Origin of the sequence: Mesorhizobium sp. CA14, from assembly GCF_020165195.1 — a bacterium.
In the GTDB taxonomy this organism is placed as follows: Bacteria; Pseudomonadota; Alphaproteobacteria; order Rhizobiales; family Rhizobiaceae; genus Mesorhizobium.
Genome location: NZ_JAIUHR010000021.1, coordinates 1 through 57671 on the forward strand (window position 1 = coordinate 1; position 57671 = coordinate 57671).

Sequence of the window (57671 nt, forward strand, 5' to 3'; positions counted from 1 at the left end):
GGTGACTTTGAACAATCACCAGCCTGCCATGACCGCCCTCTCTCAGCGAATTTGCAGAACTCTCAGCACACTACCAAAGGCGCAAGCGGTACCGAGAGCGACGCCAATCGGCGCATTTGCCGGTCCGAGAGGCGAACAAGGACGGACGAATTCACTCAAGCCAAGGGGATTCCGCCTTGCGGGCCTGGTATTTGTCTGACATAATTTACCATGTTCTAATGTTGCGGTGAGTAATTGGGGCTCTGAGATGGCGAAGGAATCTTCGAGTGCCGCTTCTTCGGCAAATAAAGCGGATGCAAGTCTGATAGGTAATGCAGAGGGAAACGGGCTGAACTTTATGGCCCCTCAAGGGCGCGAGGGCGGGCCTGGCGGTGACGCTCCAGGTGTCGACAAGATACGCGATCTTTTGTTCGGCAACCAGATGCAGGACTATGATCGCCGCTTCTCCAAGCTTGAGGAACGGTTCCTGCAGCGATTCAAGGATGTCGAATCCGAAACCAAGCGCAATCTTGAAACCTACGAGTCGAATGCCAAGAAGCAGGTCGACTCGCTGGCGGCGCAGTTGCGCAACGAAAAGGATGCGCGCGCCGAGGCCGACAAGGAGATCGACCGCAATCTTCGCGATCAAAACCAGGCGCTCGAAAAGCAGGTGCGCGCCTTGTCTGATCAATTGAGCGAGCTCGAGCGCGAATTCGCGGATCGCATGAGCAGAAGCGACCATTTGCTGCGCGAGGAAATCAAGCAGAAGAACGAAAGCGCTCAAATGCTGATGGAGAAGATCTTTTCCGATCTCAGCAACGTCAAGACTGACCGGAATCTTCTGGCCGGCCTGTTCGTCGAGGTCGCGAAATGTCTCAACCAGGATCCCGTCGGCAGCAAGGGCAATTCGGAGCGTGGCTGGAAAGTGAGTTGATCGGAACTTGACGTCGAGCGTCGAACCAATCAGCCTATCTCAAAGACAAGCTTCGAACGATACCGGTATTGATCGCGAGGCTTTGGCCCGCCTTTTGGTGGAAATTGCCCGGAACGTCGATCCGGACAACCGTGCCCTCTACGAAGGCGTTCCGGCCGCCGATCATCGGCTGGAAAAGCTCCGCCAGTTGCTGGTTGGCGGCGAAATCTCGGAGCTGTCACGGGTTACGCACCTGCTCGACGAACCCGAGCAGCTTGCCACAGCAGTGGGCAACGTTCTGCCCGAAGCAACTGCGCGCGCGTCCCATGCGCAACTCGGCGAGGCCCTTGCTCCGGCTGTCGAGAGGGCCGCGCAGCGGTCCATCCAAAAGAACCCGAACACGCTGACGGATATATTGTATCCGGTGTTTCTGCCCGCCATTCGCAAGTCGATCGGCGAAAAGATTGACCAGACTTTCCAGTCGTTGAATGAGTCTCTGAGGCATATATTCACATGGCATGGGTTGAAGTGGAGGTTTGAAGCCTGGCGAACGGGGACAAGCTTCTCGGCAGTTGTTCTCAAGCATTCTCTTATCTATCGCGTGGAACATGTCTTTCTCATCAGCCGCGCTTCCGGGCTCCTGATTGCACATGTAACTTCCCAAGACGCAACCAGCGAAGACCCTCAACTGATTTCCTCGATGCTGAGCGCGATCCAGGATTTTGTGAAGGACTCTTTCAAAGAGAAGGAAAACAGCGGTCTCGACACCATCCGGTTCGGGGAACTTCGCCTCTGGTCGGAAGTCGGACAGTTCGCGACACTGGTTGCGGTGATCCGGGGAAATCCTCCGGAGGAACTGCATGAAGTCATCCGCGATGTACTGCTTCGCATCCATCAAGAATCCTCGCGAGCCCTGGAGCGGTTCGACGGCGACAGTTCGCAGCTGCCCGGCGTGGAGACGCAGTTGCAGACCTGCGTCGAACTGCAGCACAGGGATTCGAAAGAGGGATTTCCCTGGCTGGTGCTGACGGCGGTCCTGCTGGTTTTGATCGTGGCGGGCGGCTGGTCCTTTCTGTCCTGGCAATCCGCACACCGCTGGCAGACCTACCTGTCGCGGCTGGCGGCCCAGCCAGGCATCGTCATTTCGGACCAAAAAATCCGTGGCGGCGACTTCTATGTCGCCGGCCTGAGAGACCCGCTCGCCGCGGACCCGCGGTCGCTGCTGCCTGGAACGGAGGTCGATCCCACCCGCGTTCATTCAAACTGGCAGCTCTATCAGAGCCTCGAGCCGGAATTCGTGCTGAAGCGGCTGTCGGCGTCGCTGGCGCCACCGGATTCGGTACGACTCTCGGTCGTCGATGGTCGCATCGTCGCCGAGGGCGAGGCGACCACCACGTGGATCGAGCGGGCGCGGGCCGCTGCCCAGCAGCTTTCGGCAGGCGGCCCGGTCTTCGACATTTCCGGGGTCCGCGATGTGAGCGCCGAGGAGCGCTGGCAGGCCTATGTGTCGCAACTGGAGACCCAGCCTGGCATCATCGTCGCCGATCACAATGTACGCGACGGCCAATTCTACATTACAGGTCTGAGAGACCCGCTTGCCGCCGACCCAAGGTCGCTGTTGGCCGGAACGCAGGTCGATCCCGCGCGTGTTCATGCAAGCTGGCAATTCTACCAGAGCCTTGAGCCGCAGTTCGTGCTCAAACGGCTGACGGCCTCGCTTGCTCCGCCGGATTCGGTGCGGCTTTCAGTCGTCAATGATCGCATCGTTGCCGCGGGCGAGGCCACCACCGCGTGGATCAACCGGGCGCGCGCGGCCGCCCAGCAGCTTTCAGCCGGCGGCCCGGTCTTCGACATTTCCGGGGTCCGTGATGTGAGCCCCGAGGAGCGCTGGCAGGCCTATGTGTCGCGCCTGGAGGCGCAGCCCGGCATCGTCGTCGCCCAACAGAATGTGCGCGATGGCCAATTCTATATTGCCGGCCTGAGAGACCCGCTTGCCGTCGACCCGCAGTCGCTGCTGTCCGGGACGCAGGTCGATCCCGCGCGCGTTCATGCCAGTTGGCAACTCTATCAGAGCCTTGAGCCGCAGTTCGTCTTGAAGCGGCTAGCGGCATCGCTTTATCCGATGGATAAGGTGCGACTTTCAATCGTCGAAGGTCGCATTGTTGCCGAGGGTGAGGCTCCCGACACTTGGATAGATCGGGCGCGCGTAGCCGCAAGACAGCTTTCAGAAGGCGGGCCGGAGTTCGACATCTCCAAGGTTCGTGATGTGAGCCCCGATGCACGCGCGGCGGAGCATTGGCAGTATTATGTGTCGCGACTTGAGGCCGAACCGGGAATCATCGTCGCTCAGCAATCGGCGAGGGGCGGAGATTTCTACATTTCCGGTCTGAGAGATCCTCTTGCCGTCGACCCAAAAGCTCTGCTGTCCGGAACACAGGTCGATCCCGCTCGCGTTCATTCACAGTGGCAATTCTATCAGAGCCTTGATCCGAAGTTCGTGGTGAAGCGGCTGACGGCGTCGCTGTCCCCGCCGAAATCGGTTCTGCTTTCGATCGTCCAGGGTCGCATCATCGTTGTGGGCGAGGCACCTGCCGGCTGGATCAGCCGGGCGCGGGCCGCCGCCGACCAACTTTCGGCGGACGGAGTGGTTCTGGATGTCTCGCAGCTGAGCGAGCTAAACCTTGCAGAGCTCAATCAGTTGAGAGAGGCCATCCAGACGACCGATATTTTCTTCTCTTCCGGTAGAGTTGTCCCGGGACCGGAGCAGACGCCGGTGCTCGACAGACTGGCCGATCAGCTGAAGGAATTCGCAGAAAATGCCCACAAGGCAGGCGTGACGGCGCGGTTCATGTTGACCGGCCATTCGGACACAACGGGTCGCGAGACGGCCAACGCGTCGATCAGCGCTGCCCGCGCCGAGACAGTTCGCGCGCTTCTCAACAAGCGCGGCGTCGCTCCGGAACTCCTGCAGGTTCGGGGCGCCGGCACCTTCGAGCCGGCGGTGCCCGAAAATGAAAATAGCCGAACTGGGAACTCCACCAATCGCCGCGTTTCGGTTACGGTGAACCTGGAGTAGCGCGGAGCCCAGGATGCTGCAAAAAAAGATCTGCATGTTGGGCGGGTTCGCCGTCGGCAAGACGAGCCTGGTGCGCAGGTTTGTCCAAAGCATCTTCTCGGAAAACTACCTGACCACGGTCGGCGTCAAGATCGACAAGAAAAGCGTCGTGTTTCCGGACAAGACAGTGGACCTGATCTTGTGGGATCTTGCCGGCGAAGACGATATCGGCTCGTTCCGCGTCAGCTATGTGCGAGGCGCGACCGGGCTTGTGCTGGTCGTCGATGGAACCCGGCCCGCTACTCTTGCGGTGGCGCTCACGCTGCGCGAACGGTGCGAGGCCGAATTCGGCGCCATGCCGTTCATATTGCTGTTCAACAAATCCGATCTGACCGATCGGTGGGCGATATCGGAGGGCGAGATCGACGAACTCAAGCAACGTGGATGGCAGATCTATCTGACGAGCGCGCTTTCGGGCGAACATGTCGACGATGCGTTTCGTCAGCTTGCTTCGATGGTCGCCAACTAGACCATGTCCAGTTTGCCGAAAGAAGTTAGAAGCTGGATATACGACTTCTTCTCGAATGAGCGCTTCGCAGCGTATCTCATGATCGATACCCGGCAATGCATAGAAGCCAAGGGCGGCAATCTCGACTTTTACGGGCTCTCGTCGCTTCGCATCGGCGAGCCCGTTGCCCAGCAGCTTGAATTCATGGAAGGGCTGCTGCCTTGCCCCGAGCTTCCGTTCCATATGCCCATGATGGAACTGCCCGGCGGGCATGTGGTGGACCTTCACTTCTTTGGCGATGGCGACTCGGTGTGGCTGGTCTTTCTCGACGCCACGCCCGAACGCGACCACCAGCAGCGGCTTCAGCAGAAGGCATACGAAATGACGCTTCTGCAGGAGAGGGAACGTCAACTCAATGCGAAGCTGCAATCGACGAACGAGGCATTGAGGCAAAGCCAGGAGGGTTTGTCGCGCGAGTACCGGCGCGCCGAATCCCTGCTCCTTAACATTCTTCCGGCCTCGATCGCGGAGCGGCTGAAGGCGGACGAGCAAATTGCCGACAACCACGCGGAGGTCAGTGTGCTTTTTGCCGACATCGTCGGTTTTACGGAAAGAGCGCGGAGCGTCGGAGCCACGACGACGCTCGCTATCTTGAATTACTTCTTCAGGGCTGCGGATCTGCTCTCGGAACAGCATGGCTGCGAAAAGATCAAGACCATCGGCGATTGCGTCATGGCGGTCGCTGGCCTGCCCGTCGCGCGACCAGATCACGCGCACGCCCTTGCACATTATGCGCTCGAGCTGCGGGAGTCGGCTAGGTGCGAGCGCTTCGCAGGAGAACCGCTAAGCCTTAGAATTGGAATTCACTCAGGGCCAATCGTCGCGGGCGTGATCGGCAAAAGGCGGTTCGTTTATGACCTGTGGGGCGACACCGTCAATCTCGCCGCGCGCATTCAAAAGGCCGCAGAGCCCGACGAAATCCGTATTTCAGATGCAACCCACGAATTGCTCGGACCGGATTTTGCCTGCGACCCGCTCGGGGAAACGGAATTGCGTGGCACGGGTCGTGTGCGGATGTGGCGGCTCCGCGGCTGATTTGCCGTGCTGCGAGGGCGCAATCCAAATCAACTGGTCAGCAGTCGGACGCCACAAGCTCCTGTCCTAAACCGTGTTTCCTGGAATTGCTTCAGGCAGTGCCAACAGGGTCGGCACGCAATCGCTTCTATCCCCGCATAATGCGATAGACGGTAGCATTACCCTCCACGCCTCGAAGCGGCGCGTCAAAGGCCACGACACGATGGCCGGCGAGCAGGTCGCTGACCCCCGGCGCGGAATGGAGCGCCTCGGAAATGCAGACTTGTCCGGCTTGCGCCAAGGATTGCACGCGCGCGGCCACATTCACGGTCTGGCCGAAATAGTCGAGGTTTTCGTTCAGCGTCACGGCGATCGACGGTCCACAGTGGGCACCGATTTTAAGGATGATCCCCGGCCCGTCATGGTCGCTGTTGAAACGATCGATTTCTTCAAAGATGTGGAGTGCTGCCGAAATCGCATCCGACGGCTGCGAAAACGCAGCCATCACCGCATCTCCAATCGTCTTGACCACCGCTCCGGAATGTAGCTGAACCGCCGCGTTGACCAGAGCAAAATGCTCGCGGACCAATGCATAGGCGTTGAGGTCACCCAGGCGCTCATACATGGCGGTCGAGCCCTTGAGGTCGGTGAACAGGAAGGTGATCTGCCGGATGCCGAGCCCCTCCTTCTCGTCGACACGTTCGGACCGGAAGAGCTGGCGGAAGGTTTGCCGAGCAAGCAGCGCTCCGCCGGAGACATAAGGGTCGAAATCGAGCGCCGGCTTGGTGGTAAGCGCGACCAGCTCGGGCGGCCAGTTGATGGCAAGCAATGAACCTCGCACCGGCCCCCTGTTCGCCACCTCAATGACAATCGGACCAGGCGGCACGGCGGGCAACGCCGGCAAGAAGCGTTTGCCGTCATAATCGACCTTCAGAAGCGTCGGCGCCAACGCCGGATCGCCTGATATCGGCACAGCGAATGCGGCTTGCGTCTGCACGTTGACGCCCGCAAGAGCGCCCGGTCCCAGCTCGGCGCGTAGCACTGTGGTGGTCCCGGGCGGCAGGAACGTCATGCCCCGAACGAAGCCGCGCAGAACGTCAACAAAGCGAACGTCTTGCCCGGGCAATCGCCCGTCATGTCCGAAGTGCAGCTTCCAGTGAAAATCCTCGACAGGCAGCATCTCGGGATCATGGTGCGGCAGGCGCCGCAGCTTCGGCGATATCGAGAAGGTGACCTCGATGAAATCGTCGAGGTCGGTGTCGCCCGACACATCGCACAGGCCACAGACGTAGTGGGTCTTCAGCGTGCGCAGGGCGCCGAAACTGTCGAGCACCATCCCGGACTGGGGACAGAGCACATCCCAGCTCATGTCGAATAGTCCACAGCGGGCCGCGTGAAGGAAGAGGTCGATTGCTTCAGGCTCGGCGATTGCGCGGTCGCGAGCAAAGGCCAGCGGATTGACACGATAGAGCGCGTGGTCGTCGGCGCTCCTGATCAGCGTCTCGAATTTCGAGATGACGCGCGGGCTCCAGGCGCGCGCCTGCTCCACCTTGGTCATTTTGCTTTCGAGTAGACGATCGTTGATTACCGTCACGCCCGATCCTCAACCTTGCCTCGCGACAGCCTACTAAAAAACCAGCGCGATGCGAATGGATTGAATCCCTTAGATGCACGACAGTCGGCCTGGATCAGGATGACGTTTCTTCGAAGCCTGATCTAATTCCTGGTGGAGCATCATTTTTTCCGAAAGCCGGTCCCCACTTTTCGGAGGAGGTTGAAAATAAAAGTACCCCTGCCGCGCGGGCGCCGCGCCGCGCTGTGGACGACAGGTGTCACAGCTTTCCTATTCCGTTGTGCCGGCTTTTTTCCTACGCCGGTTGGTGTGCGACTGCGCGACGGCCAGTTTCAACTCGGGTGTGATCTCCACCACAGGCGCATTCTCTGCCCCATGTGGGCTCTGCAGCCCCTCGACGTGAACGGTCGGAAATGGGAGTTCGATGCCCTGCTCCTTGAAGGCCTGGCGGACGCGTAAAAAGAATTTCCCTTTCATAGCGAAGGCACCTCCCGGTCTGGTTGTGACCTTGACCCTCAATACGATGCCGTACTCACCGAACTCCTGTACGCCCTGCATCTTGATCGGCTCGATCACCCAGTTTTTGAATTCTGGATCTTCCGCCAGCTCCAGGCCTATCCGCTTGATCAGCTTGCGAGCGAACTCGATGTCGGTGTCATAGCCGACGGTGATGTTGAATTTGTCGGTAACCCAGTCGCGGCTCTGGTTCTGCACGGCTCCAAGTTCACCGAACGGTATCGTAAACAGCGGGCCACGATGGTGGCGCAGCTTTACGGAGCGCAACGAAAAGCTCTCCACCGTACCCCTGTAGCTGCCCGATGAAATGTATTCGCCGACACGAAATGCATCGTCGAGCAGATAGAACACGCCCGAGATCACGTCCTTGACCAGGGTTTGCGCGCCAAATCCAACAGCGACGCCGACGACGCCGGCGCCGGCAATCAGCGGACCGATCTGAATACCCACGGAGGCGAGCATCATCAGCACCGCCATCACGACGATCACCGCGAGCAGAATGTTTTGGATGATCGGCAAGAGCGTGTGCAGCCGCGCCTGCTGCGGATCGACGACCGGCATCTCCTCGTCGCTGATCACCGCGTGCCGGGTTTCGATGCCCAGCTTTCTCTCGATCAAGGCTTTGATGATCGACCAGCCGAAATCGGCGGCAAGCGCAATGACCACGACATTGATCAAGCCACGCAATATGAGCGTGGTCGTCGTATTGCTTTCTTGCATGGACTGCATGTCCAGACCCCAGACACGCGCGAGAACGTAAGCCGCCGCCAGGATCAAGATCATCCGAATTCCGCGATCGATCACTGCGATCGTCACCGCGGGGATCGTCGGCCGGCCAGCCTCTTCGGAACCTGGCCGCAGGACGAAATTAACCCCGCGCTGCGTCAGCACGATTGTAAAAGGCAGGACGAATGCGGCCAAGGTAAACCAGAACCACGTATACAGGCCGGCGATGCGCTCCAGGAACAGAGCGACGAAATAGACAGTCAACAACCATGTCGTTGCTGTGCGACTATGCCCATCGTTCCGCTGTGTTCTTGGCCGACGCCAAACCGCGAGCAGAAAGAGCAACAGCAGTACGAAATCGGCGCCCAACGAAAGAACCACCATTCCGTCCCGATCGATGCCGAGACCAGGCAGGAGATTGAACGCCGCGGCGAAGAAGGCGAAGACGCCGACGATCCGGGATAGCCAATAGGACCAATGGTCAGCCGCTTCGTTGGTCACCGGCAATGCACGAACCTCAACGGCATTCTCGACCTTCATGAAGGATGGGACCAGCATGGCTATGACGTATGTGCGAACACCCCATGTAACGACTGCCGCTATCAGAAATGTCAGCACGATCTCGCGGATAAGCATTGGCCAGTCGAACAACATGAACGCGCCGGCGCTGCCCAATGCGAACGAGACGATCAGCAAGCTGGAATAAAGCGTGCGACCGCCAATCTTCTTGGCTCGTCCGAGGGGCGTATCCTTCGATTGCGCGATAATCCAAAGACGAAATGGACGGGTGAGCTTGTACGTGGCCCAGGTGAGCGCCAGGCCGGCTGCGATGAACACCGCGATTAGCAAGAGTACACCGGCCGACCCCCTGCTGGACATATCCTGCATGGTCTTTGCCCGAACATGCGCGAACTGACCTGGCAGCAGGGGCAAAGTTTGCACCATTCTTTCGATATGATGCTTGATCCGATCGAGCGTCGAGGATGCCATCGTACTCATCTGGTCCGGTGCGGCCGCGGCATCAGATGATGCGCTGGCGGGTGAAGCTCCTGCCGCGGCAGAGGCTGCCGTTGAACCGGCGTCCGGATTTCGTTGTTCAGCCACCCATGCCTTCACCGATGGATCGTCGAGAAGATTGAACAGCTGTTTGACCTTTTCGGGTGGGACGGTCGCCGGCGCCTGCGCCTGCGCCGAACCGGCCAACAAGAGGGCGAGCACCGCAAGAACGAGCGGACGGGCAATCAGGACCAACATCGCCGTCAAACTTCCGACACGTCCTGCCAGGCGCCCTGGTTTCCTGGCTCCCAATCGTCCATTCATGAGTGGCATCGTGCTGTTAGCCCTCCGGCCAGATCGGCAATCAACGACATCCATGTCCGTTGTTGCCTTACCTTGAAGAAACCGATGTCGAGGTTCAAGACGCCATCGTTGCGGGCCCGCGAGGGGACCTGGCGGCGCATTTCACTCAGGACGTCCATGTCGTGGTTGTGCACGCCAAAGATATGCAGCCTTCCATGGAGCTGCTTTCACGCGAAGCGCCCGCTCCTACGGCATGCATTGCCGCTACAACGCTTTGGCAAAGAGATACAGGTTTCTTCCCGGCAACATGGCAAGCGGGCAACTGAGTGGACTTCCTAGCTTCAGCCATGGACCCTCCCTAGTAATACGAATTGAAAATTGCGCCCTCATGTTTCACAACAGGTCGCTTAAGCCTCAGGATGGCTTCCCTAACCGCCCGCTTCCCAACGCGAGAATTCGAAAAGACGTTCAGAAATGATCCAGCACGCACAAGACGCACGAATTCTCATGTACAGCCACGACACGTTCGGGCTCGGCCACCTGCAGCGCTGTCGGACCATCGCGCATTCGCTGGTCGAGGATTTCCGCGGACTTCAGGTGCTGATCATTTCGGGCGCCCCTATTGCCGGCGCCTTCGACTATCGCGCCCGCGTCGACTTCGTGAAGATCCCCAGCGTCATCAAGTTGCGCAACGGCGAGTACACCTCGCTGGAAAAGGATATCGATCTGCAAGAAACGCTCAGGATGCGCCAGTCGATCATTCGCCACACGGCCGAGACCTTCCGGCCGGATATCTTCATCGTCGACAAGGAACCCCTCGGCCTGCGCGGTGAGATCGAGGACACGCTGTCCTATCTCAAGACGCGGGGTACTACCCTGGTGCTTGGCCTGCGCGAGGTGATGGATGCGCCGCATCTGCTCGAAGCAGAGTGGGCACGCAGGGATGTGATGCGCAAGATAGGCCTATTCTACGATAAGGTCTGGGCCTATGGCCCGCCGGATTTCTACGATCCGCTGACCGGTTTGGATGTGCCGCCGGCTGTCAGGGCAAAGATGCGGTTCGTCGGTTTCCTGCAACGGCGCCTGCAGCGGGTCGAGTTGCCCGGCCACCGGCCCGAGGGCGAGTATATCCTCGTTACCACAGGCGGCGGCGGTGACGGCGCGGAACTAATCCACGACGTCATCGATGCCTATCAGCAGAACCCGCAATTGCAGCATAGGGCGCTGATCGTGCTTGGGCCCTACATGCCGGCGCGCCAGCGCAACAAGCTGCTTAACAAGGGAGCCAAGATCCCGTACATCAAGATCATCGAGTTCGACAACCGCATGGAAGACCTGATTGCCGGGGCCAAGGCGGTAGTGGCGATGGGCGGTTACAACACCTATTGCGAGATACTGTCTTTCGACAAGCCGGGGCTGATCGTCCCGCGTACCGAGCCTCGGGAGGAACAGCTGATCCGCGCTCGGCGCGCAGCCGAACTCGGCCTCATCGAGATGCTTTTGCCGGAAGAAGCCAAGGATTCCCAGCGATTTGCCGATGCTCTGGTGGCGCTGCCGGACCGGCCCCGCCCATCTCAGAGCAATCCGCATCTGAGGCTGGAAGGGCTTCCCCATATTTCCGAAATCGTCGCGGAACTGCTCGAGCGGCGGGCCACTCCACAACTTTCGGTCATTGAAGGAATAAACTGAGTTGCAACGCCGCAAGATCGTCGTGGTTCTGAAGGGCTATCCAAGGCTGTCGGAAACCTTCATCGCGCAGGAACTGCTCGGTCTTGAGCGCGCGGGGTTCGACCTGATACTCGTCGCGCTCAGGCGGCCGACCGACGAAAAACGCCACCCGGTGCATGACGAGATCAAAGCGCCCGTCCGTTACCTGCCGGAATATCTGCATGAAGAGCCACTGCGCGTGCTTCGCTCGCTGTTTGCCTATGTGCTGCGGCTTGGTTTCTGGCGCGCGCTCGGATCGCTGGCTGCCGATGTATCCCGCGACTTTACGCGCAATCGCGTGCGCCGCTTCGGGCAAGCGCTCGTGCTGGCGGCCGAATGGCCGCAAGACGCGGGATGGTTGCATGCACATTTCGCGCATACGCCGGCGTCGGTGACGCGCTATGCCAGCCAGCTTCGTGGCCAGCCCTGGAGCTGCTCGGCCCATGCCAAGGACATCTGGACTTCGGCGGACTGGGATCTGGCCGGCAAGCTTTCCTCGGCACGCTGGACCGTCACTTGCACGAAAACCGGCTTCGACCGTCTTAAGGAACTCGCCAACGGCAAGTCGTGCGTGCATCTGAGCTATCATGGGCTCGATCTTGATCGCTTCGGCAGTTTCGGCGAGGCGCGAAAGCGGCCTGACGGCTCGGCGCCGGACGAACCGGTCATCATTCTCAGCGTCGGACGCGCCGTCGAGAAGAAAGGTTACGATACCTTGCTGGAGGCCCTTGCCCTCTTGCCTGGCGATTTGGCGTGGCGTTTCGAGCATATCGGCGGCGGCGAGGAACTGGAGCGGCTCAAGGCGCTGGCGCGAAAGCTCGGCCTGGATGGCCGCGTCTCCTGGAAAGGCGCGCTTGCGCAGAATGAGGTGCTTGAGCACTACCGGAGCGCCGACATATTCGCCCTGGCCTGCAGGATTACTGCAAATGGTGACCGGGACGGTCTTCCGAATGTCCTGGTGGAGGCGGCCAGCCAACGGCTTGCCTGCTTGTCGACCGATATTTCCGGCGTGCCGGAGCTTTTGTCGCCAGATGAGACCGGCCTGCTGGTTCCGACGGAAAACCCGATCGCCCTGGCACAGGCGCTGGAGCGCCTGATCCGTGATCCCGTGCTGCGCGGTCGTCTCGGCGACGCCGCGGAACGGCGCGTGCGAAGCAATTTCGATCATAGGGCAAGCATTGGACATCTCAAGCAACTGTTCCAACAGGAGTGGCAGGCTGCCGAATGAAGCGGCTGAGAGTCTTCTTGTATGTCCAGCACCTGCTCGGCATCGGCCATCTCGCGCGCTCCAGCCGCATCGCGGCGGCACTGGTCGATGACGGGTTTGACGTAACCGTCGTGACCGGTGGAGCGCCGATCCCAGGGTTTCCGGGATTGGGGGTGAAATCTGTACCCCTGCCGCCTGTCACCTCCGGTGATGAAGGATTTTCCGGACTTGTCGACCTGCATGGCAAACCCATCGACGATGAGTTCAAGAAGCAGCGTTCAGAGATGCTGGTGCAGGCGTTCCATGATTGCAGGCCTGATATCGTCATCATCGAGGCCTTTCCATTTGGGCGCCGGCAGATGCGTTTCGAACTCTTGCCGCTGATCGATGCCATCGAAGCGACGTCGCCCAGACCGCTGCTGGCGACGTCCGTCCGTGATATCCTTCAGGAACGCGTCAAGCCGGGCCGAAACGAGGAAACGGTCGACCTCATCAGCAGGCATTTCGACCTCGTTATGGTCCACGGCGATCCGGCTTTCGCAACCATCGACGAGACATTTCCACTGGCCGGGGCAATCGAGGCGGAGGTCACCTACACAGGGCTGGTTGCCGCGCCGCCACCGCCTGCGGCCACCGAGCGCTTCGACGTTCTGGTGTCGGTTGGCGGCGGGGCTGCCGGAAGGAGCCTTGTCAGTTCCACCATCGCAGCGGCGCGGGATGCCAATAACGGTTGGAAATGGTGTTTGATCACCGGCCCAAATCTGCCGAAAGACGACTTTGATGCGATCGCACGCGATGCCACGCCGGGCCTGTCCACCTTCCGCTTCCGCCAGGATTTTGCCAGCCTGCTGACCGGCACGCGCCTGTCGGTTTCGCAGGCGGGTTATAATACGGTCTGCGATGTCCTGCGCGCGGGTTGTCGCTCCCTGCTGGTTCCATTTGCAACGGGCGGGGAAACCGAACAAACGGTTCGCGCCAAGATGCTCGAAGAACTCGGCCTTGCATCGGTCTTGATGGAAAAGGACCTGACGCCTGGAGGTTTGGCGCAAGCGATCGAACAGGCGCTCGTGGCACCGCCGCCGTCCGCGCATCGTCTCGATCTGGAAGGGGCGCGTCGTTCGGCGCAAATCCTGCGCGAGCGGCATCGTACATGGATCCAAAAATTGGGAAGCCGGTTTGGGAAAGGTTCGTGATTGAACAGACAATATACGGTAGAGCGACGCTCTTGGGGCGAAAGGTACTAAACAGTTCCAATCAGCATGAAGCGCGTATATTTTTTTGTCGGCAGTTCACCCGAGAACCGCACCTCCCGCAGCGCAGCCATCGCTTCGAAGGCTGAAAGTGAAGCCACGCAGTTGATGTGCGTTGGCTCGCTGAAATAGTCATTCGATTGCAGCAGCACATTGGTGCCCCGCGCGAGCAGGGCAAGCCAGGCGCGCAGATCGGCTATGTGTTCGCAGCTCGTATTGATCACCAACTCGGGCCGCCCCGCCGCGTAGTCGAGTGCGTACAGATCGGCCGTCAGCGCCTGGAACCGGTCGCCGGCTTCCCGGTTGAGGGTCCGGGCGACTGGCGCGACCTCGGGATCGATGTCGATGCTATCGACTGCCGCAATATCGAAGCGGGCGTCGTTGAAAAGCATTGCCGGCAATATGCCGTACCATCCGCCCAGAACCCATATGCGCCCGAAGCGCCCGCCGCGGCTTTCGAACAGCCTGTCGAGCGCCCACATCTTGCAGGCCACCTGCTTGTGGTTGAAGGCGTTGGCGATGTCGGCCTTCGGATGTTTGGCGATGACGCGCGCCAGCCCCGCCACGAGAGGGTGGTTGACGTAGGCAGCAATTCCCCGCGTGAGGTCCAAGGCCTGCTCGTGCCCGTCCATGCCGGCATTGCGCGGTTGCGTGACATCCATCATATTCGCCTTGTACGTTGGGATTTCGGGCGACACAACGCAATCTTGCCCCGCCAAGCCGCCTCGCAGGCTTCGAACATGTCGCCGGCGATGATTGCCGATGCGCCGTCCACCAGCTGATGCTTTTACTTTGTTCTTTAAACTGAAGGTCCACAGTCGCATATGGAACCCAGCCTGGCTCGCTATATCTGGACGCACACCAAGAAGCAGCAGCTCTGGATATTGGTTATCGTCTTGCTTTCGATGATCCCGTATTTCATGTCCTTTGACCTGCCGAAGTTGATTGTCAACGGCCCGATCCAAGGTCGCGGCTTCGAGCAACCGGGCGCGACCCAGCCATTCATGAGGCTACACTATAACCTGCCGTTCATCGGAGAGATCCAGTTCTTTCCTGGCTTTCAGCTCGACCGCACGACGACGCTGCTTGCCCTGAGCCTTGTGTTCCTCCTGCTGGTCATCATCAACGGCCTGTTCAAATTCTACATCAACACCTACAAGGGCCGCCTCGGCGAACGCATGCTGCGCCGTATCCGCTTCGACCTGGTCGATCGTGTGCTGCGGTTTCCGCCACGTTATTTCAAGCGCGTGAAATCGGCCGAGGTGGCAACCATGGTGAAGGACGAGGTGGAGCCGCTGGGCGGTTTCATCGGCGATGCTTTCCTGCAGCCGGTGCTGCTCGGCGGCCAGGCGGTGACGGCCATGCTGTTCATCGTGGTCCAGAACTTCTGGCTCGGAATGATCGCCGCCGTGATCGTCTTGATCCAGATCGTGCTGATCCCGCGAATGCGGCGGCGGCTGATCGTGCTCGGGCGCAAACGGCAGTTGACGGCGCGCGCGCTATCGGGCCGCGTCGGCGAAATTGTCGACGGCATCGGCGCGGTCCACGTCCATGACACGTCAAACTACGAGCGCGCCGACATAGCTGCCCGGCTCGGGCTCATCTTCAAGATCCGCTTCGATCTTTACCAATGGAAATTCATGGTGAAGTTCCTCAACAATTTTCTCGCGCAGATCACGCCCTTTCTGTTCTACATGGTCGGCGGGTATCTGGTCATTCAGGGGCGGCTGGACGTCGGTCAGCTCGTGGCCGTGATCGGCGCCTACAAGGACCTGCCCGGACCGATGAAGGAACTGATCGACTGGGATCAGGACCGGCAGGATGTCCAGGTCAAATACCAGCAGGTCGTCGAACAATTCACCGTCGAGGGTCTCATTGCGCCGCGAATCGGGGCACTGACGATCGACGATCCCGGTCCGATGACCAACCCCCTGTCGGCGATCGGTCTGTCCATGGCAGACGATGGCGGTGCAATGCTCCTCGACCGTATCTCTCTCCAGGTCAAGCCCGGTGAGACGGTGGCGCTGGTCAGCACCTCAACAGGTGGAGCGGAGGCGCTTGCAGAGGCCTTCGCGCGGCTGAACTGGCCGGAAAGCGGAAAGGTCGCTTCGGGTGCCGACGACCTGCTTGAACTCCCTGAAGCAGTGACCGGCCGGCGCATGTCCTATGCCTCGTCGGACGTTTTCCTGTTCCAGGCAAGCCTCCGCGACAATCTGCTCTACGGGTTGAAGCATGCGCCGCTGACATCGGTGACTTATGACGGTGCCGCGGCGGACCAGCACCGCTGGAACATCCACGAGGCCCGCCGGTCGGGCAACCCGGACCTTGATATCCACAGCGACTGGATCGACTATGCTTCCGTCGGCGCTACCGGCCCGCACGACCTCTTTGAAGCCGTGCGCCAGGTGCTGGACGCGGTTCTTCTGTCGCGCGACATTCTGGATCTAGGCTTGCGTTCTTCGGCCGACCTCACGCGTCACACGGAGCTTGCTGGGCGGATCGTCGAACTGCGTGCGGCGCTGCGAACCCGGCTGGAACACGAAGGATTGAGCGGACTGGTGGTTCCTTTCAAACCGGGCGCCTACAATAAGGAAGCAACGATCGGCCAGAACCTGCTCTTCGGCGCTGCCGCCGGCCCGGAGCTGGCCGACAGGGCTCTGGCGGCAAATCCCTATTTTGCTTCCGTGCTGAGGCAAGCCGGCCTCGATCGCACGCTCTACGAAATGGGCTTGGAGATCGCCGAACAAGCGATCGAGCTGTTCGCCGACCTGCCGCCCGATCACCAGTTCTTCCAGCAGCTCGCCTTCATGAGCGCCGAGGAGATACCCGCCTACCAAACCTTGCTGCAACGGCTCAAGAACCGTCCCTACGAGACGGTCTCGGAGAACGACCGCGCCATGATCGTCACCCTGAGCTTTGCCTATATCGAGCCCCGGCATCGCTTCGGCCTGCTAGGCGACGAATTGATGAACAAAATCGTCGCTGCACGCAACCGGTTCTATGAAGGCCTGCCTCCCGAGCTGCAAAATGCGGTCGAACGCTACGATCCTGCCAAATACATTGCCGCGGCTACGGTCATGGACAATGTCCTGTTCGGGCGTCTGGGTAGCAACCATCCCGACGCGCCGGACCGCATACGCTCCATCGTCTATGACATTCTTGATGAATTGGGGCTTTATGCCGAACTGCTGGATGTCGGTTTGGACTTCAATGTCGGCGCCGGCGGCAGACGGCTGACCGCTGGGCAGCGACAGAAGCTCGATGTTGCCCGAGCCCTGCTCAAGCGGCCCGATTTTCTCATTCTCAACCGGCCGCTGTCGGCGCTCGACCAGCGCGTACAGGAGAAGGTGCTGCGAAACGTGCTCGAGGAAGCCAGACGCGACGGCCGTTCGCCGGCAATTGTGTGGGTCGTGACGAATCCGGCAATGGCGATGATGTTCGATCGCGTTGTCGTCTTCGACTCGGGTCGTTTGGTGGAAGACGGAACACACGAGACGCTTTTGGCCGGCAGCGGTATGTTCAAGGAACTGCTGTCATAGGAGCATTGGACATTCAGATGGGATCATTCCGCCGGTGGGACCTTGCTGCAAAGGTCAAGGGATTGGGCTTTCCGGCTGGTTGGGCTCGCCACCTCAAGTGGTTCGTATTGCCACTTGGAACGGAATTGATTTCATCTGGGCGTCGGTTGTTCTAGTCTGGCAGACGTGAATTTTGGGAGGTTTGCGACAATGCTGCTCAAGGATGAGGTTGGAATGCTGCAACGCGTTCCCTTGTTCTCCGGCATAGAGTCGGCAAAGCTCAAGCTGCTCGCGTTCACATCCGATCGCGTAAGCTATAGCGCCGGCGAGATCCTTTTCAGGCAGGGCGACGAGGGAGACGCCGCCTATGTCATCCTTTCAGGCAAGGCGGATATTCTGGTCGATTCCGACAGCGGAACGATAAAAGTTGCCGAACTGCCGCCAAATTCGATCGTTGGCGAGATCGCAATATTGTGCAACAGCTCCCGAACGGCCACCGTCAGAGCCGCAAGTCCGGTGGAAGCCCTGAGAATTCGCAAGGATCATTTCCTGAGGCTTATGAAGGAGTTCCCGGAAATGACCATCGAGATGGTGCGGGTCCTCGCCGATCGCCTGAGCCATACGACCGCGGATCTGATCGACGCACGGAGCGCCAAGTAAGCAGTGACGCGCACTTAATCCCCGCCGTCGCTCTGGCTAGCATGGGCGGCTGGACCGCGAAGGAGCAGCATGGAGGACGACGTTTTCCTGGTCAGGTTTTGGGGGGTGCGCGGCAGCATTTCGGTATCGGGGTCAGAATTCTCTCGCTATGGCGGCAACACGATCTGCATTGAGATGCGATGCGGCGATCATACGCTTCTGTTCGACGCCGGCTCTGGCCTGCGGCCCGCCGGCGGAGCGCTTCGGGCGTCGGGCGTGACCGATTTCGACCTGTTTTTCACCCATTGCCACTACGATCACATCATCGGCCTGCCGGCTTTTAAGCCGATCTATGACCGCAGCGTCAAAGTCAGGCTCTGGTCGGGGCATCTTGCAGGGCGCATGACGACCCGGCAGATGGTCGATGAATTCATGCGGCCGCCGTGGTTTCCGGTGACGCTCGATATCTGCAAGGCAAGCATCGACTGCCGCGATTTCGTGTCCGGGGACGTGCTTCGCCCGCGCGAAGGGGTGGTGGTCCGAACCGGCAGTCTTAACCACCCGGGCGGCTGCATAGGCTACCGGGTCGAATGGAGCGGCCGCGTTGTGGCGGTCATCACCGACACCGAGCACGAGCCGGGCAAGCTCGATCAGGCGGTGCTCGGCCTGATCGAAGATGCTGACCTCGTTATTTACGATTGCGCCTATACCGAGGAGGAAATGGAGCGGTACCGCGGCAACGGGCACTCGACATGGGAACAGGGCGTCAAGCTCTGCGAGGCGGCCGGTGCGCGGGAGCTTGCGATGATTCACCACGATCCGGCGCGCACCGACGAGCAACTAGACGTGATCGAGAAACTGGCCAAGGACAGGTTTGCCGGGGCTTTTGCCGCGCGGGACGGCCAGACGCTCGAGTTTCCAATCTTATCGCACAAAGCGCGCTGAGCTATTTTCCTTTGCTGGCGCCGCGCGCGATCAATGTCCCGATCGGAAGCCATGCGCAGGCTTCAGTCTGTGCGGTGACCGTGAACAGCCGTTCAAGGAAAAGCCAGGCCGATCCATCGTGTACGAGATGGTGGGTGAGCAGGCCGACCGGTTCGCCGCCGTCGAATGCGTGCCGCAATTGCGCGATGATGGTCTGAACCAGTATGCCGTGATCGCGGCAACCGCGCGTGCCATGCCAGTCCATGATGTCGACATTGCTGTTGATGACCGCCAGCGAAGCCGGCTTGGGCGGCCCATAGATCGACAACGCCGTAAAACCTATCGATCCAAGCTCGGATACCACGCCGGCGTCGATCCTGTTCCAGGGCGGCACAAGCATTGGAACGGCACGTGCGCCGTGCAGGCCGGTTATGCGCGACAGCCCGCGAGCCATATCATCGAGCACCGCCTCGCGTGGCCGATGCGGGCCGAGCTCCTGCTTTTTCTGGCCCTCCGGCGCATGATTTCGGTGCGCCCAGCCATGGATGGCGACTGTGGCATGCAGCGCCTCGTCAAGCCGGGTGACCAGCTTCCCATCAGTCAGGGCCGGAATGACGGCTAGACTGACCGGAATTGTGAATTCATTGGTGAGGTCGAGCAGCCGACCGAGCGCAGGCGTCGGATCCACGGCGTCATCGTCGCGTAGCCAGAACTCTGCCTTGCGGTCCGCCCGTTGCCAGCGCGCCAGTTCTTCCACCAAGGGTTGCCAGGTTTGATCCGATGTCATGAAACCGGGATCTTCGCGAGAAGTTCGGCCAGACGCGCTGCCGCGGCACCGAGGGAGCGTTCTTCGAGGACGAAACGTCTGGCTTCAGCGGCAATGATGGTTCTTTGGTCGTTACGGGCCAGAAGTCTTTCAATGGCTGAAGCGAACGCCGTCACATCGCCCGGGGGAGTGAGGAACCCGGTCAGGCCATCCCGCACGACCTCCGGCACGCCGGCGATGTCCTGAGCCACCACCGGAAGGCCGGCGGCCTGCGCTTCAAGATAGGCAACGCCATAGGCCTCGCCGAAGCCCGGCCAGACGTAAATTCCTCCGCTGTAGAGGACATCCGGCACGGCGGCTGGCTCAATCGCGCCGAGCCATTCGATACGGCCGGCGGGCAAGCCGGCGAATTGCGTCTTGATCTCGTCACGGGCAGGCCCGTCCCCGACGACCGACATGGTCCAGGGCAGGTGACCGATCGAACCGAGCGCTTGCGCCAGCATGCGATAGCTTTCGAGTTTGTCGCCCGGGCGCATCATGGCGACGGTAACGAGGCGCGTCGGACAGCCCCGTGCCGGCGTTTCCCGGAATCCCGATGTATCGATGAAGGGCGAAAGCATGGCGAAAGTGGCGCCAGGTACCGCATCCGCCAGTCCCTGGCGGTCCCTTTGCGTGAAGCAGATGTTCAGCGCCGCCTGTTCGACGGCTCGCGCCACCAACGCTTGCGTATCAGTCCACAAACCGGCGTTGCGCCGCCTCGAATAGGAGGCTTCCGCTGTAACATAGGGGACAGCAAAGGCCGCCGCCAGCTCGGGCCCGATCAGGTCGGGCGCCTTGTAATAGGGATGATAAGTGAACCAGAGATCGGGCTTGCCGTCGCGATCCCAAAGCCTTGTCATCCGCGCTGCTTCCTCCCGGGCCTCGATCTTGAGCGCATCGAAACTTTTCGGCTCCGGTTCGCGTAGATAGAAGCGCAATTCAGATGCCAGTTCGACGCTATGCCCCATGCGTTGCAGCGCCTTAATCAGCGTCCGTGCCATCTGGCGATCTCCGGAGGCAACGGGATCATTGGGCGACTTCAGCGGTGCGTAGAAGGCAATTCGCATCGCCGGACCCTATCATCGGAAAGCCGGCGCAAGTCAATTTCCAAGCATGATCGACTTCACCCTTCAAGCAGTGCAATGTGCTATCTGATCCCGATGGAAACAGCTGCCGCGCCTCACCCGTTTGTCGCTTCCCTGCCGGTCTTCGCAAACTTCCAAAGCGTTGCCGATATCGACAATTATCGGCCTCTCCCGGATGACTGGGCGCTGGCCACCGCCGACATCGTCGGCTCGACCAAGGCGATCGAGGCTGGGCGCTATAAAACCGTCAATATGGCCGGCGCCAGCGTCATTTCGGCGCTGCTCAATGCGCTGGGTCGGCAAGATTTTCCCTTTGTCTTCGGCGGCGACGGCGCGCTCGTGGCGTTTCCCGGCTCGGCGCTGGAGATCACCCGTAACGCGCTTGCCGCTGTCCAGAGATGGGTGGCGGACGAACTGGGCCTGGCCCTGCGTGCAGCAATCGTGCCGATAAGGGATATAAGAGCGCAAGGACTCGACGTTCGCGTGGCGAGGTTCCAGGCCTCCGAGGCGGTCTTCTATGCCATGTTCGCCGGCGGTGGCGGCAGCTGGGCGGAAGCCGAGATGAAAGCGGGGCGCTACCGCATCGATCCCGCGCCGGCCGGCGCGCGGCCGGATCTGACCGGCCTCTCCTGTCGCTGGAACCCGATCGAAGCCCGGCATGGCGAAATCGTCTCGATCATAGCCATACCGCGGGCGTCGCGCGACTTACGCGGCTTTCAGTTGCTGGTTTCCGACATCATCACCCTTGCCGGCAGGCAGGAGCGCGGTGGCCACCCCGTACCGGCGGACGGGCCGGCCTACAGTTTGCTGCCCGCCGGGCTCGATATCGAGGCGCGGGCCACGGCGCCGGCTGGACGGCGATGGCTGACGAAGCTGTGGGTAGTGTTCCTCATGACGCTTACGGCTGTCACCGATAGATATGGCTGGACGATCGGCAGTTTCGACCCGAAGGTCTACAAACGCGACGTGGCGAGCAATTCGGATTTCCGGAAGTTCGACGACGGCTTAAAGATGACCATCGACGTGGACGCGGACGTCTTGCAACGGATCGAGAACCGGCTGAAACAGGCGGAAGAGGAGGGCGTCTGCACCTATGGCCTGCACCGCCAGAAATCGGCCTTGATGACATGCCTCGTCGCTTCGCCGCTCCAGCGCGATCACCTTCATTTCATAGATGGCGCGGCCGGCGGCTATGCGATGGCTGCCGCGAGCCTGAAGGCGAAGGCGCCGGTTTGATGACGGCTTGCGGAAACCGATCTTCCGCAATATGCCTCGGTCATGGTCCGTGGAGCCTAATGAGCCTCGCCATGGAACGGACAGCCTGTCCGAATTGACGGGAAGCAGATTTTTGGACGCCTCACGATCGATATACGACCATCTTCTAAACCGGATTTCGACGCGCGCCGCGCAAGTCGGCGTGATCGGACTGGGCTATGTCGGATTGCCGCTGGCTGTTGCGGTCGCACGCGCCGGCTTCCCGGTTTCGGGCTTCGACATCGAAGCCCATAAGGTCGATAGCCTGAACAACGGCCAATCCTACATCGAGGCGGTGACCTCGACCACCCTTGCCGGCCAGGTGGCGAGCGGACGGTTCCGCGCCACTGCGGATTTTGCGGAACTGGCCGTCTGCGAGGTCATCATCATCTGCGTACCGACACCGCTGACAAAAAACCGTGAGCCGGATCTCTCCTTTGTAAGGACCACGGCAAGCACCATCGCCAAGCATATGCGTCCCGGCCAGCTCGTCGTGCTGGAATCGACCACCTATCCCGGCACCACGGACGACGTGATCAAGCCCATACTGGAAGAAACCGGCTTGCGGTCGAAGATAGACTTCTTCCTCGGCTTCTCGCCCGAACGCGAGGACCCCGGCAACCGCAGCTTTGAAGTCGCGACGATCCCTAAGGTCGTGGCAGGCGACGGGATTGAAGCGGCGACGCTCGTGCAGACTTTCTACCATGGCGTGGTCAAGACCGTCGTTCCGGTTTCCACCACCGCGACCGCCGAGGCGGTCAAACTGACGGAAAACATCTTCCGCTCGGTCAACATCGCTCTCGTCAACGAGTTGAAGGTCGTGCTCGGTGCGATGGGCATCGACATCTGGGAAGTCATCGAGGCGGCAAAGAGCAAGCCCTTCGGCTACATGCCGTTCTATCCTGGCCCGGGGCTTGGCGGGCACTGCGTTCCGATAGATCCCTTCTACCTGACGTGGAAGGCGCGCGAATACGAACTGCCGACCCGCTTCATCGAGCTGGCGGCAGAGATCAACACGGCCATGCCGCGTCATGTGGTCGATGAATTGGCGAAGGCGCTGGACCGGCGCTGCGGCAAGGCGCTCAGCCGCTCGCGCATTCTCATCGTCGGGCTCGCCTATAAGAAGAATGTGCCCGATATCCGCGAAAGCCCTTCATTGCGGCTCATTGAACTCATCGAGGGTTGGGGCGGCAAGGCGGAATTCCACGATCCGCATGTCACCGAGATACCGACCACACGCGAGCATATGGCGATCAAGGGGCGCCGCTCGATCGAATTGACCGAGGCGACCCTGAAGGCTTTCGATGCTGTCGTCGTTGCAACCGACCACGACGCAATCGACTATCAGACGATCGCTGATCATGCTCCTTTGATCGTGGACACGCGCAATGTTTTTGGCCGCCTCGGGCTGGACCGGGAGACGGTGGTGAAGGCCTGATGGCATCTGAGCCGGCGAATTTCTTAGGCGGTATCAGGATCGTGGTTGCGCTCCGCCGGCTGCCTCGCCACATAACGGCACGGAACACAGATGCCTTTACGCCTTCCCCTTTCCCGCAAGGATAGTCATCGGGGAAATTCTTCGCCGCTTCGCCCCGAGGACGGCCTTGTTAACTTCGGGTGTCTTATCGTTGGGTCGTCGGCGAACTGCAGATCAGAGAATAATGGCTCCGTCTTCGAGGGGTTTCGAGATCGAATGAGCACATCGTACGCAGAAATTTCCATCACTCTCATGGATAAGGTTGCCGATTGGCTGAACCAATCGGCGCTGGCGGGCAACGACCTGGAAACATTGGTAAATGGCTTTTGCGAACGGCTGGCTGCTGCCGGCCTGCCGCTGAAGCGGGTGCATTTGAGCTTCTCGATGCTCCATCCGCTTTATGACGCGCTTGGCTTCACCTGGGTTCGCGGCCAGGGCATGGAAGTGGAAGGCTTCCGCAAGGAGGCCGGCGTGCCGTCTGAAAGATTCCTGACCAGCCCATACTACCATCTGCTCAGCAATAAGCTCGATCATCTGCGACGCCGGCTCGACCCGCCTGTGGTGTCGGAGTTTCCTGTTTTCGACGACCTCCGGCTTATGGGCATCACCGACTACATGGCTTTCGTCCATCCCTTCAGCGGCAACACCAGTCAGGGCATGATGGGGTCCTGGTCAACCGACAGCGCCGCGGGCTTCACCGACAGCATGATTTCGGCGTTGCTGCGCATCCAGAGCCATCTCGCTATCGCCACCAAGATGGCGGTACTCACCAAGCTCGCCGACAACATGATGACCACCTATCTCGGCGGCGACGCTGGCAGGCGCGTGCTTGACGGCCAGATCAAGCGCGGCGAGGGCGATACAATCCGGGCCGCATTGGTAATGGGAGATATGCGAGGATCGTCGAGGCTTGCCGAAACCTCCGGCCGGGAAATCTATATCGATACGCTGAACCAGTTTTTTGACGCCGTTGCCGCACCTTTCAATCGCAATGGCGGGCAGATCATGAGTTTCATTGGTGATGGCTTCATTGCCGTCTACCCTTGCGAAAGGCACCGTTCGCAGTCCGAGATCGCCTGCCAGGCTGCGCTTGCGGCCGCGCACAAGGCCAGCGCGCGTATGATGGATCTCAACCTGCGCAGAAAGGAGCAGGGGTTGTCCGACATCAAATTTGGTATCGGGCTGCATGTCGGCAATGTGATGTTCGGCAATGTCGGGCTTACCGACCGGCTCACATTCTCTGTCTTCGGCTCGGCTGTGAACGAGGTCCAGCGCCTCCAGACCCTCACCAAGAAATATCCGCACAGCGTTCTGGCCAGCAAAGACTTCGCCGGCTATTGCGGCGCCCACAGCTGGCTGACGCTCGGCCACGAGGAACTGGTTGGCATCAAGCAGAAGCTGACGGTGCTTTCACCCGATCTGTCGGGAGCTCTCGCACCCGATGAAGACGGTGCGCCGGAGCCGATTCACGTCCGAAGATCGGACGCCGAGCAGGTCATGCTGCTTCATCGCGATGCCGCGCGCATGACGGCGGGCGACCGGAGTAAGCTCCAGTAACCCCCACCTATCTGGGCCGATCGGCTGTGGTAGCCAGTTCGGTCGTCGGTTCCGCCCCTGACGACCGCTTCGAATCCAAGTTGCTCTGCGCTGGCAATGCGCTAGTCTCGCTTCATGGAGCTGCCAGAGTGGGGCTGGTGTAAGAATGAATTCGGGTGTCGATCTGCTGCGGATCGAAGACGTTGGCATCGCTTTTCCCATCATGGGGGGGCCGTTGCATGCCGTCAGGCGCGCAAATCTTCGCGTCCTGCCCGGTAAGGTTACCGCGCTTGTGGGGGAGTCAGGTTCCGGAAAATCGGTTCTCAGCCAGGCCGTAATGGGCATTTTGCCGAACACAGCCCATGTTCGTGGCCGGATCCTGTTTTCCGATCCTGAAAAGCCCGGCACGAGGCAGGATATTCTCAAGATGTCGCGCGACGGGCCCGAAATCCGCGCGTTGAGAGGCAGCCGCATCGGCAAGATCTTTCAGGAGCCGATGACATCGCTGTCGCCGCTGCACACGATCGGCAACCAGGTCAGCGAATCCCTGCAGATTCATACGTCCATGGCCCGGGCAGAGCGCAGGGCGCGGACCGAGGAAATGCTCAGCCTTGTCGGCTTCCCCAATCCCAAGCGCGCCTATGACATGTATCCCTTCGAACTTTCGGGAGGATTGCGTCAGCGCGCCATGATCGCGATGGCGCTTATCTGCCGGCCCGCCCTGTTGATCGCCGATGAGCCGACGACAGCGTTGGACGTCACCATCCAGGCGCAAATCCTGCAATTGCTGCGCGGCCTTCAGACCAAGCTGAACATGGCGATGCTGCTGATCACGCACGACCTCGGCGTGGTCGCGAATGTCGCCGACGAGGTGGTGGTCATCTACCACGGCGAGATCATGGAGGCGGGACCCGTCGAGGCGATATTCCGCCGGCCAGGCCATCCTTACCTTAAGGGCCTGATGGCAGCCGTTCCGCATTTCGACCTGAAGCCTGGCGAACGACTAAAGGCGCTGCGCGAGGTGCCGGTGAATGTCGGAAACCTGCTCGGCAAGCAGACTGCGCCGGTATCGAAGGGGCCGGACGACTTCTTGCTGTCGGTCAGGGGTCTGACAAAGACCTTCACCATCCGCAAGTCCGGATGGTTCGGCGGAGATCATCAAACCTCTGTTCGCGCCGTCAACGGCGTGAGCTTCGATATCAGGCGGGGTGAGTGCCTGGGTCTGGTCGGCGAAAGCGGCTCCGGCAAAACCACCGTCAGCAAGATCCTCATGCGGGCTGTCACCCCTAGCGGCGGCTCAGTGATCTTCAACGGCCGCGAGGGACCGATCGACGTTCTGGCCGGCGAGGGCAAGGCCTTGCACATGCTGCGCGCGAAAATCCAGATGGTCTTCCAGGATCCGGTTTCCTCGCTTTCACCTCGCATGACGGTGGAGAACATCTTGAGCGAGCCGCTGGAAATTCATCAACGTGGCAATGCCGCGTCCCGACTCGCCACGGTCAAGAGCCTGATGCAGGCAATCGGGCTCGATCCGCGCTTCATCAAGCGTTATCCGCACAGTTTCTCCGGCGGGCAGCGTCAGCGTATCGGCATCGCGCGCGCGTTGGCGCTGGGGCCTGAACTGCTGATCTGCGACGAGCCGGTTTCGGCGCTCGATGTCTCTGTCCAGGCGCAGATCCTGAACCTTCTGAAGGATCTGCAGAAGGAGCTGGGCCTTACCTATCTGTTCATATCCCATAACCTGGCGGTGGTGGATTACATGGCAGACCGCATCGCGGTGATGTGCGGCGGGCGTATCGTCGAGCTTGCGCCGCGCGAGATCCTGCTCAGGAAACCGATCCACCCCTACACGCGCTCACTGGTCGCCGCGGTACCTTTCCCCGACCTCGACAGACCGATGGATTTCAAGACGCTGAAGCTCAGCGGCGCTTCCGACACCAGCGCCTGGGGACCGCAATTCCGCGACGAGGGCGAAGCGGACGTGCTGTCGCCGCTCGACCTTGGCGGCGGCCATCTCGTTCTGGCCCGACGCTCGGCCGATGCGAACGAGCTACGCCATTGATCAGCCGGCGCGCCATCCTTGGGCTCATGGCTTCGGCGTTTGTGCCGAGCACATTGCACGCCGGCGATCTGGAGCCGGAATTTCTTCAGCCGCTGCTGAAGGCCCTGGCGCTGCCGGCACTCGCCGAACGCCTGCCCAAGAGGCCGCGCGTGGTGAACCTCGCTGCGATCGGCCGGCAGCCCGGCCAGTATGGCGGCACGCTGCGCACGATCATCGGCAGCCAGAAAGATATCCGGATGATGACCATCTACGGATATGCTCGCCTGGTCGGCTATGACGAAAAGCTCAACCTGCAACCCGACATTCTCGAAAGCTTCGACGTGGCGGACGATCGCGTCTTCACTTTCAAGATACGGGAAGGACATAAATGGTCTAACGGCAGCTTGCTGACGCCGGAGGACTTTCGCTATTGCTGGGAAGACGTCTGGCTGAACGATGAGCTTACGCAAGGCGGGCTTCCCCCGACCCTGTTGGCGGACGGCAAGCCGCCACGCTTCGAGATCGTCGATCCGCTGACGGTCCGCTATAGCTGGGATGCGCCTAATCCCGACTTCCTCCCGAAGCTGGCTGGCGCTTCGCTGCTCTCGCTTGTTCTGCCGGCCGCCTACCTCAAGCAGTTCCACAAGAAATACCAGGACCCATTCCGGCTTGCCGGCCTGATGGAGGAGAACAGGGCCAAGAAATGGACGCTCCTGCATATCCGCATGTCGCGCCAGTATCGCCCGGAGAATCCTGAACTGCCGACGCTCGATCCCTGGCTGAACCGGACCAAGCCGCCGGCCGAGCAGTTCATCTTCGAGCGGAACCCGTTCTTTCATCGAATAGACGAGAATGGCCGGCAACTGCCCTATGTTGACCGGGTGGTCATGAATGTCAGCTCGTCGGCGATCATTTCCGCCAAGACCGGTGCAGGCGAGAGCGACCTGCAATGCATGGGAATTGACTTTTCCGATTATTCATTCCTGAAGGATGCGGAGAAGCGTTATCCGGTCAAGATGCATCTGTGGAAACGCACACAGGGTTCGCGGCTGGCGCTACTGCCCAATCTGAATTGTGCCGACCTGGTGTGGCGTGGCCTTTTTCGCGACGTGCGCGTGCGTCGCGCACTTTCGCTTGCTGTGGATAGGCGCGAGATCAATTTGGCGGTGTTCTACGGATTGGCGCAGGAAAGTGCCGATACGGTCCTGCCGGAGAGCCCGCTTTACCGGCCGGAACTCGCGAAAGCCTGGGTCGCCCATGATCCCGAGCAGGCCAATGCGCTGCTCGATGAGGTCGGGCTTCAGAGGCGTGACGATGACGGCCTGCGGATACTTCCCGATGGACGCCCGGCGCAAATCATTGTGGAAACGGCTGGCGAAAGCACGCTGGAAACCGACGCGCTCGAACTTATCACCGATCACTGGCGCCAGATCGGCATCGCCCTGTTCGTCCGGACTTCGCAGCGCGACATCTTCCGCAGCCGCGCGCTTGGCGGCGAGATCATGATGTCGATATGGTCGGGCATCGACAATGGCGTGCCGACCGCCGACATGAATCCGTACCAGTTGGCTCCCACCATGGACGACCAGCTGCAATGGCCGCTGTGGGGTTCTCACTACCTGTCCCATGGGACGCTCGGCGAGGCCCCAGATCTTCCGCCTGTCGTGGAGTTGATGGCTTTGCTCAAACGCTGGAACGCTTCGACCGGAGCCGCTGAGCGCACCGAGATCTGGAATTCAATGCTGTCGATCTACACCGATCAGGTCTTTTCGATCGGCACGGTGAACGGAACGCATCAGCCGGTTCTGGCGTCCTCGCGGTTGCGCAATCTGCCTGACAAGGCGCTCTACGGCTACGACCCGACCGCCTATTTCGGTGTCTATATGATGGACACATTCTGGCTTGGAGCGTCCTGAGCGTGCTTCGATATATTGTCTGGCGCATTGCTGTGATGGTTCCAACGCTGCTGATCATATCGGCGCTGGTGTTCACGATCATCGAACTTCCCCCAGGCGACTATTTCGACAGCTATGTTGCAGAGCTTCGGGCTCAGGGCGAAGCGGTGGATTCCGATCGCATCCAGATGATGCGCAAGGAGTATGGTTTCGACAAGCCGCCGGTCATTCGCTACTTCTACTGGGTCGGCGGGATGCTGCATGGCGATTTCGGCTATTCGTTCGAGTACGAGCTGCCGGTTCGCGACGTCGTCGGGGACCGAATGTGGCTGACAGTGCTGGTTTCCTTCGTCACGATCATCGTCACCTGGCTCATCGCCTTTCCGATCGGCATGTACTCAGCCACCCATCAATACAGCTGGGGCGACTACGGTCTGACTTTCCTCGGCCTTCTCGGCCTTGCCATTCCGAATTTCATGCTGGCGCTGATCCTGATGTATTTCGCCAACATCTGGTTCGGCACGTCCATCGGACATCTCATGGACCAGCAATATCTCGGCGAGCCGATGAGCTGGGCCAAGGCGAAGTCGATCCTCGCCCATCTGTGGATCCCGGTCTTGATCATCGGCACCGGTGGCACGGCGAGCATGATCCGGCGGGTGCGCGCCAATCTGCTCGATGAGCTTCACAAGCAATATGTCGTGACCGCGCGCGCCAAGGGCCTTCATCCCTTCAAGGCGCTGGTCAAATATCCGCTGCGCATGGCGCTCAATTTCTTCATTTCAGACATAGGCTCCATCCTGCCGGCCATCATCTCCGGCGCCGAAATCACCGCGATCGTGCTGTCCTTGGAAACGACCGGGCCGATGCTGATCAGGGCGCTGCAAAGCCAGGATATGTATCTGGCAGGATCGTTCCTGATGTTCCTGGCCTTCCTGACGGTCATCGGTGTACTGATTTCCGACCTGGCGCTGGCGCTGCTTGATCCGCGAATTCGTTTGCAGGGCGGCAGCACCAAATGAACACGCAATCGCCGCTGCCCGCGCCGGGAGCTCCACTGCAACACTACGTTTCCATTGCGCCCTTCGACCTGCACTCAGTCGAGGCGATGACGCCTGAGCAGTCGAAAGTATTCCAGGCGTCGCAGTTGCGGCTGATGTGGTGGAAATTCCGACGGCACCGGCTTGCCCTCATATCCGGCATATTCCTCGCAGCGCTTTATCTTGGGATCCTGATCTGCGAGTTCCTGGCGCCTTACAACCTGCACACGCGCAACATGGACTACATCTATTCGCCACCGCAGCGGGTGCACCTGTTCCACGACGGCCGGTTTATCGGGCCGTTCGTATATGGCCGCCAAATGAGGCTGGATATGGAAACCCTCAAGCGGAACTATATGGACAGGCAGGATGACATTCAGCGGATTCGTTTCTTCTGCAAGGGCGACAGGTACCTATTCTGGGGCTTGATCGAAGGTGACAGGCATCTTGTCTGCCCTGCCGAAAACGGCCAGCTCTTTCTGGCCGGCACCGACAGGCTGGGGCGCGATGTGCTCTCGCGCATCATCTACGGCGCACGCATATCACTGACGATCGGCCTTGTCGGCATCGGTTTCAGCTTTCTGCTCGGCATCGTCATCGGCGGACTGGCCGGCTATCATGGCGGTATGTTCGACCTGATCGTTCAACGGATAATCGAAGTTCTGCAATCAATTCCCAGCATTCCGTTATGGCTGGCTCTGGCGGCGATCATGCCGATAACCTGGAGTCCGATCCTGATCTATTTCGGCATCACCGTCATCCTCGGGCTGCTCCACTGGACCGGGCTGGCGCGGGCCGTGCGTTCGAAGCTTCTAGCCCTGCGCGAGGAGGATTACGTTCTGGCCGCGCAATTGATGGGCGCCAGCAGCAGCCGCATTATCCGGCGGCACCTCATTCCCGGCTTCATGTCGCATCTGATCGCGACGGCGACGATCTCCATCCCCGGCATGATCCTGGGCGAGACGGCGCTGAGCTTCCTCGGGCTCGGCCTGAGGCCCCCGATAACCAGCTGGGGCATCCTGCTCACCGAGGCGCGCAGCGTTAGCGTGATCGCGTTCTATCCATGGCTGCTTTTGCCGATCCTCCCCGTCATTCTCGTGATCCTGGCATTCAACTTCCTCGGCGACGGCCTTCGGGACGCGGCAGACCCCTACAAGTGACATCGCGTTGCGCCCTACGCCGGGCTGCCGACTCCACCCGGCATGATCGCTGTGCGCAGGTTTTCGGTTGTTGCAGCGTTCATAGATCCCCTCTATATGCCGCGAGGCTCGATCGGGGTTTATTACGTCGCCCTCCGGGTTCACCCGCGAACCGTTCCGGTCCCGGGCATTGCCGATCTCTCCAGCTGGTTCAGGACACACAAACGCATATGTCTCGCCTCGACAATTTCATCAGCAGGATGACCTCACAGCGCGACATTCTCAACCAAATCTGCCCCGAGGTGGCCGAGATGGAAGGGCCTGTGCTCGAGCTGGGCCTCGGCAATGGACGGACGTTCCATCATCTGCGCGAGCTCTTGCCCGGACGCCGTATCGTGGCGTTCGACCGCGAAGTTGGCGCACACGCCAGCTCAATTCCCGAAGCTGAAAATATTGTGCTTGGCGATATACGCGAGACGGCGATCAAGTTCATCGGCATCGATGCCCCACTTGTTCATGCCGACATCGGCACCGGATATGAAGATCGCGATGCAGTGATCTCGACATGGCTTCCCGACCTGATTGCGCGCCTGCTTCGGGTCGGCGGCTTCGCGGTCAGCGGTACGCCGCTCGATCACCCGCTGTTGCAACCCCTTCCGCCGCCGCCTTCGGTGCCTCCCGACCGTTATTTTATCTATAGGCGGGTGTGAGAGGCAGAGACGACCCAAGTCTCAGGGGATCGTATATACTGCTATCTCCCGCTCAATGCCACGCAGCGAGACCTCGTGGGGCACGGGCGTCAGCGCCTTCCTGTGCAATAGATCGGCGGTGAGATTGTCATCGACTACCGCATGAGTGGCGAAGATCGCCTGTGCGTTAGCAAGGTTCTGGACCCTCGAAGCAATGTTGACTGTTTGGCCGAAATAGTCCTGTCGCTCGTTCATGGACACTGCGATGCAGGGACCGGCATGGATTCCGATCTTGAGCAGCAGATCCTCGCGCCCGCTCTTGTCGTTGAGCGCACGCATGGCATCGCGCATCCTGAGGGCCGCGGCAATCGCACGGTCAGGCGTCGCGAACGTCGCCATCACCGCATCACCGATCGTCTTCACCACCGCGCCAGCTTCAGCCGCGACGATCTCGTGCAGAACCTGGAAATGCGCGCGCACGAGATCGAAGGCCGAAAGGTCGCCCACCCGCTCGTAAAGCGCGGTCGATCCGCGTAGGTCGGTGAACAGGAAGGTCAGGCTGGTGATCTTCAGGCGCTGGTTGATGTCGAGCGTATCCGTGCGATAGAGATCGCGGAACGTCTGGTTGGTGAGCAGGCGCTTGGCTGTGAGGAAGGGCCGGCGTTTGCCCAGCAGATCGTGCAAGCCCTGGCCGGCGATGAAGACCGTCGGCAGCACGCGTGTGTCGGTCCTGTTCTCAAGCGAAATGCGCAACGGCCCAGGTTGCATCTCCAGCGTCTGGCTCTGGACGTGGTCGCGGTCGAACACCAACAAAAGGCTTCGGCGCTCCTTTGTCGGCTCACCCTTTACGTCGATGAACTGCACCGAATGGGTAACCGGCTCGAAGACGATGATGAAATCGGACGGAAGCTGTACTGTTAGAACCGCCTTTTCACCGGGCGCAAGCTCGATGTCCTCCAGCGAGATATCTTCCATGATACTCGCGAAGTCTTCATCGGGTAGATCGACGCCGGACGCCCAATAGATCTGGCGGAAATATTCCAGCGACGGCAGCTCATGCGGATTGTGGGCGGCGATTCTGCGTATGCGGGGACTGACGGTGAATGTCACCTCGACCATCTCGTCGAGGGTCGGCGAATAGCCCGTGGCGCAAAGCGCGCATGTGTACTCGTCCTTCTGCACGGTTTTCAGCGTGGCGTTGGTGTCGAGCACGCCGCCGCAGCCCGGGCACAGGACATTCCAGGAGATGTCGAAGACGCCCACCCGCGCCGCGTGGAGAAAGGCGCCGATGGCGCGCTCCTCGTCGAGGCCATGCTTGCTGGCGAAGGCCGGTACATTGATACGGCAAAGCTCGCGGTCCTCGCCCTCCGCGATGGTCCGCTTGATCGCGTCGATCGCCATCGGATCGACATCGCTAGATTGCCGCAGAAGCGAGAACAGATCCTGAGCTTCGTTCATGGTAAAGGCTCCGGAAAAATGCGCCCGGGGGCGTGTTGACCGGACCGCGCTTGGTCCGAATGACGCATTTTACTTCGAAACGGACCGTACGGCCAATTCGAATAGACAAGCACGGCGAGGTCGATTTCCGTTCGACGGATTTTCTCCGACTCCAACCGGCACTATGATGGCGCATGGGCATCGATTTTGGGGCTTCTCCCATGCCGAAATCCGACAATCCGCCATTTCCAGGGGCCCTGCGCCTTTTCTCCGCGGCTGTCATTGTCGTCCTGATCGTGGGCGCCGGGCTGTTTTTCGCGCCCGCCCTGGTCAAGCCGCGCTGGCCCTGGCCCGTCACGCCGTTCAGCGCCCGCTTCCTCGGCGGCTTCTATACCGTCGAAATGGCCGTGATGGCGGCGCTCTTGTTCTGGAATCGCTGGTCGCCCGGCAGGCTGGTGCTGGTCATGGCCTTCATCTTCACAGTCATCGTGTCGGCGGCTTCGTTCATCAATCTGGGCTATTTCAACTTCGAACGAAAAGCGGCCTGGCTCTGGTTCTTGGTCTATCTTGTCTCGGCCGCGGTATCCGGGCTGTTCCTGTGGCGGGCCAGGGCCCGTCCTGCGGCAAAAGGACTGGCCTTAACCCCCGCATGGCGCGGCTACATGTCAACGGAAACGGCGATCCTTGGGCTATACGGCGTCGGCATGCTGCTGTTTCCCCGGGTGGTCAGCAGCAGCTGGCCGTGGCCGGTCGATCCCTTCCACGCTCAGGTCTACAGCGCCATCTTCCTCGCCGGCGCCGGCGGCGTGTATCTCCTCTGGAAAAACGCTCCGCGTGAGGAACTGCTGGTTCTCGGGCTGGCGCAATTTCTGGTTGGCCTGCTTGCCATTCTCGGCCTCATCGTCACCGACGCTACGGTGCACCGGATCGACTGGACGGCAATCGGGACATTGTGCTGGCTCGCCCTTTTCGGCTGGATCGGTTTCAGCGGCGTCTTCAAACTCTACGCCGCTTTCCGGTATTTTAGCTCGCACCCGGCATCATAGATTGCGGAGACGATTGGATTTCCGGGTGACGTCTATCGTGCCGGGCCGATTGCCTTCGAGCATTTCACCGTTTCACAGGAAACGGCGAATTGCTTATCTCTTTGTTCTGACGCAATTCCGGCCGGAAAACCGCTTACACTTTTCCTGGAATTGCTCCAGCCGGGAACGCCATGACCAGCAAGACCTCGCCATCCTCCGAGAAAATTCAGCCGCGGCTCCGACCTGTCCGGCCAAGCGATGCGGAGGCGCTTTGCGCTATCTTCAACATGCCGGGCTATCGTTGGGGAACTCTCAGGATGCCCTTCGAGAGGGTGGAGCAGGTGGAGCGGCGCATCGCCAAGTCCGGCCAGGAGACTACCTGGATCGTTGCGGAGCTGGAGGGCAAGGTCGTTGGCCATGGCAACCTGGTCGTGCAGGGTTCGCCGCGCCGTTCGCATGTCGGCGAGATCAATATCGGCCTTGATGATGCGTTTGTCGGCAAAGGCATCGGCTCTGCCATACTCGGCGCGCTGCTTGACGTGGCCGATAAATGGCGGGCGCTGAAGCGGGTCGAATTGACCGTCTATGCCGACAACGTACCGGCCGTCCGCCTCTACACGAGCCAGGGCTTCGAGGTCGAAGGTCGGCATGTGAAGGCCGGCTTTACCGACGGGCAGTACCACGATCTCCTGAGCATGGCCCGACTGCGGTTCTAAGATTCGCCGTTTCCCTTGGCGTTTGCACCACATGCGGCTAGACGGGACCAATGACCGCTGTCGTTGATCCAACCCCTATGCCTCCGGCGGAAATTCTGGCTGTGCTATCGCTGCTCTGCCCGGAAGTCGCGCGCGACATCGAGCAAAACTGGCATTCACCGGTTTCCGACTACGCCCGCCATCTGTGGCGGCCGGTGGCAAGGCCTGTATCGGGCCCGGCAATCGCTGCCCGCTCGATCTTGCGCGACGTCCTACGTCAGCGCCTCGGTGCGATCATGCAGCCTGAGGAGATCGGCAAGGTCCTCGAAGAATTCGAGCATAGACCGGTGATTCAGTCCGGTCTGCACTGCCTGCTTCTGATGGACCGGATCACCTTCGATGCCTTCCTGCTTGCCTGGCTTGGCGCGGTGGAAAACGGCCTATCGGCCTTCGTCAATTTCATGGGAACGACAATGACCATGGAAACAGTTGGGCGGGAAGGGCCGGGATGGCTCGATGTCGGCGACGACAAGGTCAACCTGTTTGGCATGGGGCGCCACAAACTGTGCCGTAAAAGCGCCTGCGTGGCCGGCCCCGTCTCCATCAACCAGCGTGCGCTCCTGGCAGTCGGCGATCAAACGGATGCCAGCCGCTGGCTAGGCACACTGCTTGCTAGTCAGGACAAGGTGTTTGGGTGCGCCGCCGATGCGATCGCAGCACTTAACGAAGATCTGGTCGCCAATTGGGATCGTTCCGGCATGGCCGTCCCCGTCTTCATCGATGATCGGCTCGCCGCTTCTGCCTTGGCACGGCATTTTGAATACGACGGCAGCCTTCTTTCGAGGCTGCTCATCGAACCCGCAAGACGCCAGCGTCTCGATCAAGCCTTGCAAGAGGCCGCATCGGGCCCATTTGGCAGATTCCTGCCTAATGCCACGGACTATTTCTGGGGCATCCGCGAGGAGCGCGTTCGCAGGCTTGTCCTCAAGAACGGGCACCTGATCGAGCCTGACAGGCCGCATGGTCTTTCCGTCCCGTTCGAGCGGGAGCATCTCAAGCAGGCGCTGCTCGACGGCGTGCTCGTGCCGAACCTGTTCCTGATGTTCCTCATCCTCGCCATATTGCCACGGGTGCGGGTGGTGGGCGGCCTGAGGCAGATTGGCTATGTAGCGCTTTTCCACTCGATCCTGCTGGCTGCACTAGACGAAAACGTCCCGGAAGAGCGCGACTTGGCTACGGAGCTGCAGATTCAGGAAAATGCCTGGGGCATGCGGGTCATCGATGAAAAGATCTCGGTCCGCGAGCAGTTGGCCGGCCTGCCGGAAGGGGAGCTCTTCCCGGACCTGCTCCGGCGATACCGATTGCGGACATTTAGCGAGACGACAGACGACCTGAAACTGGTTCGCGAAAACGCCCGATGGCGCAAGATCGGCAGGGCAGCGATCAAGGCGACCTAGAGCGTTTCACCGTTTCACGGAAGAATCTGAAAGATCGCGACGCGCCTTAAAGTAATTAGGTCAGGCTCGGCTGACAGCTGTTTGCCGAATCGGCTCGCGGTGGTAGCATCCATACCGGTCATGAAAATCGAAGCCGGCGACGCGCTTTTAGCGCGGTGCCACCCCGGTGCTCTGCCACACTCCGATCGCGGCTTTACCGAAGATCAGGTATCGGCCAAGTCACCCAAGGCTTCGATCAGAGGAGTGATCTCGCTTTCATAGTTCTTCCAGCGCTTCACGGAGGATTTGTAAATCGGCTGGCGAACCTGCCAGCGGCTGGGGGTGGTGACGGCGCCTTCCCTGTCGAAGAAGCGCAAGCAGGCATCATCCCACGGCAGGTCGAGATAATCGATGAGCCGGCGCGAGTGCGCCTCCTGGTCTTCGACAAGGGTCTCGTAGCGGTTCTCGAAGATGCGGCCAGGAAACACCTCGTTCCAGTGACGCATCAAGCGGTCGTACTCGCGATAGTAGAGGCCGAGCGCCTGCAGGTCCGTGTTGTAGCTGTGCGCCGAGCTGAAGGGCAGGACATAGCACGATACGCAGTTGTCGATTGCATCGCGGCGGCAATGAATGATGCGCGCCTTCGGGAACAGAAGCGTAAGCAGGCCGATCAATTCGAAATTGTGCGGCATCTTATCGATGATGCGCTGCGCGGTCGGAGCACGCTCCCGCAGATAGGACAGATGCTCCTCGGCCAACGTCTTGGACAAACTTTCGGTGACCGTCGTGATCGGCTTGCTGAGATCCGAGGCAGAGTGTTGCAGACCGATCGCATTCGCCACCCGCCTTAGTTTGCTCAACTCGCCCGCCCCGTGAACCTCGGGATGGCTTGCGCAGATCTGTTCGGTAAGCGTAGTGCCCGAGCGCGGCATGCCCACCACGAACACAGGCGCTTCGGAAGGGTTTCCATAGCCAGACCTCGCCGCAAACAGCTCCGGCGTGAAGGTCTCAATCGTCAGGTCTATGAAGCGACGGTACTGATCGATGTCGAACTTGTAACCTTCCGCCTGCTTCGCTTTCTTGAAGTGATCGAAGGCTTCCGCATAGCGCTTGAGGTCGTTCTCCACCTTCCCGGCGGCATAGTTAAGGCTGGCTCTGGCCTCCGGCTTAAGCCCCGGGCTGTCCAGTTCCCGAACTATCGCCTGGTATTCGGCGGGCTCCTCCGTGAACTTTCGGGTTTGCATGAGGTCGTAGTAGGCTGTCGCCACGTCGACGCGGCGTTCGATCGCCTCCTTGAGATAGGAGGCTGCCTCATCCATGCGCCCAAGGCCGGTGAGCGCAGCCGCTATTCCGATCCGCGCCTTAGGATGATCGCGGTTGACTTTCAGCGCTTTTTCATAGAGTGGCAAAGCCAGACCGGGTTTGTCGAACTGGGTGTAAATGCGCCCCAAGGCACAAAGGGCCTCCACGAGATCAGGCTGCACTTCCAGGGCATACTGAATATGGTTGATCGCTGCCGAATATTCACTCAGCTTGCCGTAGGCCTCGCCGAGGCTGAGATGGTAATAAGGGTTCCTGGGCTCCTCGGCAATCGCACGTCCGAAATAGCGCAATGCCGCCTCATCGTCGTAGCCAAGGCAAACGGTGCCCATAATGTAGAGGGCGAGCGGATGGTTTGGTGTCCGCTCCAGCACCTGGAAGCACAGATCCTGGGCTTCACTGAGCCGTTTGGCTTGCTGATGTTCGTAGGCTTTCATCAGCAACGCGTCGTCGGCCTGCGCGCGGGCAAGCGAATTCGTTTTCTGGAGGCTCGGCTGTGGTGGGGTTGCCTGTGGCAATCTGAGTCTTGGCGTAGGGCCAGACTTGAGGTGCTTGGACCAGGCAGGCGGCAGACGATTGTTCATGGCGTCTGCTAGCAAAAAGAACCGGCGGAATCCAGTCACCTCCACGAGCAGCCGGTGCTTTCAGGCAAGCCAGCGCCCTCTGGTTACGCCGACAACAACGCAATCTAGCTTGCGCCAGCCGGCCCACGGCTAGCAAGAAGCCCCATTTCTCAAGCGAGCTGTGCCCCGCAACCATTACGGCGTCAGCCGCATGGCGCAGATTGCCGGTCTCGAGGCGCTTGCCGATCAGGACTATTTACGCTCCGTGGCGGCGCGTGGCCGCTGGCCGCGATCGCATTGCGGCCGTCGCCCGGCAGAATGTCCTGAAACCTTTGCCGTCGGCGATCAATTTCGTCCATCGACTGCGGCCGCGACGGCGTCTCCGCGCTGAAGGTGATGGAGAATCTCCTGTCGCGCGACGTGTTCATCCGCAAGCCGATGGCGCCACGGCTTGACGCTGCATCCCAAGTGAGCGTCGGGCTCGACCACGACACGCAATTCCGGACGAAAAACCGCTCACACTGTTCGTGGCATTGCTCTAGGGCGCATAAACCGGAAGCGAGGGGCCCGTCGGTGGGCCGGCCGCTTCATCCGAGCACGGCCTCGATAATGGCGACAAAGCTATCGAGCGAGCGATCCCCACGAATCTCGATGCGCGGAAGGTCGATGGGATCGCAATCGAGGTCGGCCGGCCCGTGTCTACCGCCGAAGCCGGCTTGATAGCCGCACTCCCTGGCCAGCCGGCCAAGCCGTCGGTCGGTAACAGAGTAGGGTGCCGCGAACGTCGCGATTGGCCGACCGGTCCATCGTTCGACGAACATGCGAGAGCGAAGGAGCTCGGCGGCCAGCTCGGAAGTCGACAGACCATCGATCGCGCGATGCGTCGCCAGATGGCTTCCGAAGAATGCACCTTCGCCGGCGAGGCGTCGCACCGTCCCGGCGTCCATAAGCGGCGTCGGCGGACCACTGACGGCGTCCCATAGTGCGCTTTCACCCACCAGGTCCGTCACCAGGAACACTTCCGCGGTCAGGTCGTTCGCGCGCAAGATCGGCCATGCCTGGTCGGCAAAGTTCTGGAAACCATCATCAAATGTGATGAGCACCGGGCGGCCAACGAAAGGCTGACGGTTGGCGATGAACCGTTCCAGTTGCTCGGAATTGATCGCGTGAAAGCCATTGGCGCGCAGCCATGCCATCTGGCTGGCGAATGCGGCGGGCATGCACCGAAAACGGGCGAGCGTGGCCGGACCGTCGTCGGCGACGCTGTGATACATGAGGACAGGGATGCGCTGCCGCCGCTCGCTGCGTGCGACGTCGCGGCGCAAGGCCCGCGCCCCGCCCCAGACGATATTTCGCGCGACTCCTATTCCGACGGGCGCGCGGATTGGCGCATGTTCGATCATTGGTTCCGTCGCCACGTCGCTTGGCGACAGACGGCGGAAACGGTCTATGCGATAGAGCTCGGTCTCAATCGATTGCTCGAGGACGAGGCCTTCCGTCCCTGCGAGCGTCTCCGAGATCGCTTGCGCACCGAAGGTGTTCCAGTCGAAGCCGGTCCTCTGAGGATTGTCACGCAGCACGAAGGCGTGTGCGGTGATCAAGCTGCCGCCAGGCGCCAACGCCTCAACGACTTTTTTGGCGAAGCGTTGCAACTCGGCGAGATCATCCAGGTAGTAGAGCACTTCCGAACAGAAGATCAGATTCATTTCATCCGGCAGCGTATCCGCCATGAAATCCAATACGCCGAACTCGATATTAGGCTGATCGCCGCACCGCGCGCGCGCGCGCTCGATAGCTATGGCGGAGATGTCAGTTGCGGTCAGATGGTTCACTCGCGGCGCCAACTGCCGCGTGAAGTGGCCCTCCGCGCAAGCCAGCTCAAGCGCCCGTCCGATGGGACCGGCAGGCAGAATTTCGAGCTGACGCTCATATTTTTCCTGCTCATAGGGCGAACCGTAGTTCCAGGGATCCTCGGTCGCGAAATAGCGATTCCAGAACGACGTGCGATCATCGTCTTGCCCATCCTTGGCCCGTGCGCGCCGCGACGCTGGAGGAGGCTCCCTAACTTCGGCGCTCGACCGAATCAGCTCCCGCGCCTGCGCGGCCAATTGCGCGAGTTTGCCGAAGTGGCTGTCCCGAACAGGCCGGCGTACAGGCCGCTCAGCGGGCACGAAATTGAGCGCCAATTCGAACCAATGACGTCTTGTCACGGTCCCGAGTGCGCCGAACTGGACGCGCGCCGCGATCTGGCCTTCCATCATCAGGAAGGCATAAATTTGATCGATTCCTTCCGGGAGTTCGGTCGAGATCGGATTCCGAGCGTCGACGCGAAGTCCGAGTGTCAGCCCCAGTTTGCGCGGCACGGCAAGGTCGTCGGCGTCGAGAAGCATTTGCTCAAGGTGATACTGGACGCGGCGACCCGCTCCGGGATCGCCGTAGAGCTTGCCGAGTTCGGTGGTCAACTTGGTGATGGCCCCGCCGAATCTATTCCACCTGGCTGCCATTTGCGCCGGCACCGACAGGCTTCCCTCCATAAGGCCATCGAGGACCACTTCGGCGATCTCACGCGCCCGCTTGCGTCCTGCCGGGAGCGCGCGAAGGGACCGCGGGTTGACCGAGAGCGAGCCTCGACTGCAATCCGACGCAGCGTTCCACAACGCAAACCACGCGAGTGCTTCGGCAGCGGTGCCGCCGTTGACCTCGATCGCCCCACTGGCATGAGCCGATGCGGGGTGTTTGATGCGCGGATCAGGAGAAAAGCCGCGGGCGATAACGATTTCCGCATCTGCCAGCATCTGCGTCGAATTGCGAGAGAGCGCGTTCAGGCTGATCCGATAATAAGCGAGCGGCTCGTCGACCATCACCCAATTTTTGCCGAGACGTGCGAGGCGCTGCCATAGATCCCAGACCTCGCAGGTGCGCAGCGACGCATCGAAACCGCCCAACTTAACGATAGTCTCCCGGTCTACGAGCAGCGCGTGCGTGCGGATGGCACATCGGCGGGCGAATGTTTCGAAGGGCTGGACAGCAACCTCCGGCGAGATGCTCGCCGGGGTGAGCGCGCCGTCGGGCATCACGCGCCGGGAACCGCAATAGGCGGCCACCGCATCGGGAGCGGTTTTCAGCGCGGCCAGCATTTTCGCAAGGAAGCTGGCGTCCACCCAATCGTCCGCGTCCAGAAACATGAGCCATTGGCCGCGCGCTGTCGAAATCCCGCTGTTGCGTGCGCGGGCGGGGCTCTTGGCGGAAGAGGTCAACGTCCGAAACCGGGCATCGCGCTCTACATATGCGGCGATGATCGCGGGAGTGCGGTCCGTGGAGGCGTCGTCGACGATGGTCGCTTCCCAATCGGCCATTTCCTGTTCGAGCAGGCTATCGAGCGCGCGCGGCAGCGTCGCCTCCGCATTGTGCGCAGGTACCACGATTGAAACCAGGGGTTTATGTGCCACGCCGTCTTCCCCGCCTGTTTGGAAGGGAGAACAAGGGTCCCGAAAAAAAATAGCCGGCGATTACCTGGTTCATCGAGCTTTTGGTTTGTTCGGCAAGAGTCGGCGACTGTCTAAAACGGAATAACGGCATCGGATGGCAGCACCGCTATGTCAAGCTCGAGGTAGATTGGAGGCAGGCAAAAGAGACTTGAGGACAGGCTTTTGGCAAGCGCTCATGCCGACCGCCCAGTGCCCGCAATCGATGCGCCGCGGCGAGACAAATTGCGCAGCCGCTTGCTGGCCGGCCGCGATCGGTCCATCCTTGTGAGCACCCTGGCCGTGAGGCGCGTAGCGAGATCACGCCGTCACGGCCGCAAGTGAGGCCTTGTTCCATGAACTGCCTGGGCTGCGGTTTCGAGGTTGAGCGCGGTTTCGCCTTCTGTCCGAAGTGTGGCAAGCGCCAGCCCGTGCCATGCGCCAGTTGTGGCTACCTTTGCGCACCTGATTTCGAGTTCTGTCCAAAATGTGGGGCCAGCGTTCGTGCGTCCGCAAAGGCCGTCGAGCGTCCCGCAACGACAGCAAGCCGGACCATTGTGCCGCCTTCTCGAACTCCGTCGCTGCTTGCGAACATTGAAAGCGAAGATGGTCTGCATCCCCCCTCTGACGCCGATCGCCGAACGGTGACGGTTCTGTTCGCGGACCTTTGCGGCTTCACGACGCTCAGCGAGCAGCTCGACCCAGAGGTCATGCAAGTGCTGCAGAACGACTTGTTCAAGGAATTGACGGCGGCCGTGCGAAACTTTGGTGGTTTCGTCGACAAATTCATTGGCGACGCGCTGCTCGCCTTGTTCGGGGCGCCGGTCGCGCATGAGGACGATCCGGAGCGTGCGCTTCGCGCCGCTCTCGACATGATCGCCCGGACGGCGCGGCTCAGCGAAAGCACCTCCCACTCCGGCTCGCCTCTGCTGCTCCACGTCGGCATAAATACCGGGCCGGTCGTTACTGGAGGATTGGGCATCGGCACCGCCAAATCCTATTCGGTAACTGGCGACACGGTGAATACGGCGCAACGCCTGCAATCGCTGGCCGCACCGGGTGAGGTGCTGGTCGGCGAGCTCACCCACCGGCTGACCCGGCATGCGTTCTCATATGAGTCGCTGGGCGATGTCGTGCTGCGCGGCAAGGCTGGCAGCGTGCTCGTCCATCGACTGGATGCACCGCTTGCGGCTCCGCGTGCAGCGCGTGGGCTCGAGGCGCTCGGCCTGAGCGCGCCGATAATAGGTCGCGGTGCGGAGCTCAATAGAATGCTGGCGAGCCTTGACCAGGCGTGCGGCGGCTCGGCTCAGCTTGTCCGCCTCGTGGGAGAAGCGGGTATCGGTAAATCGCGGTTGGTGAAGGAGTTCGTCGCCCGCGTCGGCGACGAGGATCGTTTTCGCAACGTGGCCGTGCGGCAGGCCACGTGCTCACCGCTGGGGGAACAATCATTTGGCGCCTTGGGCGCCGTGGTGCGCAGCGCTGCCGGGATGATGCAAAATGACAATGGGGAGGAAATGCGGGGCAAGCTTGCAGGCTTGCTCGCCGATCTTGGCCTGCAGGGCGAGGAGGCGAAGCGGCTGATGCCTTTGCTCTACCATGTCCTTGGCCTTGGGGACCCCGATGCCACGTTGCAGCACGTCGAGCCCGAGCAGTTGCGTCGGCAAATTCTCTACGCAGTCCGCACAATCATCGAACAGCGGCTTGCTTTATCGCCGCTGTTGATTGTCGTCGAAGACCTGCACTGGGCCGACGCCGCGTCGCTCGAGGCACTGCGTTTCGTGATGGACAGGTTGGAACGCACGCGGTTGATGTTGCTGGTCACGCATCGTCCGGCGCCGGACCACGACCAGCTCGACTCAACTCGGGTCAGCCACACAGCGCTCAGGCTTTCGCCGCTCAGCAGCGATGACGGACGCCGCCTGCTGGCGGCGCTTTTCGGCGAGAGCTGGGTAAGCTCCACAGGCAGCCTTGTCGCCCAGATCCTCGAGCGTGCGGGCGGCAACCCGCTTTTTGTCGAGGAGATCGTGCGCGGCCTCATCGATCGCGGTGTCTTGGTGCGCGAGGGCCAGCGATGGCGGACTGCGGCAGGCGAAATCGCAACCGGCATTCCTGCCACTATCCAGGCAATGTTGCTTGCCCGCGTCGACCGGTTACCCCCGGAGGTGCGGCGGTTAGCCCAGGAAGCGGCGGTAATCGGGCCGCGCTTCGATGCCACGCTCCTGAAAGCCGTGGCGGTCGACCCCGGCCGGCTGGAGGCCGGCTGCGAACTGCTTTGCGATGCGGAAATCATCGAGGAAGTTGCCGGATCGGGCTCGGTGTCGTCGCAAAGCTACCGCTTTACGCAAACATTGCTGCAGGACGTGATCTACCAGAACCTTCTCCTGCAACGCCGGACCGACATCCACGGGCGGGTCGGTGCTGCCCTGGAGAAACTGTGCGGCGACAAGCCGGAACGGCTCGAGGATTTGACCGCCCTCGGTCATCATTTCGCACAGAGCGCCGAGCGGGAGAGGGGCGCGCACTACTTGCAGGCGGCGGGCGATCGCGCTCGCATGATATACGCCAACGACGACGCCCTTCGTTTCTACGAGCGAGCACTGATTGCGTTGGGCGAGACAGGGCAAACACCGCTCAAACTGGCAATCGCAGAGCGCATTGCCGATTTGAGCGGCCCGTTAGGCCGCCGCGACCTCGCGCACCAGCACTACGAGACGGTGCTGCAGGCATATCGCACGTCGGCCGATCGAGTCGCTTCGGCGCGGGTTTTACGCAAGATCGGTCGGCTGCTCTGGGACGTCGGCAAGCGGGACAACGCGGAATCGTGCTACGCCGAAGCGGCAGCGCTGCTCGATGGAGCGGATGCCCCGGTCGAGCAGGCGCATCTCTGGCAAGAACGTGGCCGACAGGCGTTCCGCAGCGGAGACAACGCTCTCGCGGCAAAATGGGCGGACGCGGCGCTCGATTGCGTACGCACGCTGACAACCGAGCATGTGTCGGAGATAGGGCGTGATGCCACTCTGGTGACTGCCGAGGCGCTCAATACCAAGGCTGTTGCGTTGGCGCGCCTTGGACGAGACCGCGAAGCCGTTGGCCAAGTCGAGCGTAGCATCGAACTGGCCGAAGCTGCCGGTCTACTGGCCACGGCTTGCCGCGGCTACACCAATCTCGGCGTGCTTTACACGACCATCGACCCGACAAAGGCGATGGAGGTCTGTCGGCGCGGTCTTGATGTGGCGCGCCGTATTGGTGATTTGGGATACCAAGCGCGCCTGCTCGCCAATCTGGCGGTCGCCTGCTGTACCTTCACGGATCGCTGTCCGACGGAGGGCGTGCCCGCTGCCGAGAAGGCCATCGAGATCGACCGGGCACTCGACCAGCGCGAGCACCTGCCGGTGCCGTTGATCGTGCTTGGGCAGATCCACCAGTGCAACGGCCGTCCGGAACTGGCGATTGGCTTGTTCCATGAGGCGCTGGACGTAGCTCGTGAAACGGGCGAGCCGCAACTGCTGTTTCCGTGCTATGATGGCCTCGCGACGCTCAATCTCGACCTCGACAATCTGGCCGAGGCTGAACGCTACTTTTCCCTGGCGCAGGGAATTTGCGCCCAGCACGGGCTCGACCCGGAAGGGCTTGTGGTGCTGCCTTTTCTCGACTAGCCGGGACGGAGGTTGGAAAATGGCCGCGCAGAGTGACTTGGTACCACTTCAACCGGGCGACCGTGCGCCGAACGTGGTACTCGACGCCATAACCCAGGAAGGCAAGATCGCGCTCGACGATTTTCGCGGACAAAAACCGGTGCTGGTCGGCCTTTTCCGAGGTCTGCATTGCGCGTTCTGCCGGCGCCATATCGCCGCTCAGGCGCGGCTTGATCCGGAGCTGCGCGAAAAGGGTGTCGGGAGCCTGACGGTGGTCAACACGCCGATCGAGCGGGCGCGACTCTATTTCCGCTACCACCCGATGCCGAATCTGCTTGCGGCTTCCGACCCTGAACGCGCTTCGCATCGTGCCTTTGGACTGCCCAATCTCGAATTCACCCAAGACGAGACCAACTGGCCGTACAAGGTCTCGATGGCAGCGGCAAAGAATATGCGGGTCGACATACCAGGCGAGTTGCCCGGTCCCATGGATCCTTTTGCGGCCAGCGAATTCCTCGACAATAAGGACCACTACGAAGTGACCGAAGCCGACGAGCAGATGATGGCGACGGGACACGGACAACTGATCGGTCAGTTCCTACTGGACCGGCAGGGGATCGTCCGCTGGAGTTTCACGGAAGTTCCAGAGGGCGGGCGATACATGTTTGCGGCGCCAACCCCGCGGGAACTGATGTCGGCCGTGTCCCAAGTCGCCCAATAGACTTACGAACGAGGTAAACACGACACCGAACAAAAAGCGGCAATGCTTTCTGTCGTCTTTTGGACGTAGCCGAAGCTGTACTTTATGCGGTTGCGAGGCCACGCGGAACAACGCGGAAAGGCTTCTGATATCTGCCGCGAAAAAGTTAATTAAATCAACGTTTCTTGCACATCCTCCGGGCCCACCAAAATACCCATATATCATATCCAATGTCGCTACCATATCTCAAGCCGACCGCGCGGGGAACAAGGATGCCGATTGGCCCAGATGGGCGGGGAGCGGTAACCGGCTGGCTGAAACGATAGGATTGCGCAGGTACCCGCCCGAAAGCGTCCCTTGTTGACATGTGCCCTCCAGAGGGTGGGGAGCGACTTATGGCAAAGGACCGGGTGCTGGCGTTCAAGAGGGTCGACCGCGCCGGAAGGCCACCATCACTAACCCTTACGACCGCAGGTCATACTGCACGCCGTTGGCCAATCAAGAAGAGAAATATTATGCTGAGCGTCCTTGCCGACCGTACTTATCGGCATCTGTTCATGGCGCAGGTTATCGCGCTCATCGGCACCGGTCTCGCGACAGTGGCGCTTGGCCTTCTGGCGTTCGATCTCGCCGGCAAGGGTGCAGCGCCGTGCTTGGCACCGCGCTCGCCATCAAGATGATCGCCTAGTCGGCGTCTCGCCGGTAGCGGCCGCTTTCGCCGAGCGGCTGCCGAGGCGGACCATGCTGGTGGCGCTCGATCTTGTGCGCGCCGGCGTCGCGGTGTTCCTGCCCTTCGTCACCGAGATCTGGCAGGTCTACGTCCTGATCTTCATACTGCAGTCGGCCTCAGCCGGCTTCACGCCGACCTTCCAGGCCACAATCCCCGACGTTCTGCCGGACGAGAAGGATTACACGAACGCGCTTTCCCTCTCACGCCTGGCATATGATCTCGAAAGCGTTGCCAGTCCGATGCTGGCTGCGGCCCTGCTTTCGGTGATCAGCTTCCATAGCCTTTTCGCGGGCACGGTCATCGGCTTCCTGGCTTCCGCCGCGCTGGTGGTTTCGGTCGTGCTGCCGAGCCCGAAACCGTCGCAGCCGCGCGGCATCTACGATCGCACGACACGTGGTTTGCGCATCTATCTTGCGACGCCGCGCCTGCGAGGTTTGCTTGCCCTCAACCTCGCGGTGGGCGCGGCCGGCGCCATGGTGATCGTCAATACCGTCGTGCTGGTGCAGGGTCAGTTTGGTCTCTCGCAGCGCCAGACTGCGCTCGCGCTTGCTGCCTTTGGCGGCGGGTCCATGATCGCCGCAATTAGCCTCCCGCGACTGCTCGACAAAATTCCGGACCGCACGGCGATGCTGACAGGCGCGGCTATTCTGGGGCAGCTTTCGCCTCAAGCGATCCGATAGTGGGGCGCATGGCGCCAGCGAGAGAAACATCGGCATCGTCCTACATCGGGCGGCGGGCTATGACCTGCTGGCGCGCGTGCTGACATTCGGCCGCGAGGGCCCGTTTCGCGACCGTATGCCGAGGCTTGCCGATCTTCAGCCCGGCGAGGCGATGCTCGACGTAGCCTGCGGCACGGGCACGCTGGCCATCGCAGCAAAGCGGCTGGTCGGTCCGGCCGGCAGCGTCGCTGGCGTGGACGCGTCTGCCAAAATGATCGACCGGGCGCGCTCCAAAGCCGTTCGCGCCGGCCTGGAAATCGACTTCGTCAATGCGACCGCCCAGGAAATTCCCTTCCCGAACGAACATTTCGACTTCGTCGTCGGCACGCTGATGTTGCATCACCTGTCGAAGCCCGCTCGCTCGATCTTCTTCCGAGAGGCACGGCGTGTGTTAAAGCCTGGTGCTCGGCTGCTGCTAATCGATTTCGGCAGGCCGGCGCGCCAATCCCGGCTGCCACGGCTGCACCGGCACGGACACGTCGACATGGATGCGGTAGGGGTGCTTCTGACCGAAGCCGGATTCAAGATCGCCGAGAGCGGCGCCATCGGAACCATGAACCTGAATTTTGTACGCGCCACGGCCAGTGAAAGCCGGCCAGCCTGAGGAGAGCGGACGGTGGCACGGCTGGGCCGCATCGGCGGATTGCCCACCGCCGTTTTTCAGCGCATTTCTACCAGGGCCGATGCGATCGTCCCCCTGCGGCGCGTGAACTCGAAGGGTTGCAGCATCTCAAACTTGGCACAGCGATGCCATGACGTTCGACTTGCGATACTTAGGGTTCAAGGCCCATTTTTCCCTGTTCTAACAACCAGTCTAAGAACTTCTTCCAAGGTGGTTGTCACATAGATGCCGTTAGTCGTCCCTGCAGGCACCTGCTGACGATCTGGTGTCCGGCAGACGTTCACAGACAGTTAGTAGGTCTCGATTACCTTGCACCGGACTTTAGTTCGTTCTCGACCAGCTTTATTTATTCAGCAGGTCGAACCGGAGGAACTCTGTTTGGCCACGAAATCATCCAAGCGCACCGCCAAGGCTTCAGACCAGTCCGGGCTGGTCACACTGTCGAAGTTAGCCATCGCCTCCTACGAGAACCTGGAGAACGAGCTTCGCGCCACGAACGCGACGCTCGAAGCACAGTCACGACGCTTCGAGACGGTGATCGAAAGCATCTCGCAAGGCATCTGCTTTTTCGACGCCGATGAACGACTAATCCTGTGGAATCGCCGCTACGCGGAAATCTATCGCATCCCGCCCGAGAAACTGCATACGGGTGTGATGCTCAGCGAAATCGTCGAACTGAGGCTCGCCGCTGAAACGTCGCCGATGACCGACGAGGCCTATCTGGCGTTCGCTCGCTCGATCAATGTGAGCGGCGGTTCGAGAACCTGGACCGCCGAACTCAAGGACGGCCGCACGATACAGGTGTGCCATCAGCCGATGCCCGACGGCGGCTGGGTGGCGACGCACGAGGACATCACTGAACTCGCCGCCAGCCGACTGATCGCCAACGAACGCGTTTCGCTGCAGGCGCTGATCGACTGGGTTCCTGACTATCTGTGGGTTAAGGATACCGAAAGCCGCTTCGTCGTGGCTAACCGGGCACTTGCCGCCGACAGCGGCCGGCAAACAGGCGAAATGATTGGCCTGACCGATTTCGACCTGCATGCGCCTGAACTCGCCCGGCAGTTTCGCGCCTGCGAGCAGGACCTTTTGCGCAGCGGCGAGCCGATGGTTGACGAGGAAGAATTTATTGTCGATGCCCTGGGCACCGGCAAGTGGTTGTCGTCCACCAAGGTGCCGTTGCGCAACGCTCAGAACGAGATCTTCGGCCTAGTCGGCATTGCCCGCGACATCACCCAGCGCAAACAGGCGGATGACCTGCGAAACGGTCAGGCGCAGATCCTGGAAATGATTGCAGCAAGTGCTCCACTAGAGGATGTGCTCGATCGGCTCATGCGCCTCATAGAGTCCCAGTTGAATGGGATATTCGGCTCCGTGCTTTTGCTCGACAAGGATGGCAGCCACTTGCGGCATGGCGCGGCACCTAGCTTGGCAAAGGACTACACAAACGCCATCGACGGCGTCCAGATTGGGCCTCAGGTCGGGTCCTGCGGCACCGCCGCCTTTCGCCGCGAGCCGGTTGTCGTGACCGACGTGATGAGTGATCCGCTCTGGGAGGATTATCGGGGCATTGTGGAGCCGTATGGCTACCGCTCGTGCTGGTCGACGCCGATCTTGGCGCATACCGGTGCGGTGCTGGGCGTCTTTGCTATGTATTCGAAGACGGTGCGCGAGCCGGTCGAGGCCGAGATCAGCCTCATCAACTTCACCACCCGTATCGCCGGCATTGCCATCGAGCGCAAGCTTGCCGAAGACCGCATCCATTTCATGGCCAACCACGACACGCTGACCGGGCTCCCCAATCGCGCCTTGCTTGCGGACCGGCTTTCGCAGGCGATCCTTTATGCGCAGCGCTATCACCGCTGGGTGAGCGTGGTGTTCATCGATGTCGACAACTTCAAGCTCGTCAATGACACGCTCGGGCATAATGCCGGAGACGTTCTGCTGAAGACCATTGCCGGCCGGATGGTCGAATGCGTGCGCGCGACCGATACCGTCGTGCGGCTCGGCGGCGATGAATTCGTCGTCGTGCTTTTTGACCAGCTACCGGACGCCGACCTTGTCGCCGCGACCGTGCAGAAGATCCGTGCGGCGATCGCGGAGCCGGTTCAATTGGGCGAGCATCGTCTCAGGATGACGGCCAGCATGGGCGTGGCGAACTACCCCGCGGACGGGGCTGATGCCGACGCTCTGCTGGCCAATGCCGATGTAGCCATGTACCGCGCTAAAGAACTTGGCCGCGACAATTTCCAGATCTACGCGCCCGAATTCAACGCCAGCAGTCACGAAAAACTCCTGCTTCAGGAGGAACTGCGTAATGCACTGGCGCGCGCCGAATTCACGCTTCTTTACCAGCCGCAGGTCGATCTTCGGTCGGGCCATGTCTTCGCGGTCGAGGCTCTGATCCGCTGGCAGCATCCCACGCTGGGCCTGATCTCGCCGATGAAGTTCATCCCGATGGCCGAGGAGACGGGCCTGATCGTCCCGATCGGCGACTGGGTGTTGCACGAAGCCTGCCGGCAGAACAAGGCCTGGCAGGATAGCGGGCTGCCGCCAATGATGGTTTGCGTCAACGTCTCGGCAAGGCAGTTCAAGGAACCCAACTTGATCAGCCGGGTCGTCAACGCGCTCAAAGACAGCGGCCTTGAGCCGCGATATCTCGAGCTCGAAGTGACCGAAAGCCTGATCATGCAGAATGTCGAGATGGCAGTTGCGACGATGAACGAACTGCAAAACCTCGGCGTGCGGATCTCAATCGACGATTTCGGAACGGGTTATTCGAGCTTAAGCGCTCTCAAGACCTTTCCGGTGGCAAGGTTGAAAATCGACAAGTCGTTCATCAACGACCTGGCCACCGACAAGGACGACCAGGCCGTCGCCAGCGCCGTGATTTCACTCGGGCAAAAACTCAATCTGAGGGTGATTGCCGAGGGGGTCGAAACGGACGAGCAGATAGCGTTCCTGCGCAAGAACAACTGCGACGAGATGCAAGGGTATCATTTCAGCAAGCCGGTCTCCGCTCAGGACATCATGACATTGCTCAGTAGGAACCGAGGCGATCCCACTTCACCGGAACTGGATAGCCACTGCTAGAAGCGTATGCTGCGGCGTGTTGGTTTGCGGCATAGGTCGTCGCGGTCTTTGGCCTATGGACCGCGGAGCCTCCATGGAAAGATGTCCGCAGCCAGCGATTCTGAGGAAACACGCCGGAAGTTGCGCGGAGGAGTGAGGTAGGGTGCGTCCGCCGGTTTCAAGGACGTCGTCGTGCGCCTGAAACAGAAAGCGAAGTGAATCCCCATCCGCACTGGTCAGCGTTGGGACATCCAGCCAGCCTCAACGCCTGGTTCGGCGCCTACCAACTACTGGGCGCCGGGCGTCCATTCGGGCAGCGGCGCCAGGCTGCGGTTGAACTGCTTCCACCACATGGTCTCATCAATCTGGCAGCAGGCGCGAAGCATGGCGTGCGCCTTCTCGAAAGCCTGGGTAGCGAGATCGTCGAATGTCAGCTGCGCGTCGTATGGCACCGACACCACCAGTTCCTGACCGGTCTGTGTGCCGCCTTCATCGACCTGAAGATAAAGCCAGACGACGAAATGTGCGCCTTGGCCACTCGCGTCCGCATTGCCGATCTTGATGCGGTCGATGCCTGCTGCGGTGACTTTCATGCAGCGCCTCTTCATTCGGATTCGCGATGAACCCCCACAAGTCCGTTGCGATCAGGAAGGTTCCGTAACCATTGTCGTTATGGTGAAGAGCTGGTTAGGCCCCTTCGACCTTTCTTATGGACTTCACATGGATTGGTGAAAATCAGGGATTGGTGAAAAATCAGACCAACTGATTGCATCTGGGACATCCTTTGATTGCATTGGTCTGGCCGGCATCCAAACACGGGGCGGACGGCGTCTGGTGATTTTCGGCAGATCGAAATCCACCTCGGATCACGATTTTCTTGTCGAAGGAACCAATTGCACCCGCTGTGGTTGCTCAATCGCGGGTTGGGCATTGGAGGCGACTTGCGGCGCGACGACGACCTTCAGGAAACCCGGTCCGGGTTCCAGGCTGCCTGGCAGAACGTTCAAGGTGGGCTCTCAGCTCGCTGCGTGCGAAACCTGCGGTCCTTCTTGACGGAGAACTTTTCCCGCAAGCTCTCGGTAGCCGAGATGGCGGCGGTGTGCGGGCTCTCAACCTCTCACTTTGCACGCGCCTTCTCCAGAACGTTCGGGAAGTCACCCCATCAATACGTCCTCGACCTGAGGCTGGATCATGCCGAGAAACTGCTGAGCGACGGACGGCTGTCGATCGCCGATGTCGCACATCAGTGCGGCTTTGCCAGCCAAAGCCACCTCACCACGATGATGAAGAAGCATCGGGAAATGACCCCGATGCAGGCGCAAGCGGGAGCGTCTACTTTCAGGTCCCTAGCGTAGAGCGGACCTAGGCATATCGCCGGCTAAGTTACTGCTGACTTATTAAAGCGATATCTAAAATAACAAGGCGTTAACCGCTGCCAAGTCTTGTCGACTTTTTCGAATAACACAGCAGATTCTTGAAATACTTAAGTCTTCGAATCATGTCTGGTTGAGATCATTTGAAACCATGCCGGGTTTCATACGGCTGATGCATGGGCAGGCGACCATCGCCAAGTGCTTGCGTGTGCCGGCGGGTGCCGAGGAGGACGGGGACATGCCGAGCTTTGCCCGAAATTGCGGGTTGCAGCACGCGTCTGTCACCGTAGATTTCCAAGGAGCTGCAGACATATTCGATGCACGGGCGCCGTCCGTTCGGGCGGCTGCTTGCGATCTCAATCATTGACGCGATGCTGCGGTGTTCCGCAAATCTCTGGATTAGCAAGGTTGTCCCAAGGGCGCCGGGTTTCCGGCAGATGCCTTCGGGGGCAGCGGGGCTCACCCGACGCCAAAACCGAGCAATTTTCTCAGGCGCCGGTTACTTGGAGCAACATCGCGCGTTGCGCTTTTCAGGGCAGGCTTTGCCGGATGGCGATTTCCGCCTGATGCCCGCGGTTGCACCCGCGGCAGCCGGCTTCGATCCGAATTTCCAATTGCAATCGCATGCGTGCGCCAGATCGCGACCGGTGGTCGCGAGACTCGCCAGGGTTGGCGCCGGGGGGAAGAATGAGCCGAGTCCAGGACCGTTCAGCTGAGACCCTGGAGCGCGGGAAGCGCTCGTCCGCAAACGGGTCCCTCGCCAACATGTCCGGCTCGCACCTGCTGCGCGGCGGCCGCATGACCAAGTGGAAGGGGCAAGCGGCGAGCTATGCGCCGAATCTTGCCCACTCGGTCGCTTCTGCCCCTCGTCCGCACAGCGCCGCCGTCCTACTCGCGCTCCTCGTGGGCCTTGCGGCCAACCCGACGGCCGCCGCGGATCTCTACTGGGATGCCGATGGTTCGGGGGTCCAGCTCGGCGGCACCGGAACCTGGAACACCGCGGCGCCGGCGCTCTGGAACACAACCGGCAATGCCACGGCCGGCCCCTTCGTGATCTGGAGCAACGCAACGCCGGACAACGCCCTCTTTGCCGGCACGGCGGGGACGGTCACGCTCGGTGCGCCGATAACGGCTGGCAGCCTTACATTCAACGTCAGCGGCTATACCATTGCAGGCGGTACGCTGACGCTCGGCGGCGCGACGTCAACAATCACGGCAACGGGCAACGCCACCATAAGCTCCATCATCGCCGGGTCGGCGGGGCTGAACAAGGCGGGTGGCGGCACTTTGAGCCTGACTGGCGTGAACACGTTCACGGGCGACATCACAGTCAGCGCGGGCGGATTTGCCATCAATGCCGATGCAGCGCTCGGCGCGGCCGCCAATGGGATATCTGCGGCAGCGGGCACCTCCCTGACCTTCAATGGCAGTCTCAACGCAAGCCGCGTCGTCACGCTCGGGGCCGGCGGTCAAGTGACGGTGGCAGGGGCAGGTGCAGCGGCGGCTCGTTATACCGGCAGCGGCGGGATCGTTGCAGCAACGCTGACGAATGCCACCAATGACTACACCGGCCCCACGACGCTGAGGAGCAGCAGTAGCGTCTCCTTTTCTTCGATTGGCAATCTTGGCCAAGCGAGCGCATTGGGCGCACCCACGACCGCAGCGAATGGAACCGTGCTCATCATGACCGGCTCGGGCGGTGACCAGTACGGGGACAGCGCCAGCTATACGGGCGCTGCGGCCAGCACCAACCGCAACTTCGAGCTGCGGCCCGGTCCGATTAGTGGTGCAACCCTCACCTTCCGCAATTCGGGCACCGGAACGCTGACCATCAACGGCGACATTGCGCTCACCAGCGCCGGCAGCAACAGCGGCAGTAACGCGGTTAGCTTCTCCGCCGATTCTGCCGATCTCCAACTGCTCGGCGTGATAAGCAGCACCACTGGTCGAGCCGTTAACTTCGGTGGGACCAGCAGCGCCAGGACCATCACACTAGGTGACGCCAATACTTTCGCGGGCACGGCGGGAATCGGTGCTGCCACGGTCAAGGTCGGCACGCTGGCAAATGCGGGCGTAAACAGCTCGCTCGGTTCGGGTGCCTCGATAAGCTTGGGCAACGGCAGCGTTCTCAGTTATACCGGCGGTGCAGTTGGGCTCGACCGGACATGGTCCGTGTCGGGCACGGGGACGCTCCAGAGCGACGGTACAGGCGCGCTGACCCTCAATGGCGCGACGACGCTCGTCGCCGGCTCCACTTTCACGCTGGGGGGCAGCTACACCGGAGCCGACAACACGGTCTCCGGCGTGATCTCCGGCTCAGGCGGTCTCGCCAGCACTGGCAACGCAACCTGGGTGCTCACGGGCGCCAACACCCGCACGGGCGCCATCACCGTGAACGGAGGGACGCTGCGCGCGGGCAACGCCTCGGCCTTCGGCACGACGACCGGCATTACGACCAGCGGCGGCACGCTGGACCTCAATGGGTTCAATATGTCCACCACCTCGCTGGCCGGCACCGGCGGCACGCTGGCGCTGGGCAACGCGAATTTCACCGTTAATCTGGGTACCGGGGTCAGCAACACCTATGGCGGCAGCATCACCGGCAGCGGCAGCCTGACCAAGCTCGGCGCAGGCACGCTGACGTTGACCGGCGCCAGCACCTATACGGGCGCAACGACGATCGGTGGCGGCACCCTGGCGCTCGACTTCTCGCCGGCCGGAGGGCCAACCAGCGGCATTATCTCTGCCTCGTCGCCGCTCGTCATGAATGGCGGAACGTTAACCGTCAAGGGTGCGGCAGGCGAGACGAATCTGCAGAGCTTCGGCGGCCTCACGATCACCACGGGCAACAACACGGTGAGCGCCACCTCCGGCGCGGGCGGCAGCACCACCGTCGGTCTTGGCGCCATCACCCGCACCGGCGGCCTCGCCAATTTTGTTCTGCCCACCGCAGGCGCCGTCACCACGACCGGACCCGACCGGGCGCTCGGCGGCTGGGCAACGGTCAACGGCTCGGACTATGCCAAGGTGGTGGGGGGCAACATCGTTGCCTTCACCGCGGCCGACTACGTCAACCAGGACAATGCCAGCCTATGGCAGACCAACCAGATCCTGAGCGACGCCGGCGGAGCGGCGAACACGCCCTTCTTCAACACGGTCGGCGCCAGCATCCAGATCGGCGGGCTGCAATATACCGCGGCCGCAAACTCGACGGTGACCGTGGCGAGCGGCCAGACCCTCGGCATCGATGGCACCATCATCGTCGCGCCTTCTGTGGGCGCGGCAAACCAGACGATCACCGGCGGTTCGATGACGGGCACGCTGGGCGGCGGCGTGCTGGGCGTCCAGCAGAACGGCACCGGCACGTTCACCATCGCCTCGACCATCGTCGACAACACCGGCACCGTCGGCTTCAGCAAGGCCGGCACTGGCAAGGTGGTGCTCTCCGGCAGCAACACCTATACCGGCGCCACCACCGTGAGCCAGGGCACGCTCTCGATCAATTCGGTCGCCAACGGTGGCACCGCCAGCGCCATTGGCGCCGCGTCGACCGATCCATCGAACCTGGTGATCCAGGGCGCCACGCTGGAATATTCCGGCGGCACTTCCTCCACCGATCGTGGCTTCACCGTCGGACGCGCCGGCGCCATCACCTCGAGCACGATCAACGTCACGAATGCCGCCGCCAACCTGACCTTCTCCGGGCAGGTGGTGAGCTCCGATGGTGCCAATTTCATCAAAGACGGCGCGGGCACGCTGACGCTTGCCGGGAGCAACAACAGCTATACCGGCACCACCACCGTCAACGGCGGCATGCTTGCGGTGACCAACCTCGCCAATGGCGGCACCAACAGCTCCATCGGCGCATCCAGCAATGCCTCGACCAACCTGGTCCTGCAGAACGGCGGCAAGCTGGGCTATATAGGTGCAACCGCCAGCAGCGACCGCGGATTCACACTCGGCACGGGCGGCGGCGGCATTGACGTGATCGGCGGCACGACGCTGACGATGAGCGGCACGGCGGCCGGCACGGGCAGCTTGACCAAGAGCGGCGCCGGCACGTTGGTGCTGTCGGGCACGAACACCTATACCGGCGGCACCACGGTGAGCACCGGCATCCTGCGCGCCGGGTCCACCAGCGCCTTCGGCACGGGTCCCATGACCGTTGCAACCGGCGCGACGCTGGATCTCGCCGGCCGTGCCAATACGGTGGGTGGGCTCAGCGGCGGGGGCAGTGTGGTGCTGGGCACGGCGGCCCTGACGACGAACGGCAACGGCAGCTTTACGGGCACGATAGGCGGCACGGGCGGTGTTACCATCGCAGCCGGCACACAGACCTTCAGCGGCTGCGGCAACACCTATGCCGGAGTCACCACGCTTACCGGCAACAGCACGTTGAACGTCGGGTGTCTGGCGAATGGTGGGGACAACAGTGACATTGGCACCTCCGGCAATGCCTCCACCAATCTCGTTTTCAGCAACGGCTTGCTGAACTATACCGGCGCGACGGTCGCGACGGATCGCGGCTTCACGCTCCAGGGAGGAACGGGCGCCATCGGCGTGGCGAACGCGGCCACCACGCTGACCTTCAGCGGGCTGGCCACAGGTCTCGGTACGCTCCGCAAAGACGGTCCCGGTACGCTGATATTGTCCGGCACCAACGACTACAGCGGCGGAACGACGATTACCGGCGGCATCTTGAGAGCCGGTTCGACCAGCGCCTTCGGCACGGGCGCCATGACGGTGAACAACGGCGCGACGCTCGATCTCGCCGGCAACAACAACACGGTGCTCGGGCTCAACGGCGGCGGCAGCGTGACTCTCGGATCGGGCACGCTGACCCTAAGTGACGGGTTCAATCTCACTTTCAGCGGCGCGATGAGCGGCGCCGGCGGGCTCGTGAAGAACGGCACGCGCACGCAGACGCTCTCCGGCTGCAGCAACAGCTACGACGGCAGCACAGCGATCAATGGGGGCGTTCTTGCGGTCACCTGCCTGAACAATGGCGGCGTCGCAAGCTCGATAGGCGAT

The 57671-nt window shown here is 61.1% G+C and carries 36 protein-coding genes and 2 pseudogenes (1 of these 38 running past the window's edge); 29 read left to right on the forward strand and 9 right to left on the reverse strand.

Going from position 1 to position 57671, the window contains the following annotated elements; all coding sequences use genetic code 11:
* Nucleotides 1-226: 226 nt before the first annotated feature.
* From LB565_RS20365 to LB565_RS20380, 4 genes are all read left to right on the forward strand, one after another.
* Entirely contained in the window at nucleotides 227-913 is a 687-nt protein-coding gene (locus LB565_RS20365; protein WP_224587093.1) for a hypothetical protein, read from the forward strand.
* Nucleotides 914-920: 7 nt separating this feature from the next.
* The gene (locus tag LB565_RS20370; protein WP_224587095.1) at nucleotides 921-3968 is read left to right on the forward strand and encodes an OmpA family protein; all 3048 of its coding nucleotides are present in this window, start codon (nucleotides 921-923) and stop codon (nucleotides 3966-3968) included.
* Nucleotides 3969-3981: 13 nt separating this feature from the next.
* Nucleotides 3982-4476: a Rab family GTPase gene (locus LB565_RS20375; protein WP_224587098.1), complete on the forward strand. Its 495-nt coding sequence runs from the start codon at nucleotides 3982-3984 to the stop codon at nucleotides 4474-4476.
* A 78-nt stretch (nucleotides 4477-4554) separates the two neighbouring features.
* Nucleotides 4555-5550: an adenylate/guanylate cyclase domain-containing protein gene (locus LB565_RS20380; RefSeq protein ID WP_224587099.1), complete on the forward strand. Its 996-nt coding sequence runs from the start codon at nucleotides 4555-4557 to the stop codon at nucleotides 5548-5550.
* 127 nt (nucleotides 5551-5677) lie between these two features.
* Here LB565_RS20380 and LB565_RS20385 read toward each other — a convergent pair whose 3' ends face one another.
* Complete coding sequence (locus tag LB565_RS20385; protein ID WP_224587101.1) at nucleotides 5678-7123, reverse strand: adenylate/guanylate cyclase domain-containing protein; 1446 nt, start codon at nucleotides 7121-7123, stop codon at nucleotides 5678-5680.
* Nucleotides 7124-7372: 249 nt separating this feature from the next.
* Nucleotides 7373-9598, reverse strand: a complete 2226-nt coding sequence (locus LB565_RS20390; RefSeq protein WP_224587104.1) for a mechanosensitive ion channel family protein — start codon at nucleotides 9596-9598, stop codon at nucleotides 7373-7375.
* A gap of 519 nt (nucleotides 9599-10117) precedes the next feature.
* Here LB565_RS20390 and LB565_RS20395 point away from each other — a divergent pair.
* The 3 genes from LB565_RS20395 to LB565_RS20405 are packed head-to-tail and all read left to right on the forward strand — an operon-like array spanning nucleotide 10118 to nucleotide 13750.
* Complete coding sequence (locus LB565_RS20395; RefSeq protein ID WP_224587105.1) at nucleotides 10118-11332, forward strand: glycosyltransferase family protein; 1215 nt, start codon at nucleotides 10118-10120, stop codon at nucleotides 11330-11332.
* A gap of 1 nt (nucleotide 11333) precedes the next feature.
* Nucleotides 11334-12578 (forward strand): glycosyltransferase, encoded by a 1245-nt coding sequence (locus LB565_RS20400; RefSeq protein WP_224587108.1) that lies wholly within the window; start codon nucleotides 11334-11336, stop codon nucleotides 12576-12578.
* Nucleotides 12575-13750, forward strand: coding sequence for a glycosyltransferase family protein (locus tag LB565_RS20405; protein ID WP_224587110.1), 1176 nt, complete (start codon nucleotides 12575-12577; stop codon nucleotides 13748-13750). The genes LB565_RS20400 and LB565_RS20405 overlap by 4 nt, the downstream gene beginning before the upstream one ends.
* A gap of 47 nt (nucleotides 13751-13797) precedes the next feature.
* Here the strand turns inward: LB565_RS20405 and LB565_RS20410 are convergent, their stop codons facing one another.
* Nucleotides 13798-14469 carry a class I SAM-dependent methyltransferase gene (locus tag LB565_RS20410; protein WP_224587231.1) on the reverse strand — a complete coding sequence of 224 codons (672 nt, stop codon included), beginning with the start codon at nucleotides 14467-14469 and terminating at the stop codon, nucleotides 13798-13800.
* Between the two features lie 162 nt (nucleotides 14470-14631).
* Between LB565_RS20410 and LB565_RS20415 the strand changes: the two genes are divergently transcribed.
* From LB565_RS20415 to LB565_RS20425, 3 genes are all read left to right on the forward strand, one after another.
* On the forward strand, nucleotides 14632-17346 hold the full coding sequence (locus tag LB565_RS20415) for an ABC transporter transmembrane domain-containing protein (RefSeq protein ID WP_224587112.1): 2715 nt from the start codon (nucleotides 14632-14634) through the stop codon (nucleotides 17344-17346).
* A 189-nt stretch (nucleotides 17347-17535) separates the two neighbouring features.
* Nucleotides 17536-17985, forward strand: a complete 450-nt coding sequence (locus LB565_RS20420) for a cyclic nucleotide-binding domain-containing protein (protein ID WP_224587113.1) — start codon at nucleotides 17536-17538, stop codon at nucleotides 17983-17985.
* Nucleotides 17986-18054: 69 nt separating this feature from the next.
* Entirely contained in the window at nucleotides 18055-18909 is an 855-nt protein-coding gene (locus LB565_RS20425; protein WP_224587115.1) for an MBL fold metallo-hydrolase, read from the forward strand.
* Nucleotide 18910: 1 nt separating this feature from the next.
* Here the strand turns inward: LB565_RS20425 and LB565_RS20430 are convergent, their stop codons facing one another.
* A complete protein-coding gene (locus LB565_RS20430) occupies nucleotides 18911-19675 on the reverse strand; it encodes a polysaccharide deacetylase family protein (protein WP_224587117.1) in 765 nt (254 codons plus the stop codon).
* Nucleotides 19672-20760 carry a glycosyltransferase family 4 protein gene (locus LB565_RS20435; protein WP_224587119.1) on the reverse strand — a complete coding sequence of 363 codons (1089 nt, stop codon included), beginning with the start codon at nucleotides 20758-20760 and terminating at the stop codon, nucleotides 19672-19674. Before LB565_RS20435 ends, LB565_RS20430 begins: the two co-directional genes overlap by 4 nt.
* Before the next feature lie 75 nt (nucleotides 20761-20835).
* Between LB565_RS20435 and LB565_RS20440 the strand changes: the two genes are divergently transcribed.
* The 8 genes from LB565_RS20440 to LB565_RS20475 all read left to right on the forward strand — a co-directional run bounded on the left by LB565_RS20440 (nucleotide 20836) and on the right by LB565_RS20475 (nucleotide 31870).
* Complete coding sequence (locus tag LB565_RS20440; protein ID WP_224587121.1) at nucleotides 20836-22014, forward strand: DUF3095 domain-containing protein; 1179 nt, start codon at nucleotides 20836-20838, stop codon at nucleotides 22012-22014.
* A 112-nt stretch (nucleotides 22015-22126) separates the two neighbouring features.
* Complete coding sequence (locus LB565_RS20445; RefSeq protein WP_224587123.1) at nucleotides 22127-23470, forward strand: nucleotide sugar dehydrogenase; 1344 nt, start codon at nucleotides 22127-22129, stop codon at nucleotides 23468-23470.
* A 255-nt stretch (nucleotides 23471-23725) separates the two neighbouring features.
* The gene (locus LB565_RS20450; protein WP_224587232.1) at nucleotides 23726-25066 is read left to right on the forward strand and encodes an adenylate/guanylate cyclase domain-containing protein; all 1341 of its coding nucleotides are present in this window, start codon (nucleotides 23726-23728) and stop codon (nucleotides 25064-25066) included.
* A gap of 145 nt (nucleotides 25067-25211) precedes the next feature.
* Entirely contained in the window at nucleotides 25212-27107 is a 1896-nt protein-coding gene (locus tag LB565_RS20455; RefSeq protein ID WP_224587125.1) for an ABC transporter ATP-binding protein, read from the forward strand.
* Nucleotides 27104-29002 (forward strand): ABC transporter substrate-binding protein, encoded by a 1899-nt coding sequence (locus LB565_RS20460; protein WP_224587127.1) that lies wholly within the window; start codon nucleotides 27104-27106, stop codon nucleotides 29000-29002. Before LB565_RS20455 ends, LB565_RS20460 begins: the two co-directional genes overlap by 4 nt.
* 2 nt (nucleotides 29003-29004) lie before the next feature.
* Nucleotides 29005-30003 (forward strand): ABC transporter permease, encoded by a 999-nt coding sequence (locus LB565_RS20465; RefSeq protein ID WP_224587129.1) that lies wholly within the window; start codon nucleotides 29005-29007, stop codon nucleotides 30001-30003.
* A complete protein-coding gene (locus LB565_RS20470; protein ID WP_224587131.1) occupies nucleotides 30000-31181 on the forward strand; it encodes an ABC transporter permease in 1182 nt (393 codons plus the stop codon). The genes LB565_RS20465 and LB565_RS20470 overlap by 4 nt, the downstream gene beginning before the upstream one ends.
* Nucleotides 31182-31390: 209 nt before the next feature.
* Nucleotides 31391-31870 carry a class I SAM-dependent methyltransferase gene (locus LB565_RS20475; protein ID WP_224587133.1) on the forward strand — a complete coding sequence of 160 codons (480 nt, stop codon included), beginning with the start codon at nucleotides 31391-31393 and terminating at the stop codon, nucleotides 31868-31870.
* Nucleotides 31871-31891: 21 nt separating this feature from the next.
* Here LB565_RS20475 and LB565_RS20480 read toward each other — a convergent pair whose 3' ends face one another.
* A complete protein-coding gene (locus LB565_RS20480; RefSeq protein ID WP_224587135.1) occupies nucleotides 31892-33307 on the reverse strand; it encodes an adenylate/guanylate cyclase domain-containing protein in 1416 nt (471 codons plus the stop codon).
* Between the two features lie 173 nt (nucleotides 33308-33480).
* Between LB565_RS20480 and LB565_RS20485 the strand changes: the two genes are divergently transcribed.
* From LB565_RS20485 to LB565_RS20495, 3 genes are all read left to right on the forward strand, one after another.
* The gene (locus tag LB565_RS20485; protein WP_224587137.1) at nucleotides 33481-34332 is read left to right on the forward strand and encodes a hypothetical protein; all 852 of its coding nucleotides are present in this window, start codon (nucleotides 33481-33483) and stop codon (nucleotides 34330-34332) included.
* 170 nt (nucleotides 34333-34502) lie between these two features.
* On the forward strand, nucleotides 34503-35027 hold the full coding sequence (locus LB565_RS20490; protein ID WP_224587139.1) for a GNAT family N-acetyltransferase: 525 nt from the start codon (nucleotides 34503-34505) through the stop codon (nucleotides 35025-35027).
* 50 nt (nucleotides 35028-35077) lie between these two features.
* Nucleotides 35078-36463 carry a hypothetical protein gene (locus LB565_RS20495; protein WP_224587142.1) on the forward strand — a complete coding sequence of 462 codons (1386 nt, stop codon included), beginning with the start codon at nucleotides 35078-35080 and terminating at the stop codon, nucleotides 36461-36463.
* A gap of 203 nt (nucleotides 36464-36666) precedes the next feature.
* Here the strand turns inward: LB565_RS20495 and LB565_RS20500 are convergent, their stop codons facing one another.
* Nucleotides 36667-38346 carry a tetratricopeptide repeat-containing sulfotransferase family protein gene (locus LB565_RS20500; protein ID WP_224587144.1) on the reverse strand — a complete coding sequence of 560 codons (1680 nt, stop codon included), beginning with the start codon at nucleotides 38344-38346 and terminating at the stop codon, nucleotides 36667-36669.
* Between the two features lie 166 nt (nucleotides 38347-38512).
* On the opposite strand from LB565_RS20500, the pseudogene LB565_RS20505 reads away from it, so the two are divergent.
* Nucleotides 38513-38817, forward strand: a pseudogene (locus LB565_RS20505) (pyridoxal phosphate-dependent aminotransferase); the annotation flags it as partial.
* A 95-nt stretch (nucleotides 38818-38912) separates the two neighbouring features.
* Here the strand turns inward: LB565_RS20505 and LB565_RS20510 are convergent.
* Nucleotides 38913-41774: a glycosyltransferase gene (locus LB565_RS20510; RefSeq protein ID WP_224587145.1), complete on the reverse strand. Its 2862-nt coding sequence runs from the start codon at nucleotides 41772-41774 to the stop codon at nucleotides 38913-38915.
* A 371-nt stretch (nucleotides 41775-42145) separates the two neighbouring features.
* Between LB565_RS20510 and LB565_RS20515 the strand changes: the two genes are divergently transcribed.
* The 5 genes and pseudogenes from LB565_RS20515 (at nucleotide 42146) to LB565_RS20535 (ending at nucleotide 51288) form a co-directional block, all read left to right on the forward strand.
* Nucleotides 42146-45445 carry an ATP-binding protein gene (locus tag LB565_RS20515; protein WP_224587147.1) on the forward strand — a complete coding sequence of 1100 codons (3300 nt, stop codon included), beginning with the start codon at nucleotides 42146-42148 and terminating at the stop codon, nucleotides 45443-45445.
* Nucleotides 45446-45464: 19 nt separating this feature from the next.
* Nucleotides 45465-46145: a redoxin domain-containing protein gene (locus LB565_RS20520; RefSeq protein ID WP_224587149.1), complete on the forward strand. Its 681-nt coding sequence runs from the start codon at nucleotides 45465-45467 to the stop codon at nucleotides 46143-46145.
* A gap of 494 nt (nucleotides 46146-46639) precedes the next feature.
* Nucleotides 46640-47504: pseudogene (locus LB565_RS20525) on the forward strand (MFS transporter); the annotation flags it as partial.
* Nucleotides 47505-47568: 64 nt separating this feature from the next.
* Nucleotides 47569-48177: a class I SAM-dependent methyltransferase gene (locus tag LB565_RS20530; protein WP_318012181.1), complete on the forward strand. Its 609-nt coding sequence runs from the start codon at nucleotides 47569-47571 to the stop codon at nucleotides 48175-48177.
* A gap of 327 nt (nucleotides 48178-48504) precedes the next feature.
* Nucleotides 48505-51288 (forward strand): EAL domain-containing protein, encoded by a 2784-nt coding sequence (locus LB565_RS20535; RefSeq protein WP_224587150.1) that lies wholly within the window; start codon nucleotides 48505-48507, stop codon nucleotides 51286-51288.
* A 266-nt stretch (nucleotides 51289-51554) separates the two neighbouring features.
* Here the strand turns inward: LB565_RS20535 and LB565_RS20540 are convergent, their stop codons facing one another.
* A complete protein-coding gene (locus LB565_RS20540) occupies nucleotides 51555-51860 on the reverse strand; it encodes a hypothetical protein (RefSeq protein WP_224587152.1) in 306 nt (101 codons plus the stop codon).
* 348 nt (nucleotides 51861-52208) lie between these two features.
* On the opposite strand from LB565_RS20540, the gene LB565_RS20545 reads away from it, so the two are divergent.
* Together LB565_RS20545 and LB565_RS20550 are read left to right on the forward strand one after the other, a co-directional pair.
* A complete protein-coding gene (locus tag LB565_RS20545; protein WP_224587155.1) occupies nucleotides 52209-52622 on the forward strand; it encodes an AraC family transcriptional regulator in 414 nt (137 codons plus the stop codon).
* Between the two features lie 705 nt (nucleotides 52623-53327).
* A protein-coding gene (locus tag LB565_RS20550; protein WP_224587157.1) for an autotransporter-associated beta strand repeat-containing protein crosses the window boundary here: on the forward strand, nucleotides 53328-57671 show its start. 7176 nt of this gene lie beyond the right edge of the window; 4344 of the gene's 11520 nt are visible here — the first part of the coding sequence; it begins with the start codon at nucleotides 53328-53330; the stop codon falls past the right edge of the window.

Bases quoted from the DNA above. Each gene is read 5' to 3' on its own strand.
- LB565_RS20375 (WP_224587098.1), top strand. From the start codon at position 3,982: ATGCTGCAAAAAAAGATCTGCATGTTGGGCGGGTTCGCCGTCGGCAAG.
- LB565_RS20380 (WP_224587099.1), top strand. From the start codon at position 4,555: ATGATCGATACCCGGCAATGCATAGAAGCCAAGGGCGGCAATCTCGAC.
- LB565_RS20390 (WP_224587104.1), bottom strand. From the start codon at position 9,598: ATGTTGGTCCTGATTGCCCGTCCGCTCGTTCTTGCGGTGCTCGCCCTC.
- LB565_RS20395 (WP_224587105.1), top strand. From the start codon at position 10,118: ATGATCCAGCACGCACAAGACGCACGAATTCTCATGTACAGCCACGAC.
- LB565_RS20405 (WP_224587110.1), top strand. From the start codon at position 12,575: ATGAAGCGGCTGAGAGTCTTCTTGTATGTCCAGCACCTGCTCGGCATC.
- LB565_RS20410 (WP_224587231.1), bottom strand. From the start codon at position 14,469: ATGGATGTCACGCAACCGCGCAATGCCGGCATGGACGGGCACGAGCAG.
- LB565_RS20415 (WP_224587112.1), top strand. From the start codon at position 14,632: ATGGAACCCAGCCTGGCTCGCTATATCTGGACGCACACCAAGAAGCAG.
- LB565_RS20420 (WP_224587113.1), top strand. From the start codon at position 17,536: ATGCTGCTCAAGGATGAGGTTGGAATGCTGCAACGCGTTCCCTTGTTC.
- LB565_RS20425 (WP_224587115.1), top strand. From the start codon at position 18,055: ATGGAGGACGACGTTTTCCTGGTCAGGTTTTGGGGGGTGCGCGGCAGC.
- LB565_RS20430 (WP_224587117.1), bottom strand. From the start codon at position 19,675: ATGACATCGGATCAAACCTGGCAACCCTTGGTGGAAGAACTGGCGCGC.
- LB565_RS20435 (WP_224587119.1), bottom strand. From the start codon at position 20,760: ATGCGAATTGCCTTCTACGCACCGCTGAAGTCGCCCAATGATCCCGTT.
- LB565_RS20440 (WP_224587121.1), top strand. From the start codon at position 20,836: ATGTGCTATCTGATCCCGATGGAAACAGCTGCCGCGCCTCACCCGTTT.
- LB565_RS20450 (WP_224587232.1), top strand. From the start codon at position 23,726: ATGAGCACATCGTACGCAGAAATTTCCATCACTCTCATGGATAAGGTT.
- LB565_RS20455 (WP_224587125.1), top strand. From the start codon at position 25,212: ATGAATTCGGGTGTCGATCTGCTGCGGATCGAAGACGTTGGCATCGCT.
- LB565_RS20470 (WP_224587131.1), top strand. From the start codon at position 30,000: ATGAACACGCAATCGCCGCTGCCCGCGCCGGGAGCTCCACTGCAACAC.
- LB565_RS20475 (WP_224587133.1), top strand. From the start codon at position 31,391: ATGTCTCGCCTCGACAATTTCATCAGCAGGATGACCTCACAGCGCGAC.
- LB565_RS20480 (WP_224587135.1), bottom strand. From the start codon at position 33,307: ATGAACGAAGCTCAGGATCTGTTCTCGCTTCTGCGGCAATCTAGCGAT.
- LB565_RS20485 (WP_224587137.1), top strand. From the start codon at position 33,481: ATGGGCATCGATTTTGGGGCTTCTCCCATGCCGAAATCCGACAATCCG.
- LB565_RS20490 (WP_224587139.1), top strand. From the start codon at position 34,503: ATGACCAGCAAGACCTCGCCATCCTCCGAGAAAATTCAGCCGCGGCTC.
- LB565_RS20495 (WP_224587142.1), top strand. From the start codon at position 35,078: ATGACCGCTGTCGTTGATCCAACCCCTATGCCTCCGGCGGAAATTCTG.
- LB565_RS20500 (WP_224587144.1), bottom strand. From the start codon at position 38,346: ATGAACAATCGTCTGCCGCCTGCCTGGTCCAAGCACCTCAAGTCTGGC.
- LB565_RS20515 (WP_224587147.1), top strand. From the start codon at position 42,146: ATGAACTGCCTGGGCTGCGGTTTCGAGGTTGAGCGCGGTTTCGCCTTC.
- LB565_RS20520 (WP_224587149.1), top strand. From the start codon at position 45,465: ATGGCCGCGCAGAGTGACTTGGTACCACTTCAACCGGGCGACCGTGCG.
- LB565_RS20540 (WP_224587152.1), bottom strand. From the start codon at position 51,860: ATGAAAGTCACCGCAGCAGGCATCGACCGCATCAAGATCGGCAATGCG.